This window comes from Acinetobacter sp. 22301, from assembly GCF_052045285.1.
Classification (GTDB): Bacteria; Pseudomonadota; Gammaproteobacteria; order Pseudomonadales; family Moraxellaceae; genus Acinetobacter; species Acinetobacter pittii.
The window spans coordinates 1-57671 of the sequence record NZ_JBQEOR010000007.1; the positions used below are offsets into that span (position 1 = coordinate 1).

The following is a 57671-nucleotide window of genomic DNA, read 5'->3' on the forward strand; positions in this document are numbered from 1 at the left end:
TCATTATTATAATCATGAGAGAATCAAGGTGAAGCTACAAGGTTTATCCCCTGTACAATATAGAAACCAGTTTTTAAAAACTGCTTAACTAACTGTCCAACTTTATGGGGTCAGATCATCCTACCGCAACGGGAGGAGACGAGAAGCTTACACACAAGAGTATTCCTCAGAAGGAATATTCTGATGCGGTCTAAAACAGCCTGTCAAAGCCGGCTGGCAATGTAGGCCAGCAGGCAAAGGATAGTGCTCAACACTATTACAGTCAAGCACACAAAATGACATCTGTTTTAAATTAGATCATTAAAAAAGTAAGGATAAATAATTAAAATTTATTATTAAATTTGGTTTATACAACTATTTAATCATTATCCCCTCTCATAACTAAGATCAGCCTGAGTATTTTTAATGATTTGTTGCATGAACTCATTGCGTTGTTTAGCTTTATATTTACCTAAACGATCAATACCATTAGGTAGAACACGTGCAACTGAAGTGACAACAAAATTCTTAGCAAATGAACCACCGACTAGTGCGATGCCTGTCATTGATTTTTTTGGGAAAGTTAATGAGCTTGCGATCTCTTTACCAAGCATTAAATGAGCAAGAGTACTAATATAATCTTGGGTCATTTTTCTTTGAATACGGTCTATAAGTTTATTTTGATCAATGCGTATTATTTCATCTAAGGATTGCCACAGAGCACCTCCTAACATGGCAGATGTCTCATCAGGGATAAAAACTTGATGTAATTCGATCCAAGTTAAACGCCAAATATCTCGTTCATTCGTTGGAACAAGTGAAGGATGCACCCCAACAACATGTGCTATTAAACGCCACAGGTGAAAAATATCTTCACGCTCCTGTTTCGCATAAAGTACTCCTAAAATATTTGCACCCAAAGTTGCAAGTAAGGCGAATGGTAAAATTGTTGCAGTGTAAATAACTTGATGAATAGGTTCATCCCACTGATCAAAATCCCAGTCATTTTTGGATTTCATAGCTTTGCGCATATGTGCATGGATCATTCTTATTCGTATACATGCCTTATATCCCGGACTAAAACGACTAGACATACCATTCGGAGCAGTGACATCATTAAACCAATTTAATGTTTCTACAGCACGCTTTCCTGCTTTTTTATAAAGATCTCCCGATCTTAATAAAACGTGATTGGCAACTGGAGCGACATAACTCACAGTCAAACCAGGAATAAAAATGGCAAAAGCTTCTTTACCTATTAATTGATAAAAACGAGTAGCACGCTCCAGCCTTTTATGATCTACCCAATATGGGAAGTCATCCACTACAGCAAAAAAATCTATGAGTTCTTGAGGTGGGTTATCAACCGTCTCAATTCCATATTCAAGAGCTTGATTAAACATATGCCTAGATGAAGATCCAACTCTATGCATACATTCAACTAAATTATCTGCTATAGGATCACCAATTTGTCTAAAGCAATTAAAGGATGCTATCTGTGCTTCTGTAGCATTCGGTGCATCTTTATTAAAAAATCTAGAGGCTACATTGAAAGGAAACTGTTTCATTGCACTTGGATTTTCAACAATTGCATAAGAATATTTATCCAGCATCTGGGAACTCAAAATGATCAAATATTATTTTTATAAGTTATTAAAAAAACTCTTCACACAATAGGTGTAGATATGCCATATTAATGATCAATTTAGGCCAAGACTAAATATATGCAAGATCCTTTTGGATTATTTCATGAGACCATATCCATTTCTTATGCCCGTCTTTTATTAGAGATTTGCGAAAAATATGATATTAGTGCTGCGATTCTTCTAGAAAATACAGGGCTATCCTTATTAGACATCAAGCAATATGATGCAAAGATGAGTGCACATCAATGGTCTAAATTAGTAGCCAATGCACTTCGGCTGACTGGTAACAACCGTCTAGGAATAGAATACGGATCAGCTTTACGACCAACGGCCCATGGCTCATTAGGTTTTGCTTTTTTGAGTTGCGTAGATGTAGAAACAGCTCTAAATCTTTGCCAACATTTTTTCTGTACACGTATTCAAAGTTTCATACCTAATTGGACTTTCGACGAAAAACTTGTATACATTTATCTAGACGATGTTCATCCAGTAAAATTAGGTGATGAACAGCAGTCTCAACAACTAAGAGCATTTTTAATTGAAAGTCTTTTATTTGGTGGAATTCATTTATTAGAACTACTTATTCAAGAAAATTTAGAGGAATGTGAAATTTTTCTAGATTGGTGTGAATCTTCAGATTATGAAGAGATTTTAAATAAAAATATAAAATATCATTTTAATAGTAAGCGGAATGCTATAGCTTTTCCTTTAAAATATTTAAAACAGTCCAATCCACAAGGTGATTTAGTTGCCTTCCAACAAGCTATTCAATACTGTGAAAAAGATAAAGGTTTAATAGTAAAAGATGCCACACATCATTTGCAAAACTCGATAAAGATGGAACTTTTACATAATTTTAATAAAAACTATCCTTCTCTTCCCGAGATTGCTAAACGTTTAAATATGTCTGAAAGAACGATTAAACGCCATTTACAGACACAAGGAACTAGCTTTCTTCAACTTCTTAATGAGATTCGTTTCAAGGAAGCAAAAAAACTTTTAGCAAAAGAACAATATAATATTCAAGATATTGCAAACTTGATTGGATATGAAGAGTCTACTAACTTTGTTAGGGCTTTTAAAAAATATTCAGGTATAACTCCTCATCAATATAGAAAAAAATTAAAGTCTGAATAGGCTGTACATTCAGAAAACAGAATGCACAGCAAAATTAGCTTCGTCTAGAGTTTCTGGACAATAAATCCCATCCACTGATAAACCTGATCAACTTACCTTGCTTATTTGGCAAGTTAAAAGCAATAAGTTTCTACCTTCGGTCGATATATTCTAAGTAACCCCTTCCCACTAATGGCTGATCATAGAATTCGCCTTGCCATGCATATGAAGAAACAAAACCAGCTGCCAATCCGAAACAATACGGGGTATCTACATGTGCTGAAATATCTAAAACCTTTTGATTGTTGTGATAAGCAACCCAGCAAAAAGTATTTGGTACATTCATTGAAAAATTATCGGGAGTAATCTGCGGTTCTTCTTGAAGACTCGTTACTTCAAAAAGTATATCTCCATTATATTGAATTGACGTTCCATCAATATGACGATAGTAAACAGAAGTCAAAATGGGTTGGTCTTCATAGCAAATAAAAGCCAGCAATAACTGCTGTTCGTGGTCAATATTAATAACTTGATAGCTAAAGACTTTTACAGGAAGTTGAATATTCTCAACTAACCATTTATTTTTGAGCATTGAGGTCGCTACAGCTTTCCAAGACTCAAGCGTACAAAGCCCTTTAATACTCTCACTATTGCCTTTTTGTTTAATGTAGCCGTCATAATGCATCAAGACACTAAAATGCTTATAAAAGGCACTATAGGCAAACCATGAAATAGCTTTGGTAGGCTTTAAATGAAGTTCTAGTTCTAAATCTTCTCTTTTAGTAATTAATATAAATCCATCACCATCCTCATGCATGACACTTTGATTGTCAAAATTAATCCCAAAAGGGGTTTGGTTAAACTTGATATCATTTTTGATTGAAAATGTTCTGTAGGCCTCAGGCGTTGTCGATAATGCTGTTCCATGTACCAAAGAAGCTGTATCCCCTTTTCCATCTTTAGACATTTGATAGTTGGTATCTGTAATCGTAAATCCAAGATAACCTAATACCGAAGCCCAAGATAAATATCGAAAGGGTTCAGGTAAGTCAGGAATCATGACCCCGTAATGTGTACTACCAAAGCGCTTATAAAGAGTATGATGACTGAGTTCAAACTCTTTTGGCAATGTTGCTTGTCGCTCTGGTGTAACAGCTCCCAACAATGAGCCTGAAAGTTTGGCAACCTTTTGATTGGCTTTGTCTTTAAAACTCTTTGGTAATCTATCGCTTGAGATTAACATTTTTAAGATCCTTTATTTTTATCTACTTAAAAAATGAAGTTCCATATTAGAACTTGATTATTTGCAATTGAATGTTAATAAAGGACATCTTGATCTAAGCAAATGCACTAAAACAAAAAAGCCAACTCTTTCGAATTAGCCCTAATTACCTCACGACCACGTCTGTGAAAATTGCTTTTGATTTTATTGTTCGCAACAATCTTCATCTTTTTTGTTATGAGTCTAAATTAGCCTTTCTTTATGACAATCCGATTAAAAAAACATCCAAAATCTCTCCTAAACAAACTTCATACATAAAATATGTGTTTTAGAGAACTACATCACAATTTATATAGCTGTACATTTTAAAGGCATATTCCGCTAAACGGCCAAGTCTATTATGCTTAAGTCATCTAATTGTTAAGTATGTATGATGGAACAGCAAACTTTATTACAAGAACTGAACTCACTCATTGAATACTACTCAAAAAGAACCGATTGCCCGCCTACTCGAATACGCATCGGCTATAGGGCTTATGCAAAATTGATGCAGTGTCCTCCTTTCGCGGATGAAGTGATGAACTCAGCCCTAGATCCAAATAAGCGAAAATATAAAAAGTTAAAAATTAAAATTACCAAAGATGATAATGAATTGGAACTGGAATAAGTTTTATAAAATTTGAAAATCTAATAATTTATTCAAAGATAAAAGCCCATGAACTGAGCTTTTATCTTTTATAAAAAGCAAATAGTCTTTAAAACTCGACTTGTACCGTGACCGTGTCTTGGTAAGTTCCCGCTGGTACTGTATCTGCGTTTTCATCAACAATTTTTGTGGTAAACACATAATTCTGCTGCGTTACTCCATTATGTACGCCCGGGTTAATCGTTGCATTTAAACTCGACCAACGCTCGTTACCGCTTCCCCATCGATCATTCGATGAGTTCTTGAAAATATCGTATTTTAAATACGTATTTCCCGTTTGCGACTTCATGGCACGCTGGTTACCGTTTTGAGGGGAAAGTCCATTATTTAAACTGACATAGTATGGGGTATTTACCGAGCAACGGATTCCCATAGAAGACTGAACAGGTTCAAGCTTGGACGCAAACGCCGCTGTACCAAAGTTTACGTCTTGAGCTAAAATTCGACAGTCTGGAAGTACAGTAATTGACAGTGAACCAAGCGAGTCTGTTCCAGTTCCCCAGTTAAAACCGATACCCAATACCCCGCGTTTAAATCCTGGGCTTTCAAAGAATATACCGATTCCGGCAATAGCAACCCCTGGTACCGAATAAAACCATTTTACTTTTAACGGTGAATCAGCCTGATAAACACCAGGTGATACGCTTTGCCCAGCCGGAAGGCGTATATAAAAAGGCAAATTACCATCTGGCCCGCTAAAAAGATTGACCAGTGTAAAGCTACTCATGTCTTTTTCTTGGCCTAAGCTAATGATTTCATTATTACTATCTAAAATAACAGCATTGAGCTTTTCTCCGGTTTGAGCGTTGGTAAACGAATTCGACATTTGTTCAACTCGATATTTTAGATATGTCATGTTTGCTAAAGCCAGACTAAAACCCGTACATGACAAACCAGAATTAAACTGTGAAGAATTCTCACCGTTTTCCATTAGGTAAATAGACGGAACCGAAATAGTAGATGAACCAGAAGCACTCACACTACATGCAGCATGAGCCAAATTTCCAGCCAACATCAGTCCAGAAAACATACATAAATGGCTGAGTAATTTTTTTGTTTTTATTTTCATGGTAAAGATACCTCATGACACGTAACAGGCTTAACCACCACAATTTGTTGCTTGGCTTGTTCTACATCTACAGAAAAATCTGCCTTACATACGCTCTGATCTGAACGTTGAACAGTTACGGTATTGTTGGGTTTCAAGTTTTCTAAATAGACAATGCCATCCATTCCCACATAAGACGACTCTTGGTCAGCTCTATGCACGACTGAACCAACAGGCATCGGTTTGCCGTCTGCTTGAGTTAAATAAACGTTAGCAGAAATAGACTGATGAACTGGGAACTTAATCACAACACCCGAGCCGCGTTTAGCAGCAATACGTTGTTCAACTTGCGTGATTGTAAAGTTTGAAGGTAAATCGATTGGGTCGACGCTGTATTTACCCGAATAATAAGGCGTCACCGATGGCACAAAAATATGGCCTTTTTTATTACTACGACCAATTAAACTGTTTTCGTATCTAACCAAAACATCTGGTACTTGGTTGGTATCGACCAATGCAAAAGAATCGCCTAAACGGTTTGAAGCAAATATCTCACCCCCCATATAAATAAGTGAACCAGATAGACCAAACCAATAGTTATAGTCATGGTTTCCAGACATACCAAAGTCGGTATTGATATAACCATTGCGGTAATTGACACGTGCCTGATTTAAATCTTCACTATTTTCATTAAAGCGTCGGGTCAAGTCGACACCCACACCACCCTCAGACGGTACAGAACGGTTGAAATTAATATAACCCGTATCGCCCTCTTTATTAAATGCATAACCCGAGTTCACAGTCGCGTTTCGTTGGAACAGTGGTATCGAAAGCTGAAATGCAGCACTCCACTCTTTTTCGATAAAGTCACGGTTGGCACTTAATGAAACGGTCACACCATTCATATAAGTCGGTAAAACAGGTGCCCATGACAAGTTTAAGAAGCGGTTTTTAAAGTCATTCGCCTTAGTATTAATATAACCGACGCCAAATGTGCCTGAATTTTTGGTCGCAAAGTAAGTATTGGCCGTTAAGCTTTTATTGCTATTGACCGAAATTAAATTGCTATATTGCAGCCGTGAAAGATCGGTATATTCATCATCGCGCTGGTTATGGTTAATACTAAAACCAAACCGATTACGGTTATAGCTGTACCCGACCGTATATTGATTACCCTCTAAATCTTTAGCTCGATCTTCAGACATAGACTTATCGGCCTTACTTTGGCTAAAAGAAGCACTCAGCACACCTAAGTTTGCAAGCTTGAGTACAGACCCTGCACCCAATAGCTGTAAGTCTGAAGAAAGTTCTGTACGACCTTCTACGGTAAACCAGTCATTGACCCCATAACGGGCATCGGCTGCACTTGCAAATTTTCCATAAGAAAAGTTCTTAAGTCCGTAGTCTTCACGGATTTTCCCTAAAGACAATGAGTAATCAAATAAGCCGGGCTTGAGCAAAGTATTAGAAATATAAAATGGGACCGCTGTTGTAACCTGACGCCCGACTGCATCGGTCGTGACCACAACAGCTTCCCCTTTACCATTAATAAAAGGAACATTGTTTAAAATAAACGGCCCAGACTGTACCTCTGTTGAACTGGTCTTTTGACCATTAATAATTAAATCGACTGTACTTGGCAACGCGGCTTGCCCAATAAACTGTGGCAATGGATAGGTAATTAAATCGGGTCGAGTTGAATAATTTCTCTGTACCTGAAAACCACCTAGACGGACAGAGCTTCCCCAAGTCGTTTTACTACCGGTAATAATGTCACCTAGTACAAAAGATGTAGCGTTATTTTGGTTATCAAATTGCCAAGATGTGTCATAACGACGATAGCCATCATTGTCTAAAGACTCGGCGTTACCTTCATTTTTATATTGATTTTTGACATAGACACCAGAGTTTTTAATGACCCCTAACGGAGAGAAAAAACGCTGCTCAGTAAATAAACTACTGGTTGAACCGCCTTGATAGGGTCTATAAGTATAAAAATCATAGTTATTGAGTAGCCCTATACCAGACTGAGCAACGACAGGCTTATACCATGAGTCTTTACCTAAAACTTGAGTCGGCATCCAAGCAGGTGGAAAGTTAAGCTTAAAATATTGGTTTGATGATTGATATTCATAGCTTACATCTTTCAACTTATCTAAAGATATCCAGTCACTTGCATCACCACTAAACCCCAAAGTTAAGATATCTTGATTGGTTAAAGCGGTCTCGTTGTTTGTCAGTAGCTCCTGAGGAATTTGAATTTCTAACTCATCAATCAGCTTGTTTTTTTGTATGAAGTACTCATCATTTTTAACGATGACAGGCACAACCTGCTGAACTGAATATTGGTTTACAACCAAGTCTAGATATAGCTTAAACAATTGATTAATTTCGTTAATATCTTTTGGTGGTGGAGGCAAATCGCCAGCAACAGCAACATTTGGAATATTTAAGCATCCACCCGACAACAAAATTAGCAAAATACTTTTGCATAAATTATTATGCCGAAGGATCATGTTGGATCCTCCATTTTTGTGATTTCGATCAACTCTTGTTTTATGCCAGAGCTATCAACACCATAAATTTTAGAAGTTTTTAACAATTCATTTGCAGTCGACTTATCAATAGCAAACTTCACGGTACTATTCGATAAAACATAGCCAAAAGCAGCTTTCCCTAAAGAAATATCATTGCCAGTTTTTGAAGTTTTAAGTGCCGAAAGACGCGCAAATTTCTGTCCATTATTTTTTAAATATAGCTCAGACTGGCCTTTCTCATTGTTGCGGACGGACCACTGTAAAACGGGTTTGGCTAAAGGATTTTTTGCATTTGCTTTTTGGCTCTCTTCAGTTAAACCACTACCAATACCTTTTCCATAGGCAAATAACGGAATTGAGTAACGCATTTGGAAACTCACTTTAGAAGCGTCTTGCTCGTTTCCATCGGAAAGGCGAATCGGTAACTCATCTACAATCAACCGATATGACTGTTCTTTGCCATCTGGCAAATTGGCGCTTTTGGTTAAACGAAGCATATGCTTCTCACCTGCTTTAATTTTAGCTACAGGCGGGCTTGGTATAATTTCGGATTGCTCATTATAGTTATCTTTTAAGCCATCTTGATTCCATTTAAACACCCGAATTTGCACCATCGCATCGGTCTTGCCGGTATTTTGAAGCCAAACCGCTGTTGCTTTTTCATTGGCTTCAATTTTTGGATAAATAGGCCAAATTAAAAAAGTTGCTTGCGCCATCACAGGTGTAACAAGTGATAATGTACTTGCAAATAAAAAAGATTTTAAAATGCCATTTTTAATAAATGCAGAATTGTTCATACAAATCACCATGTAATCATTATTGAAACAGTATCTTTATAAATTCCAGCAGTATGTGGTTCATTATTATTTTCTAAATCAACGACACCATATATTTCAAAATTTGCCAGACGGTTTGTAGGTGCTGTGGCAGGCAATAAATATTTATTACCGACAACATATTCAGTAGACAAACTGCTAGAGTTATATAACTTATAAGGCAAATAATTCGAAGATGAACCATTTTTCATACGTCTTATATTATTCTGTAGATTTTCACCACCATCTATAGAAATACTAACAGGCAAGCTTTCAGTACAACGAATATTCCAAGATTCTTTGCTATTTATAATATTAGAAACGACTTTATCTTTTGATAAAGCTGAATATTTACCAAAATCAATTTTCTGTTCGATATTATCTATTGAGCATCCATTTTCAATTTTAGCCTGAACTTTAAAACTAGAATTTAATTGAGGATCTACCGCATATATAAATGGACTTACAGATAGCAATAATATTGCTTTAAAATAAAAATATTTCATTTTCTTAAAACTCAATTGTAATTGGCACTATATCTCTATACTCACCCTTAGATATACGACCACCATCGTGTATGGCTTGACCAAAAATATCGATATTCTTTTTAGTATTCATATCATTAAGAATAAAAGCATCATTCGCTCTAATCACTTGTTTATCTAAACCATAGAGCAAGTTATAAGCAACAAAATCTCTACCATTACTTAATGCATGATAATAATTTTGTGAAAAATAAGCAGGAACTTTACTATCATTATTTCCAGAACCAAATATTATTTTTACAGTAGAAATACCAGCACACTGTATCTGTAAACCAGAGTTTCCATTATTTATCAAACTTGCGTCGACCACCCCATTAAAACCAGTTGAGGTTTCACCAAAATCAACAGTTCCGAAATTTAAATTTGTCGCATTATTTTCAACAACTTTATTATTAATAGAACAAGAAGGTAATAATTCAATTTGATTTGTTAACTTAGCTCCAATTTCACCCGCATTTAATGAAGAAATTAAAAAATAAGAAATTATAAATATAGAACCGCGATTAAATATCATCTCCCCTCCATTTAAAACAGGTTCACTCGCTTTTAAGTAAACCTGCCACTCAATCAATTATTTCTTTTTATATTTAGAAATTTACAGTAACTAATAGAGTATCTTTATAATCACCTTGGGCTTTTGCTGTGCCAGTGTTTGGAGCAATTGCACCGAAAATTGGTACCGCTGTAGCTTGGCCACTAACTGTAGTGAACTGTTGTGGCTGGTTTACAACATAAAGGTTTGTACGAGCAGCATCGCGGTAAACGTTATATGCAACTACATCAGCAGAAGCAGTATTTTTTAAAGTACGGTCTGTACGTTCACCACCATCAATTGCAACTGTAAAATCAACAGGATCCGTGCCGTCACAAGTCACAGAAATATTACCGCCTGTTGCTGCTGAAGCGACTTCAGCTGTTAATACGTTGTTCCAAGTACCAGAAGTTTTACCAAAATCTAAAGTACCAAACTTGTTCATATTCCCTTCAGTTTGACTACCACCTACAGTACAGCCTGTTGAGATATTTAATTTAACGTCAACCTGTCCAGTAACAGCCGCTTGAGTATTTACTGCATAACCAGCAACTATTAATGCTGCAAGAAGTGATTTCTGAATGTTTTTCATATTCATAACCTACATATATAATGATTAGTTTTGTAGAACAAAATGAATCAAACTCAATAAATAAAATATGTCCAATTTGTTTTATATATAAAACAAACTACCTTTTACTATTGTGTGATTCTTTTCACAATTTAATAACAATTATTTAACTTGTATACACACATTACAAAAAGACTATGTTTACTTATTTAAAATTCTTTCTTTAACAGTTAAAAAAACACCTAACTAAATACCCACCCCTACTTTAAAAAAAAGTCCAAGAAATAGAGAAAATAAATATCATCTATCAAATAAAAATTAGTCAATATTTATTCAAATACAATAATTTATAGATTTAATAAAATCATAAGAAACTCATTATTATTTAAACAGGTCACACGACCTATTTTAACTATTACTTAAGAGACAAAAATAAGTCACACGACCTATTTTTTAATTTTAGATTAGGTCATATGACCGATATTAAAAAATTATAGGTCACATGACCCATAATTAGTTTAATAGAATTTAAATATTTTATTTATATTTTTCTAATTTCATGGTTTAGAATGCCTTTTTTTTAAATAGTACTTACAGGCTGGATAATGATCAAAATTGATACCTTTGATACTATGCAAATAAAGAAGTCCTTTACCACACTAAAAGGACAAGAAAGAGTAAAGCAAATCTTAAAAAATGCTGAGATAGTTTTTCTTACCAAAGGTTATTCTGGTTTTAGTATGCGAGGAGTTGCAGCTCAATCGAATATTAGTTTAAGTACCTTACAGCATTATTTCCAAAATAAAGATAGTTTATTAAAAGCTTTACTCGATAAATTAATTTTCGACTACATACAGCGTATAGAAATTTTAATCAACTTAAATGCAAATGAGCCACCCTTGCATCGGTTTATGAATATTATCACCAATATAATATATGAAATAGAACAACCGGTCATTACGCATACATTTAAAGAGGTATTTTCTATTTCAGATCACTTACCCTATGTATATGATTCTTTATCAATGATACAAAAGTATAATTTTGAACTTATATATAAAATTATACTCCCTATTCATAATAAAATCTCATCAGAAGAATACAAAGAAAGAGCCATAATTATAATTACACAGCTCAACGGTTATTTAGTTCAACATTCAAACAAAAATACAGATGAATGCTATAGACAATTTCTAAGAAATATACTTTTAAAAAATATATCAAGATTAGTTAGTGAACCATAAAATTAAAAACATAGGAGTATTTCTCCTATGTTTTAATATAAAATTTTCCTATCATATCCCTACATTAATGTTAAAAAACAACCATAAGAAATGATTAAAAAAACTAGCTAGTCTTATTAGCTATTGAAGAATAAATTAAATCAAAACATAATAATCGCAATGATCAAAATTGAAATTTCAATCTTTTAGAGAATCTTAATGGACAATGCTAAAGCATTAAAATTTATAAGCTTTATGCTCGCTTTCTTGTGGTTTTATCAAGGACTGGTTCCTAAACTAATTTTTATTAACTCTGATGAAATATTTGTATGGCAAACCATCGGACTTTCTTTTGAGTATGCAAAACTTGCAGGGCGCGCGAGCGGTATAGCTGAAATTATTTTTGGTTTATTGTTTCTTTTTTATACTCATAAATATATTCACTATTTAAGTATTTTAGGTTTATTCGGTTTACTATTCTTAATTGGTTTTTTAAAACCTTCTACACTTATCTCGCCTTATAACCCTATCGTAATGAATATTTCGATGATAAGTTTATCAATTATCTATTTGCTTTTATTAAAAGAGCAAACAACTCATTTTCATAAAGCTGCTCAATAGCGTTAATTTTAAAAAAATTTAGAGATTTCAATGAGTTTATCTAGTCGTGAAGTTGGCTGCGTAGTCATCACTGGAAGCACAAAAGGTATAGGTTTAGCACTCGCCCACGCTTTTTTAGATCTGGGATGTTCAGTTGTCATCGCTGGACGAAACGCGGAGCATCTTAAGCATGCTCTCACTCACCTAGAAAATCATTTTAGTAAAGAAAAATTTATTGGTTCATGCTGTGATGTGACACAAATTGCAGATTTACAAGCCTTATGGGAGGGAGCAATTCAGCATTTTGGACAAGTAAATGTGTGGATTAATAACGCAGGCAGCTGCCACCCAACGAAAGAGTTTATTGACCTTCAGTCAGATGAATTAAATGCAGCCGTTTCAACTAATATTTTGGGCACAATGCTTGGTTCGCAAGTAGCTCTAAAAGGCATGCTCCGACAAGGATATGGCCAAATTTTTAACATGGAAGGTTGGGGAAGCAACGGAGAATGGAGTCCAGGAATGACCCCCTATGCGACCACTAAACAAGCAGTAAGTTATTTTAGCAAAGCACTTTATAAAGAGACCAAATCGACTTCTATTTTAACTGGTACGCTCAGCCCCGGTATGGTCGCAACCGATCTGTTAGTTTCGTCTTGGACCAATGGCAACGTACAACACTGGAAAAAGATGAAGCGCTTATTTTTCTTTGTGATTGATCCGCCAGAAGTTGTTTGTTCATATTTAGCAAAACAAATTATTCAAAACAAGAAAACCAATCGACGCATCGCATGGATGACGCCTTGGAAGCTTTTCCTTAGATTTTTACAACCCTATTATTGGCGCAGAAACCCAGTTAAAGGTACGGCTTTAGAGCGTTTGTAATCGGGTTTATGAATATAACTAAAAATCTAACTTTAATAAGGTCAAATGATTTGATTGGCAAACGGATGGAATTTAGCAACTTAAGGTACTTCCACCAATAAAAATGCTCAGTAAAAGCTTTTCTAAAAAACTCTTACTGGGCTTTATGACTAATCCACACCCTCATTCTCTGAGGTATCTTCCTTATTTAAAATCCGCCCTTCTTGTTTTGGTCGAATCAATGGCGCAGTTGGTCTTGGGTGATGAGTATGTGTATATTGCATACCTACTCCCGCATTGACGTCATCTGCCGCGATTTCAGTTTCAAAACGCTCATTATCTAAATCCCGAATTTCTTCGGTAATTCTTTCTACCTCGTCTTCATCCACACCAAGTTCTTGCAAAATCACACCGCCAAACTTAATTGCTGATTCAAACGTTTCACGAATCATAAAGTCCACTTTTTGTTTGACTAAATGCAGTGAATGCTCGCGGTCATATGAACGTACTAATAGTTTTGCCAAAGGAAATTCATGGGTCACGAGTTCTACAATTCGATTAGTCGTTTCCTTACTATCTACACACACCACAATTGCTTGTGCTGTTGCAGCACCGGAAGCATGTAAAATATCTAAGCGACAACCATCGCCATAATAAATTTTAAAACCAAATTTTTCGGCGTTTCGAATCATGTCGGTATTATTATCAATAATGGTGACATCGACACCTCTTGCTAACAATAATTGACTGGTGACCTGTCCAAAGCGCCCAAAACCGATCATTAAAACGCTACCACTTAGCCCGTCGGCAATATTGATATTTTCTAATGAAACCTTCGTTTTTGCTTGAGTAGAACGTTTGAAAATAATACCGACTATTGGGGTCAACACCATTGAAAGCACAACAATGGCGGTTAAGTTAGATTTAACAGTACTATCAATAACTTGTGCACTTAGCGCAGCCGAGAAAAGTACAAAGGCAAACTCTCCACCTTGAGCCATAAGTAAAGCGCGATCCAACGCTTCTGTATGAGGGCTTTTCGTTATTCGAGCGACCATATAAATCATGAGCGCTTTGGCAAGCATCAGGGCAATTACGCCACTCACAATCAGTTGCCAGTTTTGAGCAACTACCGATAAGTCCAATGACATACCGACCCCAAGGAAAAACAGGCCCAGTAAGATTCCTCGGAATGGTTCAATATCCGCTTCAATTTGATGTCTAAATGTTGATTCAGATAAAAGTACACCCGCCAAAAAAGCACCCATCGCCATAGTCAAACCACTGACTTGCATGAGTAACGCCGCACCCAACACAACCAACAATGCCGCCGCAGTCATGACTTCTCGGGCTTTAGCAGCGGCCAACAGTCTAAATAATGGATTAAGTAACCAATACCCTGCCGCAATAAGCCCTGCAATTGCGATTAAACCAATTCCTATATTTTCTAATCGTACCGACGTGCTTTCGACCACATGATTCGGTGCCATAAAAGCAACAATAGCCAGCAATGGCACAATGAGTAAATCTTCAAATAGTAAGATGGCTACAATCTTTTGCCCACGGGGCTGAGTCAAATCACCCCGATCGCCCAATAACTGCATCACAATCGCAGTCGAGGTTAAGACGAACCCTGCCGCACCAATAAAAGCAACTTGCCATGTAAAGCCAAATAATAGCCCAACGCCAGTCAAAGCCAGCGCGCAAATAATAATCTGTAGCGTACCAAGGCCAAAAATCTCGCGTCTAAGACTCCACAAATGTGACGGCTGCATTTCCAAACCAATCACAAAGAGGTACATCACGATTCCCAACTCGGCAATATGCAAAATTGCGGCAGAATCTTGAAAAAAAGCAAAACCGAATGGGCCAATAATTAGACCCGCAATTAAATAACCAAGTACTGAACCTAAACCAATACGTTTAAAAATAGGAACTGCAATGACAGCCGCTGCCAATAAAACTACGGGGGCAACTAAGCTAATTGAATGTGCTTCTGAGCTCATACATTTCTCATTTTATTTATCTGCAATTTATTCTATGTGAAACGAGGTTCAAGGGCGATTATTAGTTTTGAGAAAAAGCATCCTAAAAATAAAATGGCTTGAGTCATACGAAAATAAAAATTGAGCCTATAAATAGGAATCAAATACTCATGGACAAACACCCATAAAAAAAGCCCTAACGGGCTTTTTTTATATTAGGCAATAAATTTCAGCATGAGCTGAATGACTGTCGCATTAATTAAGTCGACAAAGAATGCGCCACAAAGCGGAACAATCAAGAAAGCCTTATGCGATGGACCATACATATTAGTAATGGCTTGCATATTTGCCACAGCTGTTGGTGTTGCACCCATACCGAAACCACAATGACCTGCTGCCAACACTGCTGCATCGTAGTTTTTGCCCATGACGCGGAACGTCACAAATGCCGCATATAAAGCCATCGTAATGGTTTGCGCACCTAAAATCACGACAAGTGGACCAGCTAAGTCGGCAAGTTGCCAAAGTTTTAACGAAAGCAATGCCATTGCTAAATAAAGCGACAAAGACGCGTTACCAAATACATCAATCGCACGGTCAAAAATATCAATTTTCAACACGCTTTCTAAAATGTTTCTTAAGATTACACCGCCACCGAGTGCCCAAACGAAAGTTGGTAACTCAAACCAAGTTCCTTTACTAAAACCAGTCATAAATTCAGCAAATGCTAAACATGCTGCAAACATACCCAGTGTAGTAATTGCATTATCGGCAGTAATTAAACGGACTTGATGCGGGTTTTCAAACGGAGCAAGGTCATCTGAATTTTGTTCAAGATGTGTGTCGCGATTTTGGATTTCAGCGTTAGTTTTTGGTTGAGCAAGACTATAACGATTAATAAGTAATTTCGCTAACGGCCCACCAATCACACCACCAATAATCAAACCAAAAGTAGCACTCGCCATACCTAATGCTAAAGCACCCTGAATACCATGCTGGGTTTCTAAAATTTCACCCCATGCGCCAGCTGTACCATGACCACCTGTTAAGGTAATTGAACCAGCAATCAAACCAATAAGTGGGTCAAGGCCCAATAAAGTCGCAAGGCTCATACCAACAGCATTTTGCACAACAATAAATGAGGCTACACAAATTAAGAAGATAATTAAAGCAGTGCCACCTTCTTTAAGCTTCATAAAATTAGCACTTAAACCAATTGAAGCAAAGAACACGAGCATAAAGCTGGTTTGTAATTCACTACTAAAAACAATGCTATACCCCCACAAAGTGTGGACAAGTAAAGAAACTACAGCAGCAACCAAACCACCCGCTACAGGTTCAGGGATATTATAACGTTTTAAAAAATCAATACGATTAACAAGAAAACGGCCCAACAATAAGACGATAACCGCCGAAATTAGTGTATAAAAACCATTAAAAACAAATTCCATATATACTACTTTCTGATTACATTCCTAATGGATTGTAAAATAATTATATTTTATTTTTTATTATTTAAAAAAAACACAAACAAACTTTACAAAAACCATCTTTATTTAATAATAATCATATAAATCAATTTGTTATTTTGAGTATTTAGTAAAAAATCACAATGTATCCTCTCTTAAATTTCTATATTGCTTTGATAATTAATTTTTTAAACATTTAAATGCTCAAGCGATGAAATCAAGACATCTGGTTGCCTCAATCTTATTACCGATTTTTTAAGTAAGAGTATGTTGGGCTAAGCTAAGCTCTACTTGATACATTTAAAGAAAAATCCTGTCCTTTGGGTCACTGAACTTCTCCATCATTCACTTTAATATCCTTCAAAGACCAGCTCTTTACTGTTCTGGGCAACATCTTTATAGGTTTTATATTCAATGAGTTTATTGCTTAAAGTTCGTCAGAACGTTCCACAGCTACAATCTATTAAAAAATCTCTTCAGACACGTGCTGGTCAAAAAATACCTCACATGCTGATCAATGCATCAGATCTCTTTTTCAGAGGCCCTCAAATAGCTTTGTCAGGAAAAACACCTTTTGATGTGATTCATAAGCATGAAATTATTAGCTTACGCCATTATAAAAATGAGACTGATACCTCTACCCCTAAACACCGCGTACCTTTAGTTATTGTTCCACCACTAGCAGTGAACATGCTCATTTACGATTTGTTCCCTACTCGTAGTTTTGTACGTTTCTTTTTAGCCCAAGGGTTTGATGTTTACTTAATTGACTGGGGCATCCCAACTCGGCACCAAGCAAAATACAACTTCGGTACTTATATTAAAGTTTTCATGCCAGAGATGTTAAAGCAAGTTCGCCTACACAGTGGTCAGCAACAGCTTTCTTTGCATGGTTGGAGTTTAGGCGGCGCACTTTCGCTCTGCTATACCGCATTGTTTAAAGATAAAGATATTAAAAATCTAATTATTCTCGCTTCCCCTATCGACACACACAAAGCAGGTTATATGGGGAAACTATACGGTAGTCTTACCAAACCTGCCGAATGGGTTCGCAAACATACGCCATTTCGTATTCGTCATCATGTACCAAGTGAAGCATTTCATATTCATGGTTGGCAAAATACCCTTGGTTTTAAATTAACTGACCCGATTGGAAATCTGAAAACATATTGGGAACTTTTTAAGAATCTAGATAACCGAGAGTTTATTGTCGACCATGCAACCTCAAGCTCATTTATCGATAATATGTTGGCCTATCCGGGCGGTGTCATGCGCGATATTATTCTCCGTTTCTGGATTGATAATGAACTGTCTAAAGGTGTAGTTAAATTTGGTGAACTTACCGCCTATCTAAAAGACATTAAATGCTCTGTGTTAGCTGTCGGTGGTAACACAGATATTATTGTCACAGCTGATGCTGTTAAACCACTCATGGATTTAATTAGTAGCCAAGACAAAACATTTAAGGTGGTACCAGGTGGTCATATGGGCGTAGTTTCTGGTAGTCAAGCACCCACTACGGTCTGGCCAGAAGTAAGTACTTGGTTAGCTACTCGTTCAGAATAATTAATTCAAAATCAGTAAAGCCAGTGTAGTCAGTTCTATGCTGGCCATAATTCAAATTTTATAAATCTGATATTCTAGTTTCATTTATATTGCAGTAGTTTTTTCTCTTAATTCAAAAGCAGCTCATTACTAGATGACACAAAAATATAAATATAATTTCCTCACTATTAATCACATTAAAAACCCTTCAACACATAAATTTTATTTATTAGAAATATAATTTAATAAAACAATATTTTATCAAATGTTAAAATTTTTTAAATAAATTAATTTTCTCTTATTAATATTTATAAATTTTAAGAAAAGTACCTCTTAAAGTTGATGTTACTTTTTGTTATTTATGTAAAGCTCATCTAAACAATATATTTACTTAAGTTATTGTTAAAAAAATTTTTTTATAAATTTAATTTTGTAAAATTCGATCATTATTTATACAAATGTAGGCAATCTCTCACAATTATGTAAGCCAAAGCTTACAACTCAAATAATTGTTTTTCTTATAATTAATTTCAGTACATATAAGCACTCTTTACTATTAAATAGAAAGCTGAATATTAATAAAGAGATCTGGAGAAAATGATAAAGTCATCTTTATTAATATAAAAACTCTTAATAATAGAAAAAGAATCTCAAAAATTAATATGTACTATCTTTCCTCTGGAAACAGAGGAAAGATACTTTTTTTAATCATCAGATAGGGTATAGAAAATGTTTATTGCAAAAAATATATTTGTATATTTACTATCAATGTTAGCTTTATGCTTACTGATTATTTTCTTTAATTACATAGGAATGAACGAGACGATTAATCTCCTTCTCTCTTCTGCACTGTTTGGAATATTTATTACTTGGTATTTTAAAGGTAGTGGACTCTGTCTCGCCCTATTTAGCTTTTTTTATTGGGCTATGTTTGTCATTAGTCAAAGCTTAGAAGTGATATGGATGCTCGCAAGTTCAGTTATTGTATATTTAGTCATGACTAAAATATTACCTAAACTCAAGACCATCCATATTGGCGTGATAGCCAAATAGCTAAAACGGTTTCACCCCACGATTCACCATACCCACTTTCTTAACTGTGTTAATTTTAGTTTGTTCGGCAATGACTAATTCATTGATGAAAGCTTTTAAATTTTGCTCATCAAGACGAATAGGATTAAAAGTACTTTCTCCCATTTTTAGAAAGAAAGATTCGATATTTGTATTACGTTGTACATATTTCATTGACCATCGTTGAAACGAGTTTTGTTCAATGGAATATGTACACAACCATTTAACATTGTGGTGTCTTTCATCATTTGTAATTTTTTCAAATAATCGTTCAACCACCTCTCGTTCACCTTCCAAGCATTGAAAGAAAGCATTATCGGCATAATAGAGCACCCCACAGATCTGATTCAAATCATTGAAATCTCGTGCTTCTGTCAAAATATCACGTAAATCTTGCAACAAGTCTTCATTTTTTTCGTTCCGTTGACTGGCATAACACAGGCGAACGTTCATTAGCAATTCCGTGAAATATAAAATTTCTTTATTTAAAGATTTTTTAATCTACCATATCCCTATTACTAATAATTTATATTTCACACATATTCTAAAGTTTATTTTAAAAATACGTTCGATTATTAACTATAAGAGCTTAATAACTAATGATTTATATTCACAAGAAAATAAAAAGCCCTCCTATTGAGGGCTTTAATACTCTAAAAGAACAATAAATTTCTTTAAAAGCTAAAATAAAAAAAAGCACTAAAAAGTGCTTTTTTTACTTGCTGTTATATTATTGTGGAATAATATTTACAGCATTTGGGCCTTTTTGCCCTTGAGTAACGGTAAATGTTACGCGTTGACCTTCATGCAAAGTTTTGAAACCAGAACCTGTGATTTCTTTGAAGTGAGCAAACACATCTGGACCGTTGTCTTGTTGAATGAAACCGAAACCTTTAGTTTCGTTAAACCACTTTACTGTACCACTTACTGTATTAGACATGATATATCCTACTGATTTCTAATATTTTAGAATCATTAAATAATGACCCTATCATAACTTTGAAAAAAGAATAACAAATTGAGCTTAATATCTTAAAAAACGAAGGATTATGACTAAAACTACGATACTTAAAAGAAGATTTACTAACAAGTCTTTTTTCTAGTTAACAGCATCATACATGAAATAAAATTGTATTCAAGGCTTTTATATAAATAATTTCCAAAACTTAAGTTAAATAAATATAAAACAATAGCTTAATAAAAAGATTAAGAAATTCAGTATATTGCTTAATTAAAAAACAATCTATGATGTGATAAAACATTGAAAAGCAACAGCTATAAAAATATCTATTTAGAAAATTGCTTGAGCACGAATGAAAAGTTATTTTTAAAAATATAAATAATAAAAAAACTCCCGAATAGGAGCCTTATTTTATGGCAGAGGATCAAGGACTCGAACCTTGACGAACGGTTTTGGAGACCGTCATGCTACCATTACACCAATCCTCTATATTCATGATTAAACACTCAAGATTTAATCACAAAAAAAGCAAGATCATAATCTTGCTTTTTTAATGGTGGGGGCGAAGAGACTCGAACTCTTACACCTTGCGGCGCTGGAACCTAAATCCAGTGCGTCTACCAATTTCGCCACGCCCCCATCTGGGACATTTATTTAAAATAAATGTGGCAGAGGATCAAGGACTCGAACCTTGACGAACGGTTTTGGAGACCGTCATGCTACCATTACACCAATCCTCTTCCAAGATCTAGATGACTTAACATCTACATCAAACTTTAAGTTATTAACTTAAAGTGGTGGGGGCGAAGAGACTCGAACTCTTACACCTTGCGGCGCTGGAACCTAAATCCAGTGCGTCTACCAATTTCGCCACGCCCCCGATGGCTGTGTATATTAGCGATAAGATCTGACAGTGACAAGTGTTTTTTTTCTAAAAAAAACTAACCGTGTAAATTGTATACAGATACTAGATCAATGATTTTTATCAATTTGAATCTGTTTTAAGCAATTTATTGCTTCATCAGCATTTGAAAATCGATTTTGCTGCTGTTTTTGTAATAAACCTGCAAATAAGGGATAAAAAATCAAAAACTGCGCGGGTAATTGAATGGTTAAATTTTGACAGTGTAAGATTGCCCAATCACGATAACTACCTGCTTCTAAGCGAGTTTGTGTTAACCATTCATATAAAACGATGCCAAATGCATATAAATCGCTTTGTATTCCCTTATACCCTCCTCTAAATAGCTCAGGAGCCATATAACGAGGTGTTGCATCCATGACTGTATCGCAACTTGAAATCGGTCTCGTTTTCTCAAAATCAATTAAATAAGGCTTTTGCTGAAAATTTCTAAAATGTTCTGCCTTGACGTCTCCATGAATCCAGCCAAGTTCGTGAAGCTCTGCAAGCTTATTTATTGCTAACCAAATCTTACGATATACATCAGTTAAACCACTTTCATGAACCAATGAACCGAACCACACGTCACTATTAGGTAAAATTAAAACCTTACCCAAAGAATGATCTAGCTGAGGAATTAAACTGCCCTCAATCAATTTATAAGGTAAAAGCCATGCAGGTTTTTTAAAGTGAATTTCTTCGTAAAATAATTGCTCATGCATGAAATCTTGCTCACTTTGAGCATGGGTTTCAGGCAAATGATATTTTAACCAGTAATTTTCGGTATCTATGGTACATGTCCATAAACACCGCCCTAACGCTGCACTTGTTGGCTTTGTTACACATGTTAAGTTTTCTATATGCGAAGCAAAATCATGCTTCAGCATAGTAAGACTCAGGCTGTTGTTTCTTTTCTTCAAAGCGCAAAACTTCTAAACAATGCTGAATCGTCTTACCAATACGAGCATGGGTCTCAATTGAAGAAATTTTTGGCCAAGTTGCACGTTCCCCTTCTCGTTGCAAACGCTTAAACAGATGCGGACGCGGGTTTTGCAAAGTGTAGGTATAGTGACTTAGGCTATATTTAGCAATGATATTCACATCACCATAATAACGCTGTCCCATTACGCCATAGCCATGATCTAACAATCTTCTAACTGGGGATATAGAACCAAGTCGTTGACGCGTAAAGTCCATAATGCCCATTGATAGCACTTTACCTTGGCGTCTTAGAATTCTTTCAGGCCAGCTTAAAACGTCTTTACGGAAGCGATCCGCATCATTTTGCATAAATGGAACAATATGTGGGTTAACCTGACTCGCAATGGTGTAGTTTAAATTATAAAGCCGCGCCATTCTTTCTTGCGGGAAATCGCTTCTTACACTTCCATCTACCCACTTTGTATTTGCCATATAAGGTGTATGTTCACCGTCATAACGTTTACTGGTTAAGCGTACTGGTGGGAATAAAATTGGCACAGCACATGAAGCCAATACAGCACTCCACACCAAAACATTCGGTGTCATAATGGCGTTCATAATTCTTGGGTTTTCTGTTGCATCATACGGCGCTACAGCCACATTAATGTTTAAACCTGATTTTTTAAAAGCCTCTTCAAACGTAAGATCGCCTAAATTCTCAATGAGGAATTTTTTTAAATACTGAACATCGGCAATTCCACCATTCCCTTTAATGAGTTCACGGAATTTCCTAAAATGAAAAGCGTCACTAAAGAATTGCTCACCATTTAATAAGTTTTGAATATCTTCACTGGCAGAGGTTCCAAGCATACCTGTCATAATTGCCCCTGCACTTGAGCCAGAGAGCACTTTAGGCATTAAGTCTTGTTCAATTAAAGCTTTACACACACCTGTATGAAAAAGGCCTAAAGTCGCCCCACCCGAAAACATAAGTGCAGGTTGTCCATATGCCTTTTCACAGTTTTCAAAAAACTCAATTTTTTCTTTTCTTTGAAACGTAATGCATTCACTTGAAGCGATGTAAGCCAAGCTTTGGCTAACTTCTTCGATATAGTCTTCAATTAACTTTTTTGTACCGACATGTGTTGCGGCAAAAAGCATTGGATGACCAATATTTGCAATATCGTAAGTTAGACCCTCTTTAAGTAAATAGATGAGGTCTAATGTCCGATGTTGCTGACGATATCTTTTGAGCAAAGTGTATCGATAAGAAATCAGTTCGGCATCGAAGTAAGGTGAACTATTATCAAATTTCCACTCTTGCACACCCGTTTCTTCATCTAATTTTAATGCAAAAGACTTCCATTCTTCATAAGATTCAGCCATGTCTAATTGACGTTGTAATTTTTTGATACGGTAAGCCTGATGTGGATTCATATCACTTCGTATTTTTTCAAACATATTTCGTCCTCATCTTCACAGATGATTTTACTGAATAGACATCACAACACTATGCTCGGTCTGAACATTTCAATCAATTGCAAAACCGATAAAGTGGATAGGTAATAAGTTTTTTGTCAGCCTGTTAATTTCGGTGTTAGTATCCTATCAAACACTGTTTAACATGATTGACTTACCATGGCTACCATTGATTTACCGGACAATTTAGTTCAAACATTATCACTTGTATTAAATCAGTTACAGCAAGTCTTGCCTGAGCCTCGACAAGAAACAGATTTTACTGCACCTGCTTTTAGATGGGAAAATCAGCAACTTAATGCCATCTATACGCCAAAAAATATTTATCTTGATGACTTAAAAGGCATTGAGCGTCAAAAAGAAAAAATTATTCAAAATACTTTGCAATTTTTAAATGGCCTACCAGCGAATGATGTGCTGTTAACAGGCTCACGTGGTACAGGAAAATCATCTATTGTTCGTGCTTTATTAACTGAGTATGCCCCTCAAGGATTACGTTTAATTGAAATTGAACGTGATGATTTATCAGACTTACCCAAAATTCAAAAACTCATTCAAAATCGCCCTGAAAAATATATCGTCTATTGTGATGACTTGGCTTTTAACGCGGAAGATGAAAATTACCGTAGTCTAAAAAGTGTATTAGATGGTTCATTACAGTCAGGTTCAAGTAATTTTATTATTTATGCAACCAGTAACCGTCGCCACCTGTTACCAGAATTCATGCATGAAAATACACCTGTAACTAAGGTCGATGTTCCCCAATATACTGAACTACATCCACAAGAAGCGATTGAGGAAAAGATCTCTTTGTCGGATCGGTTTGGTCTATGGCTATCTTTTTATCCAATGGATCAAAACCTATATTTAGAAATCGTTGAGCATTATCTCGATAAAGCAAACATGCCTTTCAATGATGAAGTTCGTGCAGAAAGTCTACGTTGGTGTCAGATGCGGGGTCAGCGCTCTGGTCGAGCGGCTTATCAGTTTTCTAAGCATTGGATTGGTTTAAACGCATTAAAAGATTTGTCTAACAATTAAATAAAATGTCCCGCAAAGCCTTAGCTTTGGCCTATAAACCGCTTAGCTTTGGCAGTTGTTTTTCATAACCTAAAACAAAGATAGCCCTTCTTTAGGTTTATATATGAAAAAACAATTGCCAAAAATTTCTACAGCCAGTAAAGCGCTTGGTAAAAGTTTATTACTTGCACAAGGCGTTTTAGACCAAGCAAAAAAATATTCAACTCTTCCTTTTACTCAAGCTCATACCATCCATCCACGAGTTGACGAAAAATATTATAGTTGGACACATTACGGTATCTTTTTCCCGCTTTTACCAGAGCCGCATCGTTACTTAAATATTATGATTTTAATCGGTACACCAGGTGCACTTGCTTTTGACCATGATGATATCATTACTGGAAATCCTAGAAAAACAGCTACATTCTTTTCAAGCACAGCTGCTCTGGAACAAGCTTTACTAAAGGCCTATGTCATTCCCGAAGATACAAAAATTAATAAAGATGGGAGCTTAATAGAACTAGGTCAAGAAATTTCAATTCAAGGTAAATTCCCTCAAATTCACATTAATGGTCATTATGATGGATTTGATTTCGACTTTGATATCGATATTACTTCACATGTTTCATGGTTTATAAAAACACCAATCTATGATCATTTTAGCTTATTGGCAAAGTTTAAAGGTTTTCTAAGCTATCAAGCAGAACGCATTGAAACCCAAGGACTTTGTACTTACGAATATGCTCGAGCAGTTGGTCCTCACTCCATCACAAATAAACTTATTCCTGATGCATATAAACTGCCACTTGATTTTTTCACTTATCAAATCATCAATTTAAATGAAACCACTCAACTTCTTCTTACCAAAGCCGATATTGCAGGACAAACAGCTGCATACACCCTGCATATTCGACATCTGGACCAGCCAGCTGAAATCTACACAGATGTAAGCTTTGATATTATTTCGCATCAAGTTGATGACTTCATTTCACCTACTGGGCAAAAAATGCGACTTCCAAAATATTTTTCTTGGATCGCTAGAAATGATGCAAAGCAAATTATCTTAAACATTCAAGCAGAAATTGACTGCCCATTCCGCTATGGTCATGGGCGAGGTTATGCGAGTAGCTATATATTTACAGGTCATTATTTTGGTAATGAAGTACAAGGCCGCGGTTATATCGAATACATTGATATCGAAAACCAACAGGCCTTTGACGATGAATAATTTTACTCAGGAATAGTGAGTTCAGTCATCGGCCAGCGCGGCGTGGTCGTTACCGCTAAACCATCATGCTGACCTGCTTTTAAACGCTGATAACCAGCAAAAGCAATCATTGCCCCATTATCCGTACATAAAGCAGGCTCGGCATAATAAACTTGCGCTTTAATTTTCGCCAAAGAAGTTTCTAATTGCTCGCGTAGTCTTAAATTTGCGCTAACTCCACCTGCAATCACTAAACGTTTAAGTCCAGTTTGCTTTAAAGCTTTTACTGATTTTTTTACCAAGGTATCTACAATTGCTTCTTGGAATGAAGCAGCAATGTCAGCATCACGATTTTCACCATTCAATTTTTTCAATTGAACAGAAACAGCTGTTTTTAAACCACTAAAAGAAAAGTCCAAGCCTTGATGAAGCATAGGTCTTGGAAACTCAAATGCTAATGGATCACCAGATAATGCAAGTTTTGCGATATTTGGCCCACCTGGATATGGCAAGCTCATCATTTTTGCAACTTTATCAAAAGCTTCGCCCGCAGCATCATCAATAGACTCACCCAATAGTTCATAATGACCAATAGCGTGGGCCGCCATCAATTGTGTATGCCCACCTGAAACTAACAATGCTACAAACGGAAATTCAGGTGGTTGACTTGAAAGTAATGGGGCCAACATATGACCTTCCATATGGTGAACACCAATTGCAGGCTTATTTAAAGAAAAAGCTAAAGTTCTGCCAAACAGTGCACCTGTCATTAATGCTCCCATTAAGCCAGGACCACGCGTATAAGCAACCGCATCAATCTCTTGTTTTGTTACACCACTTTGTTCAAGCAATTGATTCATTAAAGGAATTAATTTACGAACATGGTCTCGAGAAGCAAGTTCAGGTACTACGCCACCATATTCAGCATGAAGTTTAATCTGGCTATAAAGAACCTGTCCCCGTAAGCCGAGTTCGCTATCATAAAGTGCCAACCCTGTTTCATCACAAGAAGTTTCCAAGCCTAAAACAATCATCAAAACTGCCTTTTATATGAGTCAAAATATTGCAATCGCTATTATAGACTTGTGATATGAGTTGTAAATGAGTAAAATACTGACCTTCACTTGTGATCCGGCGCAATGGTGTGCCTGATCTTATCCATAATCTAGAGGATTTTACATGCCACAAGTTAAGTTGAAAGAAGGCGAACCAGTTGACGTAGCTATCCGTCGTTTCAAACGTTCATGCGAAAAAGCTGGTGTTTTAGCTGACGTTCGTAAACGCGAATTCTACGAAAAACCAACTCAAGAACGTAAGCGCAAAAAAGCTGCAGCAGTTAAACGCTACCAAAAGAAATTGGCTCGCGAATCTGTACGTACTACTCGCCTTTACTAATTAATTTGTGATTGACTGCTGAATTATGACTACTTTAAAAAACCAAATTACTGATGCATTAAAAACTTCTATGCGTGCCAAAGATATGGCAACAGTGACGGTTTTGCGTAGTCTACAAGCGGCAATTAAGCAAATCGAAGTCGATGAGCGCAAAGAGCTTGACGACGCTCAGGTTCTTGCGGTCATTGAAAAGCAAATTAAACAACGTAAAGAATCGATCAAAGCCTTTGAAGGTGCTGGTCGTAATGATTTAGCTAGTAAAGAACAAGCCGAAGCTGAGATTATCTCTCAGTTTCTACCAGAAGCTATGACTGAGGAAGAGCTTGATTCTATCATTGAGCAAACGATTGCTGCTCAAGAAGCAACTAGCATGAAAGATATGGGTAAGGTGATGAATTCTCTACGTCCGATCATAGCCGGGCGTGCCGATCCTGCTCAAGTTTCAGCAAAAATTAAAGCTAAGTTAGCTTAATCCCCCCCTTTTTTAAATTTTATATTTCTTCTAATCAAGCTTCTTTAGTTTGTATATATTTGCACACCTGCAAATTAAGTAAGATATAACTTTTAAATCTTCATTCTTCGCTCATCTTGCATCTGTTTCAAACGACTGTCTATTCTTGCCGACATTGCTTGATTATCTTTTGCCAATCGCTGAGCATGCAACATTGATTTTATTGCATTTTCCTCACTACCTGACCAATATTCTGCTTCAGCCCGATAGCGTAAAACATTGACTGCTCTCAACGGTCCTGTCTTGTCCAAATTAGCAGCCTGCTGCAGAAATTGCCAACCTTGGATATCTCTTGGGTTTTTATTGATAAATCGTTGAACCAAAGTTTGAACTTGCGCAAACTTACCTTGGCGTAGCAGCACCTCAGCCAACTTATAACTAAAAGCTTTATTTTCAGGCATCGTCATTTGTGTAGAAGCAATTGTTGTATAAGCTTGATCTAATTTATTTTGGCCGAGATAAATATCTGTCTGCAATAATGTGACAAGAGGCTTTCCACTAGATTTCGCTTGATCTAAAGTAGACTGCGCTTGCACATAATCACCTTGTCTTGTGTAAAATGCTGCTAAAGCAATCAGACCAGCAATATTTTTTTGGGACGCCAAACTTTGTAGTTGGTTTTCAGTTGCCTGATTGGCAATCACCATGGTGTACCATTTTAAAATCTCAAAATCTGCATCATATATACGGTTTTTAACTCGAGGCATCTGGTTTGCACGCAGCCGCGCTTCACTCATACGCTCAGTCGTCAATGGATGAGTCAACCAGAAATCCGGTAAAAAACTTACTCGACTTGTAGCTCTATGCATTGTTTCAAAGTAATCAGCCATACTTTGAGGGTTATAACCCGCCGCATACATATATTGCATACCAATACGGTCTGCTTCACGCTCTTGATTTCGACTATATGTTAATTGCTTATCCATGAGTGCAGCTTGGGTTCCAAGCATCACTGCTGCACCCGCATCGCCACCACCCTGCGCAGCTATAGCCACCCCCGCTAAAAGTCCTGCTAGACTTAGCAATGTTTGACCTTTAAAAGCTTCTTCAGAGCGACTAAAATGTCTTTGCGATACATGCGCAATTTCGTGAGCCATAACCCCAGCAATTTCATCAATATTTCGTGCTGAGGCAATAAGCCCTGTATTGAGCGCAAATAAGCCACCTGGAACAGCAAAAGCATTAATTTGTGGATCTTTAATCACGACTAGACCAATCGGCTGCCCAAGCTGAGTTTCACTTAAAATACTCGAAAATACCTGAAAAAATTGATCTTCTAGCCAGACGTCTTGAATAACGGGCATTTGTTTGTGAACTTCACGAAAAACTTTTTCGCCAATAAATTTTTCTTTTTGTTGATCAAGCAAACCAATCCCACTTCCAATATTTGGAATTTCTACTTGATTTGCAGAAGGCTGAGGGTCGAAAGGCTGCGCGTACGAAGCATTTGTTATAAAAGCCGTACTTAAAATAATTGGCAAAAATCTCAAATGTTTTTCTCTAGTAAAATTAAACCATCAAAAAAAGTCTACTGATATAAAACATAAAAATTATGTTCAATCAATAGACTTTTAATATATCACTCGAGATCGCTTAGTTTTGCAATGAAGTGTTATTAATCATTTATGCAAAGTTTGGGTTTACCAAATATCTAGGAGTTTTATCCTCTAAAGCTTCAACTAGATTTTTATAAGCAAGATTTGCCATTTTTTTACGGGTCTCTGCAGTCGCAGATCCTACGTGAGGCAAAGTAACAACATTTGACAGCTTAAAAAGCTCCGAATCTTGTAAAGGTTCTTTTTCATATACATCCAAACCAGCTCCAAAGATTTCCCCGCTTTGTAAGGCTTCAATCAGAGCTTGCTCATCAACTACTGAACCACGCGCAATATTTATAAAAATAGCGTGCTTTTGCATAAGCTCAAATTGAGTTTTCCCCATCAAAGCTTTCGATTCATTATTTAAATCAACTGCGGTTACTACAAAATCAGACTGTTGCAATAACTCTTCTAAACCAAGATATTGTGCTTTTAAAGGCTCTGCCAATTCAGGTTTTTCACGGCGGTTATGGTAAACAATATTCATGTTAAATCCATAAAAACCACGGCGTGCAATTGCAGCACCAATATTACCAAGCCCAATAATTCCTAGCGTCTTTCCAAAAACATCTAAACCAAATTGCTGAGGCCCAACAGTTCTTTTCCATTCACCTTGTTTCGTCCAATGATCAAGAAAAGGAACTCTTCTAGCAGCGCTTAGTAATAATGTAAAAGCAAGATCAGCCGTTGTTTCAGTTAAAACATGAGGGGTATTTGATAACCAGATTTTTCTTTGGTTTAGATAAGCCACATCATAATTGTCATAGCCAACTGTTACAGATGAAATAATTTTGAGTTTTTGAGCAGGCGCAAGATTACTTTCATTAAGAAGTCGACCAGCACCAATCATCCCATCAGCATCTACAACTTGTTGGCGAATTTGCTCATTAATATCACCCAGTTTTGGATTAAGAACCACAACATGATAATCCTGTTGTAATCGAGACAAAATTTCTTCATCAATTTGGCTAAAAACTACAACTTTTTTCATGTAAATCCCTACTACTCGTTGTTATCTTGCATTAATTGCCATAACCTTTTTTTAAGGAGTGGTTTCTCCAACATCTCTTTTAAGCTCGCCAAATGAATAATATTGGCATGCTGAATATAAGAACATTCACCAAGGCACAAGATCTTCTTGTCTGCTGCGACAGCATCTAAAAAGCCTTGAATATATGAACCTGCACCACGTTGGTCTTGATAGTTAGCTAAAGGGAACGGCCATTTTAGTTCAGCATATTGCCCTATTTTTGCTTTTTGAATGTTATTCCAAAGTTGCTTTTCTTCTTCACTTAAATTGGTAACATCTAAAAAAATAACGCATTTTTCAAGCGCAAAAGCCTGTAACTCAAATGAAGCAATCGTAACCACTGGAGCTTGTACTTCAGTACGAGGCGACACAACAGGCGGAACTTCTACTGGAAGTGGTACCGCAATTTCAGGTTCAACTTTTGGAACTTCGTTGACTTGTGGTTTTGTCGGTTGCTCAACAACTGGATTGTTCTTAGAAGGCAATATAATTGGTTCACCTTCTGGCGCAGCTTGATCTCGCCAGAGACTTTGAGCATTATTTTTTTGGCACACCTGTGTCTTAGGAATCCATACATCAATTCCTAAAGTTGCCAATATATTTCTTTGCTGCCCAATCATCTGTAAATCAATACCTCTACTCTATCTACATTCTAACGGGCTTGAGTTTTTTTTTCAGTGTTTTATTTCATTCAGATGTTTTTATAATCGTAGATGTCTTTTAAATAATCATCACACTATTTCTCTTTTGCATTTGATCCACAATTTCTTCTGTCTCAAAGCCAAAACGCCAATAAAGCAATTCAAGCACATCGAGTTCATCTTGCGTGATAATACGGTCGCTCCACAAACACATTTCTGCAATAGCTAGAATACTTAGCCGGTCACGTAATAATAAACCAGCAATATCATTTAAAATTTCAGCCAGATCTAATGGCTCATCTGAAATTTCATCATAGATATACATTTCATCGGGATTGAGCAGCGAACGTAAAATGCGCTCACGTACTTCTAATTGATTTGGGCTATTAATTTGCTGAACATGAAGTAAAGCATCAATTAAACGAACAATTTGGGGTTTCACTTCTTCAAATGCAGTCGGTAAATGTAACGGCATCAAGTTCAACTCATGTTTAACCCGCTCCAGTAAAAGTGCATCTAACAACCCAATTTCACCATCTTCTTGAATAATAAGCGCTAGCTTAGTAAGAAATTGCCGAGCAATACTTGCGGGTATATGCCCAATATTTTTACAAGCATCATGAAATATTTGAATATGAATACGTCCATCCAAATTCAATAATGCATCGATAATGGCATGACTCACAGGTGCATCTTTTGGAATAAACTCCCGATATTGGCGAATCATCAAAATAGCAACCATCACTTCACGTGAACCAGTCGCAGTTTGTAGTGCTCGCTGAATTAATTCAGGACGCTTTTTATTTCGACGTACATCACTACTCAGGGGCTTAATGGCATCATTTAATGCAAAACTAATTGGTGACAACCTTAATAAAGGTAAAGGCTGTGGAGATGACCACGGAATATAAATTTCTTTCTCAGATTCTTCTAAGAAATGAAATAAGCTAAACAACGGACGGTTGCGAAGTTTCTTTAAATTTTCTAATTGTAAATCTTGTAGCAAAGTAGGATTTAACTCATAAATACGTTCACGAATACTCGGGTGAATATTCATCCAGCTTTGCGGGCTTAGCGAGTTAGCAAAACACATATGTGCGATTGATTCGGAATAAGCACTATGAATTTGCGAACCAGAGTGGTGAACATAAATACGCAATAAAGTTTGGGTATTCGCATTATTTTTTAATAGTCGTACTGTTTTTTGGTCATTACGAAATGTGCGCCCACTCAAAGTCAAATACTTAATAAAACGAGTAATCAGCACACCTAGGCTTCCAGCCAACCAAATGACTCCACCCACTGCAACAAAAACTGTTTCAAATTTATGTTTATAGCCAGGGCTATAGCGCTTAAAACCCTGCTTGGCTAATTTACTGCCCCACTGACTAAAAGTTGTTAAGCCGCTATATAAAATCTTTAATTTAGTATTCTCAACAGCCTCACCCGATAAAATCTGATTAAACTCATGGCCCAATAAACCATATAACTCAAGCTTATCCAGATTCTGTAAAGCACCCCATGTCAGAATAATTACGATATCTTTGGGATGAAAACCTGCCGTAAGTGCATTTACACCAACTTCATCAGGTAATACATATACTGTTGGAACTTTAAGTGAAAAATTTTGGGCTAAGTGTTCTGTAATTTTTAATGCCGCGAGTTCTTCGGGAGTACTCTCCTCTTTCACCAAACGACGTGCTTTAAGTTGTTTTGCTAAAGAGTGTCCACCTTTACGCAGAATATAAAGTTCAGTAACTACCGACCAAACCATAATAAAAAGTAATAGTGCAACGAAGTAAGGACTTAAGGTATGCCACCAAATTGGCTGGCTATAATCAAAAAAATGAACGAGTAAACCTAAAATTAAATTTAAGATAAAAATAGTAAGCAGCACAGCAACCAAACACATAGTGATGGACCATGCCATATTTTTATTTTCGATGAGATAGTGGCTTACTTCTTTCAATGTAAATATTCCCAATTACATTGTTAGGTTTCATCATAAAAGAAAAAAGCGGGAAATACCCGCTTTTTTCGGCTATTTCTATTCTTCTTTGATGCCTGTTAAATCTACAGAAGCAGCATCGACATTAACGTCAATATAACCATCTTTTTTCTTCTTAGCAGAGTCATTACGCTTCTGCTCCAAATTATTTAGATAGTTACCATCAATATCACCTGTTACATAGATTCCATCAAATACTGAGCAATCGAACTCAGTTAAGTCAGGCACTTTGCTGGTACGTACAGCATTTTTCAAGTCTTCCAATTCTTGGAAAATCAAACGATCAGCACCAATAATTTCTTGGATCTCTTCCACACTGCGTTCTGAAGCAATAAGCTCAGCTTTAGCAGGCATATCAATACCGTAAACGTTTGGATACATTACTTTCGGTGCTGCTGACGCAAAGTATACTTTTTTTGCACCAGAATCACGTGCCATCTGAATAATCTCATTACACGTTGTACCACGTACAATAGAGTCATCCACCAACAGAACGTTCTTACCTTTGAATTCTAACTCAACAGGGTTTAATTTCTGACGTACAGATTTTTTACGTTGCTGTTGACCCGGCATAATAAAGGTACGGCCGATATAACGGTTTTTCATAAAACCTTCACGGAACTTCACACCTAGAATATTTGCAAGTTCTAAAGCTGAAGTACGGCTCGTATCTGGAATTGGAATCACCACATCAATATCGTGGTCCTCGCCCCAGTCACGTAAAATTTTATGAGCAAGCTTTTCACCCATTTTTAAACGCGCTTTATAAACCGAGATTCCATCAATAATCGCATCAGGACGAGCAAAATAAACGTATTCAAAAATACATGGGCGGTATTTCGGATTAGCAGCACATTGTTTAGAGAACAACTCGCCATTTGCATTGATGAAAATTGCTTCACCTGGTTCAATATCACGCTCAATTTTGAAACCAAGAGCAGTAATAGCCACCGATTCAGAAGCAATGATGTATTCCATCTCACCTTGTTCAGTCACACGCGAACCATAAATAAGTGGGCGAATACCATTCGGATCACGGAAGCCAACCAAACCATGACCAGTAATCATCGCTACTACACCATACGCACCTTGGCAACGCTCATGCACACGAGAAACCGTGTGAAAAATATCGTCAGCTGTAGGATTTAAAGTGCCTTTTTTCTGTAATTCATGTGCGAATACGTTTAAAAGAACTTCTGAGTCAGAATCAGTATTCATATGACGTAAATCTGTTTTAAACAGGTCATCATGAATTTCTTCTGCATTGGTCAAGTTACCATTATGTGCAAGCGTAATACCGTAAGGTGAGTTTACATAAAATGGTTGTGCTTCAGCACTGCTCGCAGAACCAGCAGTTGGGTAACGTACATGGCCAATACCATAATTACCAAGTAATGCTCTCATATGACGAGTATGAAAGACATCACGCACCATACCGTTATCCTTACGAAGGAAAAGACGGCCTTCATGGCAGGTTACTATTCCAGCTGCATCTTGCCCACGATGTTGCAACATCGTTAAAGCATCAAACAACATTTGGTTCACTGGCGATTTACCGGCTATACCAACAACTCCACACATAGCAACCTCGCAGACAAGCTAGGAATTAATAAAAAGGATTCTTTGTCGAATGGTCGGATCGGTTTTCTAAATCTTCCGATTCGTCCATTGGTTTTGAAGGAGTGCCTGATGCACTACCTCCAGATGTTATTTGATGAAATGCCTCACTTGCAGCATCTTTAGACAACTCGGTAGCCAAAGGCGCATAAGGCAATAAAAACTGTATAAATTTGGACTGTTTCCAGTGCGGTGAACTTTCAACCCAAGGTCCTACACCCTGCATTGTAATTAGTACAACCAACAAGCCCTTTAAAGAACCAAAAGCACCACCTGCTAAACGATTTAATGGCCCCAATTTCAGACTTTTCAAGAGGCCATTTAAAAATGCAGAGACGATCCATGTTAAAACAATGATCAAAAGCGCTATAAATGCAAAAGCTGCAATTTTTTGAACAACTGGATCATGACTTAAACCCGACATAGACGGAGCAAGAAGGACAGCATATTTTGCACCCATAATTAATGCAATGACCCATCCTACCAAGTTCGCAAAGGCTTTAATAAATCCTTGTCGCAAACCGTTTAGCCCCCCAATGAGCAAAAGTATCAGAATAATGATATCAATTGTGTTCATATTCACTTAAGACATAGCTGCAACACATTGTTTCACTAAAATAGGACCTGTATAAATTAGCCCACTATAGATCTGTACTAATGTTGCTCCAGCTTGCTGTTTGACTGCTGCTTGTTCACCCGACAAAATTCCACCCACGCCAATTAACGGGATTTGTCCTTTTAATGTTTGGGAAAACAAACGTAAGCATTCTGTACTTTTTTCAAAAACAGGCGCGCCTGATAAACCTCCCGACTCATTACCATAAGGAAGATTTTCTACACCTTCTCTTGATAAGGTCGTATTAGTAACGATCAAGCCATCAATTTTAAACTGTACTAACTGCGCTGCAATAAATTCAACATCTTCCGCTGTTAAATCAGGTGCAACTTTCAGAACCAAAGGAACATAGTGATTATTTTGTTCAGCTAGCTCAAGTTGTCTTTCTTTTAAGGTTTGCAATAGTTCAGTTAATGCATCGCCACTTTGTAAACTTCTTAAGTTCTTAGTATTTGGAGATGAAATATTAACGGTAATATAAGAAGCGTAGTTATACACTTTCTCAAGGCAAATCAGGTAGTCATCAACAGCTTTTTCTACAGGAGTATCAGCATTCTTACCAATATTAATGCCTAAAATTCCTTTAAACTTTGAAGCTTTTACATTTTCAATCAGCTTATCAACACCATCATTATTGAACCCCATACGGTTAATAATGGCTTGAGCTTCAGGAATACGGAATAAGCGCGGCTGCGGATTACCCGATTGAGGACGAGGTGTAATGGTTCCAATTTCAATAAAACCAAACCCTAACCCAGCTAAAGCATCAATGTGTGCACCATTTTTATCAAGACCAGCTGCTAAACCTACTGGATTTGGAAATTCAATTCCCATACAAGTCGTCGGTTTCGCCTCTACGCTCTGACGGAGTAGGCCGAACTTATGTGCTTTATCAAGCATAGATAATGTTAATTCATGGGCACGCTCTGGTGCTAAACTAAACAACATCGGGCGAGCAAGTGAATATAACATACCAATCACAATCTACTGATTTTAGGTAGGCATATTATAGGCACAGGGAGCACAAAACACCATGCTTAAGACCAGCATATTTTAATATGTTATTGAACCGTCGCTGTTAATTTAATCTGACCTTCACTTGAAACCATTTCCATTTTTTCAATACTTAAGCCCATTTGTGCCAGCTGGGTTAAAAAGTTAGCTAAAATTGCGTAATTCTGATGAGTAACAATAATTTGTAACTGCTCGCCATTTTGCTGAGAAGTAACTGTTAAACCTTGCTGTTGAGCTACACGTTGTATTTTTTCTGCTTGCCCTAACTCAAGCTCACTCGCAGGTTTCATAGTGACTGCATTACTTTGCATCCACACCATCAAATCTTTTAAATCATTTAAGCGCTGTTGCTGCTGTTCTGCTAAGGAATGCATTTTCCAAAGTGAAGTCCCAATAATAGCCACTACAACAAAAATTGTAGTAAAGACCACCATAATACGTTCACGGACAGTCAAACGGTCTAAATATTGATTAACTTGTTCGATCCACTGATCAAAGCGGTTTTGCAATTGAGCTAATATTTTCATTATTGTATTTTCACCACCCCAATTGCCCCACCACCATCGGCTTGAATATTACCTAACTCCGCCTTAAATCCTTGCTGATTAAGCTGCTGTGTTAAAGCTTGCAAATCATCTGCCGATTTTGCTTTCAAGGCCATGGTTAGTGTAGAAGCATCATAATTTAATTGCTGAGCTAAAATTTGTCTTTGCATCAAAATAGGTCCAACACGACTCAATAAAGAAAGTGCTTGTGTATCGCCTTGTTTACTCATTCTTAAATGACTTTCAAATTGGCTTTTTATATTTTGTTCATTTACGCGACTAGAAGGACCAAACCAATATTTATATTGCTCAATTGTCTGCTCAGCTGTTTGATTCGCTACATTTCTTAATTTTACCCAACGCAACAAATCATAGCTAAACTGAACCACAATGATTGCTAAAACAATAACCGCACATGCTTTCCAGTACCCAGAAACCGTTTGCTCTTGCCCTTTGGCTTTTGGTAAAACGTTAAAAGGATGCTGTTTAGGTTTATCTAAGCCCTGAAACTGATAAAAAAATTCTGAACGTTGCTCAACACTAGAAGCTGCTTCTAAGCTTTCTAATTGTTCTGTCGTTAATCCACTATATTGATAGTTTGTTTCAACTGGCTGGAATTCCAAAAACAATCCCAAATCATCTAGTGAATTACCAACCCATTTACTTTCACGCGCCAGTAATTTTTGGTCAATATTACACAGGATAACTTGGTGTTCTTGTGGTTCTGGCAAAATCAAAAAGTCTGGCAACAAAGCAACCAGCTTGATTGGCAACAAATTCATTGCATGTTGCCATGTTTCCACAGTAGTTTTTGCAACGCCCAATATTGTTAATTGATCAGCATGAAAATGATGAACTACTTTCATGTGATCAATAGGCAAAGTTACAAACTCTTCAAGCAAATATTTAACACCATCTGCTCCAAGTTGCTTGTAATGAGACTTTGCTATTTGTTGCTGGAATACCTGAGCATGACGACTAGGAAAAAAGACAACAGCCTCTTTTCCTTGGTGCAATTGTAGGTCTTGTATTAATTGATCGAGGCTTTCAGCCTGCAACCAGTTTTCTCCGTTAGACCAATGCCATATTCCATTGGTTTCAGGCATCCATAAATACAGCATAATGGGCTAAATAACCTTTTTAATTATATTGTGGGTATAAAACTATTTTTTTGTGTTGATAAACCAGTTGCAATCACAGCCTGAACATAAATTCGAGCTTCAGCCAGTGCAAATGGATTAAAGTTTTCATGAGTCAGCAATTCAGCAATATGCCCTACTACATTCATATGACACACGACCACAATTGACTCATAAGGAATCTGAGACAACCACTCAACTGCCTCTTTGGCGTTATCATCTGGTTTAATTTTATCGCATAACAACACAGGCACATCTTTAAAGTACGCTTGAATATGTACCAATGTCTCTTGAGCACGTAACAAAGGACTAACTACAAAAATATCAGGCTTAACAATATCTTTTAAAAATGTTGCTGTCTGTTCTGCTTGAGCATGTCCACGAGCAGTAAGAGGGCGTTTAGTGTCGTTACCATTTACAGGTGGAGCGGCTTCCCCATGGCGAACCAATGTCAGTTGCATAAATTTTCCTTGTTAATAATTCCTGCATTATAACCACAATTTATGACATTTCTTCTTCAGACTTCGTGATGAGGTAAAACAAATTCAACATCACTACGGTGTCCGTTTTTCATAAGAGATAATGCAATATTTAAAGGAGGCGCCCCTTCAAAAATAACTTCATATAAAGCATTAGTAATAGGCATATAAACATCTAATTCTTCTGCTTTACCACGCACCTGAACAATTGTATTGATGCCTTCTGCTGTCTGCCCCAACTCTTTACTTGCCTGATCCAGCGTTTTACCGGAACCCAAAGCATAACCAATTTGATAATTACGGCTTAAAGGGCTGTTACAAGTCGCGAATAAATCACCAACACCTGACAATCCCAAGAATGTAAGCGGATTTGCGCCTTGTTTTACTGCAAAGCGGCTCATCTCGGCCAAAGCACGGGTTAAAATCATACTCTTGGTGTTTTCACCAATTTTGTAAGCGGCGCCAATTCCCATTGCAACCGCATAAATATTTTTAAGTGCTCCACCTAATTCCACTCCGTGTACATCATCACTACCAAAAACACGGAATAAAGCACTATGCAGAGCATGTTGCACAGCATAACGAACTAACTCAGAATCACTGGCAATAACGGTGCCAGACGGCATACCCGCCATAATTTCTTTTGCAAGGTTTGGACCTGAAAGTACACCATAAGGAACTTCAGGTAATTCTTCACGAATGATATCGCTCATGAAGCTGAAAGTTTTAGCTTCAACACCTTTGGTCAAAGACACAACCGCTTGTGCAGTAATATAAGGAGCGATTTGTTTTAAGACATCACGGAATGAGTGACTCGGAATTGCGACCAAAATAATATCTCGATCACACACGGCTTGCTCAAGATCAGACACAGCGCGTAATGATGACTCTAAAATAAAATCTGGCAAATAACGTTTATTAATGTGGGTTTTATTAATTTCCGCAGCTGTTTCGGCATCACGAATCCAGATCATGGTATCGCAACCATTACGTGCAGCTAAATTTGCCATAGCCGTTCCAAAGCTTCCTCCCCCTAGAACGGTAATACGTAAAGCGGTTTTTTTATCAACCGCAACTGGTTCTACCAAATCTGTAAACTTAAATTCAGCCATCTTTTATTATCCTATTTCTTACTTCTACAGACGTTTAAGCCTGCCAAACTTTTACGAATTCTTTACTTTCAATATCTGCACGCGGTGCAATTACTTTAGCTGCTGTGCCGACGTAAATAATACCTGAAATTAAATCACGAGGTTGCAGACCTAAATGCTGCTTTAACCAATTTGATTCGACAACTGCACCACTACGCCACATGGTCGAAAAACCTTGAGCTTGTAGAGATAATAAAAGATTTTGTACTGCGGCACCCGTACTTAAGATTTGTTCGAAATGCGGTACTTTCGGATGATCTTGTAGTTGTGTAAGCGCCAAAATGAGTAATGGTGCGCGAAAAGGATGTTGTTTAACACGTTCGAGTTGAGCGGGATCAGTTTCACCTAAATCTGCTAGAGCCTTTGCTAAAACTTCACCAAAAGCACCACGTTGTTCGCCTGAAACAACCACAAAACGCGTTGGCTTAAGTCTATGATGATCTGGAGCAGTCAAAGCTGCTTGGAAAGCTAACTCTAATTGCTCTGTACTTGGAGCTGGCTCAACTAATTGGCCAATAGACTGACGCTGATGAATATTTTGGTGAATTATTTGTATTGCTGATTCCGTCATTAATATTGATCTAACTCAAAAATTCAAAATAGATTAGCATAATCTACCGTTAATCCACCATTGAATCTAGCTTATAAAATTAGCGAACTCTCACTTTGACATTTTTTAATACAAAACATCAAAACTCATACAACGTCTTCAAAATCAACTAGAAAACTTATGTTCAAATAGCTATGTCTTTTAGCGATTAACTTTAGGTGCATTATGAAAAAAATAATTTTAGCGAGCGCAATGAGCGGTGTTGTTTTATTACTTGGTGCTTGCGCAACTACTCCTAAAAATACTTTAGCAGTTCAAAAAGAAAATAATCAGTTTGAAGTTACAGGTATTGGCAAAACCAATTTAATTGCGAAAAATAATGCAATTACTGCAGCTCAAAAAACTTGCTCAAAAAACACTACACCAGTCGTTGTAGATGAAAAAACAACATATAACGGTGTATTAAAAGATGTTGTAAGTGAAAAAACTGGTCAAATGGTTGAAGCAGCAGCAGGGGTTATTGGTACATTAACTGGTAAAAATGCATCTTTAGCAAAAGATGATGACTACCAAACAACGCTTACTTTCTATTGTAAAATTAATTAATCAAAAAAAATCCCAATCATTTGATTGGGATTTTTTATTAGCAATAACCATCTAATCTGGTCAGTGGTAATTTTTTACCAATTGCTTTTTCAATTTCGGGTAAATAAAAGGCGTCATCTTCTGAAAGAAAACTAATACTTACACCTTGTGACCCAGCGCGACCTGTACGACCAATACGGTGTACATAGTCATCAGATTGTTCAGGCAATGTAAAGTTGATGACATGCGACACGCCATCAACATGAATACCACGACCAGCAACATCCGTCGCGATCATAATATTATGTTTACCTTGCTTAAATTGCTCTAACATTTTTAAACGTTTATCTTGAGCAATCTCACCAGAAAGCATACCAACTCTATATCCATCTTTCTTTAAATGATCATAAAGACGGCGGACTTGGTCACGTCGATTAGCAAAAATCATGACCTTATCGATTGGCTCTTCACGCAAGATATCTTGTAGTAAACGATATTTGTCTTGTTTAGCTACAACATAAACACGTTGTTCTACATCGTTATTGGTCTTTTGTTCAGGCTCAATTTCAACAGTTACAGGTTCAAATAACCATTGTCTTGCCAAATTCAAGACGTCATAACTAAACGTCGCTGAGAACATGAGTGTTTGACGTTGTTCCTTGCGTGGTGAATAACGAACAATACGTTTTACGGAAGGAATAAAGCCCATGTCTAATAAACGGTCAGCTTCATCAATAACTAAAAATTCAATTTGATCGAGCCAGACTTCTTTTTGTTCTACAAAATCGATTAATCGCCCAGGTGTGGCTACCATGATATCGACAAAATTAGCATCAAGTTGCTTCTTCTGCTTATCGAAATCAACACCACCCAACAGAGTCACTAAATGTAAATTAGAGAATTTTGTGAGAAATTTCGCATCACTTTCAATTTGCAATGCCAACTCACGAGTAGGCGCCAAGATTAAAGCACGAGGCTCGCCACGGAAGCGTTGCTCTTGAACCGGATTATTGAGTAAATCATTAATTACACTAATCAGAAAGGCAGCTGTCTTACCTGTTCCTGTTTGTGCTCGCCCAATTGCATCATGCCCGGCTAATGTATATTTTAAAACCTTTTGCTGAATTGGGGTCATTTTAGTAAACCCTAAAGCATCAATCGCCTTTTTAAGTTGCGGATGTAAATTCAAGGTTTCAAAACCAGATGTCATAAATACGCGCTCTAACAAACAATCTCTCGAATGAGAAGATCATTATAAACAAAAACGCCCCAATTCAAAAATTGGAGCGTCCATCATTCATCAAAAAGATGAATTAGTCTTAGTCTAAAGGCTGAACGTTTTCAGCTTGAAAACCTTTTTGACCTTGTACAACGCTAAACTCTACGCGTTGACCATCACGTAGAGAACGGTGACCGTCACCTACGATTGCACGGAAGTGAACGAATACATCGTCGCCGCCGTTACGTTGAATAAAACCAAAGCCTTTAGTGTCATTAAACCACTTTACTACGCCTTGTTCACGAGCTGTCATAAGTCAATCCTCAGATGTTGAAAAAAGGACCTTCCGGTGTTGCAAACAGCAGAGCAAACAAGGTTTTAAAATATTTATAATCTTAAAGCTTGTAATCATTCTGTAAAACTATCAACAATTTCCGGTTACATCCATTTGTTATAGGGTTATTAAATCAATTTGATTGTGTGGTAAATCCTAAAACGGTTCGAGCTTAACACGGGTTTATGACAATTAATAGAATTTTTTTCAAATATTTCCCCTATTTTTAGTTCTTTTTTTAAACAGCTTATTACAATATTTTTTATAGAAATTCCTGCATCTTCTTTCATAAAATATGCTGTATTTATTAAAAATTTGTTAGAATATTTTTTTCAGTTGTTTTGATGATGAATGAGCAATACTTCTTCTAATACAGCACCCATTGAAATTAATGCTCTTGGACAACCCTGCCCAATGCCATTGTTAATGCTAAAACGTGAACTTAAAAAAGCGTCAGGCAAACAACAATTTTTATTAAAATCTTCAGATCCTCATAGTGAAATTGATGTAACTCGTTACTGTGGTTTACATCATTTTATGTGTCAAACTACACACATATCGGAAAGAGAATTTCACTATTTAATTGAAACTCAATAATTCTTTGCTAAACTAAAAGATTAGAAATTGCATAAAATTTTACATTTCTCTACCCAATTTTCCTTAATTATGAAGCTGATTCAAATTAAGATGAATTTATTGGTTATCCCATTCGATCCTATAAGGAGAACTCATGAGTGACAGCAGCAATCAATTGATGCCCCTGTCATTGTCTGCGCCCGGTGTAAACCTTGGTGCATATATCAGTACTGTCAATCAGATTCCTATTTTAACGGCCGAGCAAGAAAAAGAACTTGCTGAACGTTATTATTATGACCAAGATCTTGATGCCGCAAAAATGCTGGTAATGTCGCATTTACGTTTTGTCGTTCATATTGCGCGCAGCTATGCAGGTTATGGCCTACCACAAGGCGACCTTATTCAAGAAGGTAATTTAGGCTTAATGAAAGCCGTGAAACGTTTCGACCCAAATATGGGTGTGCGTTTAGTATCTTTTGCCGTCCATTGGATTAAGGCAGAAATTCATGAATACGTTATCCGCAACTGGCGTATCGTCAAGATTGCAACGACAAAAGCTCAGCGTAAATTATTTTTCAATTTACGTAGTTTAAAAAAATCGAGTAAAAAATTAACGCTCGAAGAAGCTCAATCGATTGCTAATGACTTAAATGTAACTCCAGAACAAGTTCTGGAAATGGAAGGTCGTTTAACTGCTTATGATGCTGCTTTTGAAGCACAAGGCGATGACGACGATGATACTCCACACACAGCGCCTGCGTTGTATCTTGAAGATAACCGCTACGACCCTGCCCGTTTAGTCGAGAACGAAGACTGGGAAGAGCAAAGTACTTCAGCCTTGCATGATGCAATGGACCAGTTAGATGACCGTTCGCGTAATATTTTACAACGCCGCTGGTTAGATGATGACAAGTCTACTCTTCACGAGTTAGCAGCTGAATATAATGTTTCGGCAGAACGTATTCGTCAGCTTGAAAAGAATGCGATGGAAAAAATCAAAACTGCCATGTCAGCAAGCTAAAATAAATGAAAAAAATAAAAGGGCGAATCGCCCTTTTGTTTTATCTGGCTATGTTTAGCCAACCCAATCTATGTTAACGTTGCCTTTCATTATTCAGTTGCGTTTTTTGTTATGTGGATCGCCATTTCAGCCCTTAATCTTGCTTTTGCAGTCATGTTGGGTGCTTTTGGAGCACATGGTCTTAAAGCTCACGCGGGTCCTGAGCAACTTGCTTGGTGGCAGACTGCAACCGACTACTTTTTTTATCATGCGCTTGGCCTATTAGCTCTTGGTATTTTAAGTAAGGTTCTTCCTCATTTCCCAATCAAGTTATCTTTCTTGCTTATCCAAATTGGTATTCTATTTTTTTGTGGTTCGCTTTACATCATGGCGCTAGGTTTACCACGAATATTAGGCGCAATTACGCCAATCGGTGGAGCCTTAATGATTGCGGGATGGCTAGTCTTGGCTTGGAATGCTTTCAAATACGCAAAATAATCGGAATGTGATCATGCAAATTTATTTAAATGGCGAATTAACGGACACGCCTAGCCAAAACCTGTTGCAACTCATTCAGGAGTTGGCACTTGAAGGAAAACGTTTTGCTGTTGAGCACAATCAGCAAATCGTTTCTAAAAGCAAATTAGAGCAAATTTCTATTGCTCAACATGACCGTATCGAAATTATTCACGCTGTTGGCGGCGGCTAAGTCGGAGTTATCCATGCAAGACACCCCTCTCATTATTGGTTCACGTTCTTTTCAATCTCGCTTATTGGTCGGAACTGGCAAATATAAAGACTTAAATGAAACGGATTTAGCTATTCAAGCCAGTGGTGCAGAAATCGTAACTGTCGCAATCCGCCGTGTGAATATTGGACAAAATCCAGATCAACCGAATTTACTGTCTGTCATTCCACCAGAAAAATATACAATTTTGCCAAATACCGCAGGTTGTTTTGATGCTGATAGCGCAGTACGTACCTGCATGTTAGCGCGTGAGTTACTTGATGGTCATAACCTAGTAAAACTTGAAGTATTGGGTGATGAAAAAACCTTATATCCAAATGTAACCGAGACTTTAAAAGCCGCGCGCACTTTGATTGATGACGGTTTTGAGATTATGGTCTATACCTCTGACGACCCAATCATTGCTCAAGAACTTGAAAGTATGGGCTGTGTTGCGATTATGCCTTTAGGTAGTCTAATTGGTTCAGGTTTAGGTATTTTAAACCCACACACCATTTCAATTATTAAAGAAAATGCGAAAGTACCAGTTTTAGTTGACGCAGGTGTTGGCACAGCAAGTGATGCTGCTATTGCAATGGAACTCGGTTGTGATGGTGTATTGATGAATACAGCTATTGCAGCTGCGCAAAATCCTATTTTGATGGCTTCTGCAATGAAAAAAGCTGTTGAAGCTGGTCGTGAAGCATTTTTAGCTGGACGTATGCCACGTAAACGCATGGCAAATGCAAGCTCACCAGAAACTGGTTATTTCTTTAAGTAATTTATTTCCAAGGAATCACTGCTTTTTTCCAGTGATTCCTTTCTCCTAACGTATAACCATTTTACCTTTTAAAAATATATCGCTTTATTCTAATATACTTAGGCTATTCCAATATTCGTCTTAAATTATCCTTGGCGTTTAACTCAAAATTCTTTTGGAAATATACAGTTTGATAAAGTGGCTCAGACTGATAAAAATGTATTAAAACTTGTTTTCTCTTAATTGAATATACTTCTGGATCAACCCAAGAATACTCCTGCTGAATTTGCTGTTCATACTGGATAAAACGTTCAGGTGTTGCTGCCAAAATAGCTAAATCAATATCCAATAAAAATTGCAAATCTGTTTCATCGGTTAATGCATGCTTTTGAGTCGCAAGTATCCAACGCTTTATTTTCTCTAGAGTATCGGATGATAAATCTTGCGCCATCGCTTGTTCAAATAACTGAGCACTTTTAAGCTCATTATCTGGTGCTTGAGGATCATAGATAACATCATGAAACCAGAGAGCCAATGCAACTGCATACGGATCATTTAATTCGTATTGGATCGCCTCCATTAAACTCAAACATTCATATAAATGTTGGACGGTATGGTAGGCTCGCTGCTTTTCACTATAAGCCGCAATAAGTTCATCATAGATTTTCTGCGGTTCAGAAAAATCATAATGCTGATGCAGCTCAAACCAAACATGTTTTAGTTTTGATAAATAAAGCTGCATCATCATCTATTAACCACGCTTAAGATTATTGCTCATCACGTTTAAACACCAACTCTTTTGCCGATGAGTTATCAGCATCAAAGTAATAACCCTCGGTATTAAACGCTTTGATGTCTTCAGCTTTATTTAATTGGTTTTCAACAATAAAACGAGCCATTAAACCGCGTGCTTTTTTCGCATAGAAACTAATGACTTTATATTTGCCATTTTTCTGGTCAAGAAAAACAGGCTTCACAATTTCAGCCTTAATTTTCTTTTCATTGACAGACTTGTAATATTCATCTGAAGCTAGATTTACCAGCAATTCAGATTTAATTGCTGCCAAGTCTTCATTAATTTGGTTAGTGATGATATCACCCCAGAATTCATACAAATTATGACCGCGAGTATTTTTTAATTTAGTACCCATCTCTAAACGATAAGGCATCATTAAATCTAAAGGACGCAATAAACCATATAGACCAGAGAGCATACGCAAATGCTGCTGTGCAAAATTAATATCTTTGTCTTTCAAATGATAAGCATCTAAACCGGTGTAAACATCCCCTTTAAATGCATAAATTGCTTGGCGAGCATTTGAGAAATTAAATTCGGGATTCCAGTCTCTAAATCGATCTGCATTTAGTGTGGCAATTTTTTCACTTACACTCATTAAACTCGCAATTTCCGAAGCAGAAAGTTTGCGGCAAACATCAATTAATTGTGCTGAGTTTTCTAACAAGCGAGGCTGAGTAAACTCATCTGTAGGTAACGCTGTTTCATAATCTAAAGTTTTTGCAGGAGAAATTAAAGCAAGCATAGACAACCTGAAAAAATTATTCTTAATACCAACTATAACAGTAGATATTTTTTAATGCTAACTCGTGTTTTCAATGACGACTATCGGTAAAATAGCACTACGTATTGTTATTTAGCGGTTCTTATATGTCTGAGCAAACTTTCATCCAGGGTCCAGTAGGTAAAATTGAACTTTTCGTTGACCGCCCTGAAGGTGAAATCAAAGGCTTTGCGGTTGTTTGCCATCCGCACCCATTGCAAGGTGGAACCCCTCAGCATAAAGTCCCTGCCCTTTTAACCCAAATTTTTAATGAATATGGTTGTATTGTTTACCGTCCTAGTTTCCGTGGTTTAGGCGGCAGTGAAGGCATTCATGATGAAGGCCATGGTGAAACTGAAGATATCTTAGCTGTAATTGAGCACGTTCGTAAGCTTCATGAAGGCCTACCCTTTTATGCAGGCGGTTTTAGCTTTGGCTCACATGTTTTAGCAAAATGCTTTGCACAGCTTGAACCTGAATTACGACCTGTACAGTTAATTTTATGTGGTTTACCAACAGCTACTGTAGTAGGTTTACGCCACTATAAAACTCCTGAAATTCAAGGTGATATTCTACTCATTCATGGTGAGCAAGATGATATTACTTTACTTTCAGATGCAATTGAGTGGGCAAAACCACAAAAACATCCAATCACAATTTTACCGGGTGCTAACCACTTCTTTACAGGCTATTTAAAGCAGCTTCGCCAAATCATTACACGTTTTATTATCATGAAATAAACGGTAACTTGATGGGCATAACTTGAGAGTATGCCCATCATTTTATAAGCCGTGTCATTATTGAAAATTATTCCAACTTAACCCAAAACGGGCTAAATATTTTTTCACTCGGTCACTATCATTTGTTGTATTACGTTGTTGTCGAGATACTGAAAAGAGTTGTCTTCCCGCCTCTGCCATGGATTTTGAATTTTCGCAGATTTTGAGCACACCTCGTAATTGAATCTGATCAAATTCATCTATTTGTTCTAGCTGCTCAGGACTTAAATAGTTCAACAAAATATCTGTATTTTTATCATTGTAAGATTCATCCTGAATAAGCCAAAGCTGCTTTAGACGTTGAATTTCTTTTTCTACAGCTTCACGGCGAATTAACTCACCTTGCGATAAAGTTGCCAAACGAGTTACGCTCGCTGCTAAATCTCTAAAATTTCCTTGCCATGATGCATCTACTGATTTAGCAAACTTTAAATATGTTTCTAAAGCATCACGTTGAAAACGTAATTGTCTTTGATGAATTGCAGCAAAACGCTGTAGCTCAAAATCAATATTGGGTGCAATATCTTCTACACGGTCTTTTAAATTTGGTAAGAAGAACGTCCACGTATTCAAACGAGCCCATAAATCTTCACGAAAACGACCAGCTTGAACCTCATTGCGTAAATCACGGTTAGTACCTGCGATTAGCTGAAAATCAGCCTGAATTTCCTTATCACTTCCAACAGGAAAAAAACTTTTGTCTTCTAGCGCTTTTAGCAGCATAGCTTGTTCATCAAGTCCTAATTCACCAATTTCATCTAAAAATAAAATGCCTTGGTCAGCACTTTTTAATAAACCAGCACGAGAAGCTGCTGCTCCTGTAAATGCACCTTTTATATGACCAAATAAAGTTGACATGGCACTATCACCACGCAAGGTTGCACAGTTAACATCAATAAAACGACCGCTTAATTGAAATTTATCTTTCTTTAACTGAAAAATTTGTTTTGCTAAATGAGACTTACCAACCCCTGTTGCCCCCATAATCAAAATAGGTGCACTAGAGCGGGTTGCAACTAATTCAACTTCCTCAATAAGCTGATTAAACGCTTTATTATGAGTAGAAATATTTGCTTTAAGTTGTTGCCAATTTTGTTTTTGTTCATCATCGAAGCGCTGTTTTAAAACATCGTATCGAGACAGGTCCAGATCAATAATTCTATATTCACCTTTTGGGGTCTTTGGTTGATTAGGTGAGCTTTGGATAAGCTGAGCAGGTAAATAATGTGCATCTACCAATAAATACCAACAAATTTGGGCAACATGTGTTCCCGTTGTGATATGCAATAAATAGTTATTTTTTTCGACATCAAACGGATAGGTTTTTACAAAATCATAAAGTGCACCATAAACTTCAGCAAAATCCCAAGGATCTTTAATACTTACCTTATGTCCAGAAACTTCAGTTTGTGGAGAGATCTCTTTAGCATCTGCTGCTATAGATTTAACTAAATTATGATGTTGTCGATCATGTAACAGCACCAATTCATCTACAAGCAAATCTTCATGCATTAACAGGCTAAGTGTAGGACGCCAACGTTGCCATCGATCCGGCCTTCTCCCCTGATCAAGCGTAGAACCGACAAAGCCAATAACGACTGTTTTCTTTGCATCCGCCATAATTTCTATAAAATTTTATAAGTGTCTATAATATACAATACGCATTTGACCAAAAAATTCCAAGAATATGCTTCATTTTACTTTTTTAGGCACATCTTCAGGTGTACCAACCCTAACACGTAATGTTTCAGGATTAGCAGTTCGCAACAGCAAAAATAAGGACTGGATTTTAATTGATGCTGGCGAAGGTACACAGCACCGCATTCAACAAGCTAAACTTTCACTAAAAAATCTAGTTGCCATTTGTATTACACATGTTCACGGCGATCATTGTTATGGTCTAGTTGGTTTATTGGCAAGTGCAGGCATGAATGCCCGTAGCAAGCCCTTAATCGTGATTGCACCGAAAGAAATTCAGCAATGGTTTGAAATCACTGCCCAGCTTACAGACTTACATTTGCCTTATTCCCTTCAATTTATTGATGTAAATGAAGCAACACAGCCACAACAGATCACTGACGAATTCATTGTTCAAGCACACCCTCTAAGCCATCGTGTTCCAAGTTTTGCTTTTAGCATTTATATCAAATCTATTCAGAAGAAGTTAGATACCCAAGCTCTAACTCAGCTTGGCATACCTCAAGGCGATATGTGGGGCCATTTAAAACGAGGCTACAATATTGAATTTGAGGGACAAACTTTAAAAGCTCAAGACTTTATCAAAATTCAAAATCACCAAGTTCATGCAATTATAGGTGGTGATAATGACCAACCAGAACTATTAGCTGACGCTTGCAAAGATGCCCAACTCCTTATTCACGAATCAACATACTTGCAAACGGTTTTAGATAAAGTCGGCAAAGGTCCAATGCATAGCTCAGCAAAAATGATGGCTGAATTTGCAGAACAGCAATCTTTGAGTAATTTAATTCTGACGCATTTTAGCCCCCGACATCAAGATAAAGCTGGGCAGCAAGCTATAATCGAAGAAGTTCGCCAGTTTTATAAAGGTCATTTTTATTTAGCAAATGATTTTGATGAGTTTACTTTAAATGAAGTTGGACAGCTTTTAAAAGTCGATAAAATTGTAAAATCTATTAATTGAATATATCCAAAAAGATATTTAAATATATTTTTGGATATATTTTTAATATTAAAAACCGCCAATAAAATTCACCCTATATAAAATAAAATTATTTTTATTTATTATTTTCAATAATTTACGCTTAAATTAAATGCTTTTTAAAAAAGTTGGCACACTCATTGTAATAGTACAAAGCACACAACATCATTGGGATCTTGTGAATAACACCTGCCTGCAAACGCTTGGCAGGCAGGCTTTGAAAGGAAAAGAAAATGTCTGTCATTGAAGAAATTAACCAACAAGCTCAATTTGAACAAAAGCAGCAAGAACGTTCTTATCAAGTTCTGCAAAATGAAAAAAGTATGCCAGTCAAAATGTGGACTAAAGGCGTGCTTGTTGATGACAACTCAAAACAACAATTATTGCAAACTGCTCAAATGCCTTTTATTTATAAATGGATGGCTGTCATGCCAGATGTACACTTCGGTTTAGGAGCAACTATTGGTAGCGTGATTCCAACTAAAGGGGCAATTATTCCTGCTGCTGTGGGTGTAGATATTGGTTGTGGAATGATGGCAACCCGTACAAGCTTAACTGCTTCAGATTTACCAGATAATTTACATGCTCTACGTACTGAACTTGAACAATTAATTCCACATGGAATGACTAAGCGCGGACGTGATCGTGGTTCATGGGAAACTCCACCAGAAATGGTAGATCAAGCTTGGGCCGATCTTGTTGCAGATTTTGAATACATTTGTGCAAAACATCCACGCTTAAAAAACACCAATAACCGCAAACATTTGGGAACTTTAGGTACTGGAAACCACTTTGTCGAAATCTGTTTAGATGAGCATGATCATGTTTGGATTATGTTGCACTCAGGTTCTCGTGGTGTAGGAAATGCTATCGGTAATCATTTTATCGAACTTGCACGTAAAGACATGCAGAAGCATTTCATTAACTTACCAAATAAAGATTTAGCATATTTAGTCGAAGGAACTGAACATTTTGATGATTACTGGTTTGCTGTAGGTTGGGCCCAACGCTTTGCGATGAAGAACCGAGAAATCATGATGCAATCTGCAATTAAAGCCTTGGCGACTATTGTACCAAAGCCTTTTCAGGCACGTTTGGAAGCAGTGAACTGTCACCATAACTATGTGGAAAAGGAAGAACACTACGGTGAAGAAGTGATGGTCACCCGTAAAGGTGCAGTACGTGCGCGTCTAGGTGAATATGGAATTATTCCAGGCTCAATGGGAGCGAAGTCGTTTATTGTCCGTGGGCTTGGAAATCAGGAATCTTTCTGTTCATGTTCGCATGGTGCAGGCCGTGTTATGAGCCGTACTGAAGCAAAACGACGTTTTACTGTTGAAGATCAAATTGCACAAACTGAAGGTGTGGAATGCCGTAAAGATGCTGCTGTTATTGATGAAATTCCATCTGCATATAAACCAATTGAAGATGTAATGAAAGCACAAAGCGATTTGGTTGAAGTAGTGTATACCTTACGACAAGTGGTGTGTGTTAAAGGGTGATTATGGAAAAAGATAGTTTAGATATTCGAAGCTATAGAATCAGGTCAAATGAAGAAAAGCATCTGTTTCTGCCTAGATATCCCTATTCCATCATCTTGGTTGTGGAAACCGATCAAATTCTGCCTAAATGGCGTAATTGGATCTGTGAGCAGATTGTCTATTCAAAACACTGTATTCAAGCAATGGTTACAGGATATGAGTGTTCTGTTTGGCATGATGTCCTAGACGAAACATATCTAGTTTTTTATAACTATCAACTACCAGTCGATCATTGCTTTATGACAACTTGGCATGAAGAAGAAACTTTAGAAGACATTACTGAATGTGCAAAAACTACGATGCAATTAGAAGATATTTCGAACTTATTGATTGTACATATTGAATAAAAGGTAAATAAAATGAAACTCGCAGAAGCACTTTTACTTCGAAGCGATCAACAAAAAAAGCTTGCTTCGTTAAAACAACGAATTAATGCCAATGTATTGGTACAAGAAGGTGATGAACCTAGTGAAGATCCAAATGAGCTCATCAAACAAGTATTCGCTTTAACTCAGGAAAGCAATCAATTGATTTGTCGTATTCATTTGACCAATGCACAAGCAAAACTGGAAGATGGCAAAGTATTATTGTCTCTATTAAGCTTGCGCGATAGTTATGCTGAACAGCATAAGATTTTAATCGATGCGATTGCTAATACACATCGAGAACCTGATCGTTATAGCTCACGTGAAATTAAGTGGAAGAAAGTCATTCCTGTTTCTAGCTTACAAAAGCAGGCAGATGATATCAGTGCGAAACTACGTGACTTAAACGTAAAAATTCAGGCTGCTAATTGGCAAATTGATCTTATCGATTAAATAATAGATTTTGTGAAATCATTTTCACAATCAAAGTTTGGACATACTGGGCGAGTACAAGATCCTGCGTTACTCCGATCTGAGGGATTGAAAATAATTCAGGCGGCTATGGCAGCATGTGAGTCGTGCATCGATATTCACTTATGAGACTCAGCACTATGCACCTAGTAAACCTTTGTCGAAAACAAAGTCAAACGTTACTTCGCATTACCATGTACTGACAGTATGTTCATTAAATTAGAAAATAAGGAAAACAGAAGTGAATAAAGCTTTGGCAAATATGCCCAAAACCATCCAAATTGATGGTTCACAAGGTGAAGGTGGTGGACAGATTTTAAGAACTGCTCTTGCCCTTTCAATGATTACAGGTCAGGCATTTGAATTAATTAATATACGTGCAGGACGTAAAAAACCAGGATTAATGCGTCAACATTTGGTTTGTGTACAAGCATCTCAACAAATTAGCCAAGCTTATGTAGAGGGTGCTGAATTACATAGCCAACGTTTATATTTCGCACCTCAGCATGTTCAAAGTGGTAAATATCAATTTCAAATCGGTTCAGCGGGTAGTACAACACTGGTTTTACAAACGCTTCTACCTGTTTTGTTATTACAAAATGAAGCTACTGAACTCACCATTTCAGGGGGTACACATAACCCACTTGCACCAACAGCAGATTTTATTGAACACTGCTTTTTACCTGCTCTAGCTCAAATTGGAATTAACGTAGATTTTAAATTAAGTAAAGCCGGCTTCTTTCCAATTGGTGCAGGTGAAATTCAGGTTACCGTTCAACCATGGCAACATCGAAACAAGCTAAATTTATTAGATCGCGGTGCTTTGCAAAGTAATGAGGCCTTTGCAGCTGTATTAAATCTTTCAGAAGAAGCACAGATAGCACAACGTGAATTAACCACATTAAGTAAAAAACTAAACTTAAGCTCTCAGCAGCAATTTCATTTAAATGGAATTAGCCAAGGCAATACAGTCTATGTGAAAGTTACTCATCAATATCACACTCAACTGTTTACGGCTTTAGGTGAGATGCGCAAAAGTGCAGAGCAAATAGCTGAGCATTTAGCAAAAGATGTAAATCTATATTTATCTTCGCAGGCTGTTGTAGATGAGTATTTGGCAGATCAATTGCTTCTACCTTTAGCTCTAGGTCAAGGTGGTGAATTCACCGCACAATGTATTAGCGAACACACTCGTACTCAAGCAGCCATGATTGAAAAATTTATTGATTGTGAAATCGAGTTTATCGAGTTAAATCCACATCATTTTCATGTAAAAGTTAAAGTTTAAGAAGCTCACAATTGAGCTTCTTATTTGTAAAAACTACTCTACAGATGCTAAAGCTGTTACCAGCAGCTTCCAGCATTTCTCTACAGTATCAACTTTGACTCGTTCACCCGGTGCATGTGCCCCCTGAATATCTGGTCCAAAAGAAACCATTTGTAAATGTGGATAATGCTCGGCAATAATCCCACACTCTAAGCCTGCATGAATTACTTTTAGATTTGGCTCAATATTAAATGCATTTTGATAGGCCTGCTGTAAGCACTTTAGAGCAGCCGAATCTGGATTTGGTGTCCAACCCGACACTAACGGCGTAAGTGTAGAGCCGATATTAAATTGACTGAAATGTTTTTGAATTTTTTCTGCAAAGTCTTGAGCTTCTTGATTCACCATTGAGCGAACCATTAAAACAGCTTTTCCACCATCTCGATTTAGTTTTACGACCCCAATATTGTTTGAGGTTTCAACTACATCTGGTAGAACCTGGCTCATATTTGCAACCCCATAAGGGCTTGATGCCAAAGCTTGTAACCATTCATTTTGCTGTTGTTGAGCGATTACTCCCGCCACTTCAGCACTATTAGGCTGAATAGTTAATTGCAGATTGTCATCAATACCTTGTAGCTGTTCTTTCCATGCTGTTTGATATTCAGCAAGTAATTTTTCTAATTCGGGTAATTGGTTAGGTGAAATTACAATGGTTGCCAATGCTTCTCGTGGTAAAGCATTACGAGCAGTACCACCTGTAAACTCAACAAGTCGTCCACCAAGCTTTGCTAAATACTCATTTAAAAAGCGAGCCAGAATAACGTTGGCATTGCCACGTCCTAAATGTATATCTACACCAGAGTGACCACCTTTAAGACCAGCCACCTGAATATTAACAATATTCAAATTTTCAGGAATTGGTTCATAATTAAGCGGTTGCTCAACCTCAACATCAATACTACCAGCACATCCGAGATACAACTCGCCCCACTCTTCTGTATCAATATTAAATAACCACTTCCCTTTTAGTACACCTGCCTGTAAAAGTCGCGCACCACTCATCCCTGCTTCTTCATCAACTGTTAGAAGAACTTCAATTGGCCCATGAGCAATATCATTTGAGTCTAAAACTGCCAAAGCTAATGCTACCCCAATGCCATTATCAGCACCTAAAGTAGTATCTTTAGCAATTAACCAGCCATCTTCGAGGACTGGCTGAATCGGGTCTTTAAAGAAGTCATGTACTGTGCCTGTGTTAGCCTGCGTAACCATATCTAGATGGCCTTGCAGAATAACGCCAGATACGTGCTCTTTACCCGAAGTCGCATTCTTACGAATAATTAAATTACCGACTTCATCTACGTATGTTTCTAAATTTCGACTTTCGGCCCAGTTTTGTAAAAACTCACGAAGCTGCTGTTCATGCTTTGATGGACGAGGAATAGTACAAAGTGTTTGAAAATGCTGCCAAACCACTTGAGGAGATAAGTTCGAAAAATCAAATGGCACCATATATTTATACTCTCACAAATATTCTTAATAAACGTAGGTTTATTGAAAGATAAGAATTTATCAGCGCAGTTTTAGGTTTTTATTAAAATCGACGCTGATAAATTAAAAAATGACTTTAAATGTAGAATATATTAGATATAAAAATCAAAGCTAAATTTCACGAACCAAACGGAATCCCCACATAATTGAACGAGCTTGTGAAGTTACATACGCATTACGATAAGCAGTTCGCACGTTATAAGTGTTATATATCCATGCTCCTCCACGTAAAACTGGGAAATTACACTGTCCATTATTTTCTTCACCCCAGCGACGATTCACACTAGGAGCATTTTCATAATTTGAATGCCAGCAGTCATCCACCCATTCTCGTGCGTTGGCACTCATATCATATAAACCAAAATTGTTTGGTAAAAACTTCCCGACTGGTGACGTAAATGCATAACCATCCGTGCATTTAAATAGACTCCAACCACTGGTTTGGGGTAATGCTGCCGCTGTAGATGGATCTAATACATTTGCGTATTTACAAGCTTGGTCAAGATTAAGGTCGTCTCCCCAATAATACGCTGTTGTCGTTCCAGCACGCGCCGCATATTCCCACTCAACTTCTGTTGGTAAACGGTAGGTCTGACCTGTTTTTTTAGATAACCATTTCGCAAATTCTCTTCCATCTTCACGGCGTACACATACAACAGGATCCTGAGGTGTTTGATTCATACCCGAATTATTCGGATTTAAATCATCTCGATACCACATATTGAAGACCCCATTGCGTGTTTCCCAATTACGACACCCCTCGACTTCCCAGCCAGTTTCTTTTTGGAAAGCCTGAAACTCAGCAATTGTTGTTTCATAAGTTGACATTGCAAATGGTTTTTCGACTTGTACTAAGTGCTGAGGCAATTCGTATGGTCGAGATTGAGCTGGTACATTTTGTTGCTCTTGCTCATTTATATTTCCACCCATTAAAAAGCTACCAACTGGAATAACCGTCATTTCTGGACAAAAACTATCTGAACAATCTTTGAATTTAGAATTTGCTAGAGTTGATTGATTAATATTGGTGTTGGTTAATGACGCTAATTTAATTTCAGGATTCATATTTGGCGGGTTATTGATTTGACGAATCAATAAATTAATTGTTCCTTGCCATTCACTTAACATTTCCCTTAGCATGGCAGGTCGTTCAATACTTACGCCTGTTCCATCATAGTCTGGAGCATTACACCTCGCTCTTAATACAGTTGACTCATCTGTAAGCTGAGCTAGTTTCGGAATAATTTGATTATCAAGAAAAACTCCTAAATTATTTGAACTAGCGATATTCGCTCTTAGTTCTGCCGCTGATTTTTGAGCAATAGCTGCCTCACTGATAACTTTAGAATAGATACTATTACACTGATTTTCTTGCCATACTAGATTTTGCTTAAGATTTTCTAAAGAAGTAATTGTTCTTTCTAGCAACTTCTGGTTTGTTGAGTCTATGGTGGTATCTTTATCATCACTATTACACGCTGATAATAAGGAGATAATCAATATACCAAAGCCTTTTGAATAATTACTGGAAATTATGTTCATGTTAATTCTCTGTAAAATAATATAAATAAGAAGAGGAAATTGAGTAGTTCTTTGTTAAAAAGCATTTTTAAATTAATAGAAAATTAGTTCAAAATTCAAACAATATTATTTTTTCGTTTGTTAATTTTTATTAAATAATGTCACTACAAAAATAAATAGTTCTTATCAATATTAATAAATAAAAAGGGTGAACAAATATGTTCACCCTTACTTCATAAAATATATTTAATTGATCAAGACTTCCAAACAAATTGGGAAAAGCTATGATCAGCCTTCAAACTATTTTCAACTGCCTGTGCAAGCTGACGAATAATGCTTTGAGTTTCGATTTTCTCAAACCAGTCTTGTTCCTCATCTGGATTGGCAGAGATTTCACACATCAAATGCCCTTCATGGTCTGTTTTCTGGCAAGTAATAGACAAAGGTAAAAGATGATTATCAATACTCACTTC

59 protein-coding genes and 4 tRNA genes (1 of these 63 running past the window's edge) are annotated in these 57671 nt (G+C 36.9%); 24 read left to right on the forward strand and 39 right to left on the reverse strand.

Annotation, left to right across the window (positions count from 1 at the left end):
• On the forward strand, window positions 1-88 hold an 88-nt coding region (locus tag ACTJJH_RS11715), incomplete at its 5' end, for an IS3 family transposase (RefSeq protein ID WP_143229212.1).
• A 277-nt stretch (window positions 89-365) separates the two neighbouring features.
• Here the strand turns inward: ACTJJH_RS11715 and ACTJJH_RS11720 are convergent.
• Window positions 366-1592 (reverse strand): oxygenase MpaB family protein, encoded by a 1227-nt coding sequence (locus tag ACTJJH_RS11720; RefSeq protein ID WP_440601158.1) that lies wholly within the window; start codon window positions 1590-1592, stop codon window positions 366-368.
• Window positions 1593-1703: 111 nt separating this feature from the next.
• On the opposite strand from ACTJJH_RS11720, the gene ACTJJH_RS11725 reads away from it, so the two are divergent.
• Window positions 1704-2762: an AraC family transcriptional regulator gene (locus tag ACTJJH_RS11725; RefSeq protein ID WP_005306915.1), complete on the forward strand. Its 1059-nt coding sequence runs from the start codon at window positions 1704-1706 to the stop codon at window positions 2760-2762.
• Between the two features lie 130 nt (window positions 2763-2892).
• Here ACTJJH_RS11725 and ACTJJH_RS11730 read toward each other — a convergent pair whose 3' ends face one another.
• Complete coding sequence (locus ACTJJH_RS11730; protein WP_440601159.1) at window positions 2893-3984, reverse strand: DUF6670 family protein; 1092 nt, start codon at window positions 3982-3984, stop codon at window positions 2893-2895.
• A gap of 412 nt (window positions 3985-4396) precedes the next feature.
• On the opposite strand from ACTJJH_RS11730, the gene ACTJJH_RS11735 reads away from it, so the two are divergent.
• Window positions 4397-4630, forward strand: coding sequence for a hypothetical protein (locus tag ACTJJH_RS11735; RefSeq protein ID WP_005803604.1), 234 nt, complete (start codon window positions 4397-4399; stop codon window positions 4628-4630).
• Window positions 4631-4718: 88 nt separating this feature from the next.
• On the opposite strand, the gene csuE is transcribed toward ACTJJH_RS11735, so the two are convergent.
• The 6 genes from csuE to csuAB form a co-directional block, all read right to left on the reverse strand.
• Window positions 4719-5738, reverse strand: a complete 1020-nt coding sequence (gene csuE / locus ACTJJH_RS11740) for a Csu fimbrial tip adhesin CsuE (RefSeq protein WP_002116603.1) — start codon at window positions 5736-5738, stop codon at window positions 4719-4721.
• On the reverse strand, window positions 5735-8233 hold the full coding sequence (gene csuD, locus ACTJJH_RS11745) for a Csu fimbrial usher CsuD (RefSeq protein ID WP_440601160.1): 2499 nt from the start codon (window positions 8231-8233) through the stop codon (window positions 5735-5737). Before csuD ends, csuE begins: the two co-directional genes overlap by 4 nt.
• The gene (gene csuC, locus ACTJJH_RS11750) at window positions 8230-9063 is read right to left on the reverse strand and encodes a Csu fimbrial biogenesis chaperone CsuC (RefSeq protein WP_148728131.1); all 834 of its coding nucleotides are present in this window, start codon (window positions 9061-9063) and stop codon (window positions 8230-8232) included. Before csuC ends, csuD begins: the two co-directional genes overlap by 4 nt.
• A complete protein-coding gene (locus ACTJJH_RS11755) occupies window positions 9057-9575 on the reverse strand; it encodes a Csu type fimbrial protein (RefSeq protein ID WP_440601161.1) in 519 nt (172 codons plus the stop codon). The genes csuC and ACTJJH_RS11755 overlap by 7 nt, the downstream gene beginning before the upstream one ends.
• A gap of 4 nt (window positions 9576-9579) precedes the next feature.
• Window positions 9580-10128, reverse strand: a complete 549-nt coding sequence (locus tag ACTJJH_RS11760) for a spore coat protein U domain-containing protein (protein ID WP_440601212.1) — start codon at window positions 10126-10128, stop codon at window positions 9580-9582.
• 73 nt (window positions 10129-10201) lie between these two features.
• Window positions 10202-10738, reverse strand: a complete 537-nt coding sequence (csuAB, locus tag ACTJJH_RS11765; RefSeq protein WP_002049140.1) for a Csu fimbrial major subunit CsuAB — start codon at window positions 10736-10738, stop codon at window positions 10202-10204.
• 584 nt (window positions 10739-11322) lie between these two features.
• On the opposite strand from csuAB, the gene ACTJJH_RS11770 reads away from it, so the two are divergent.
• The 3 genes from ACTJJH_RS11770 (at window position 11323) to ACTJJH_RS11780 (ending at window position 13425) form a co-directional block, all read left to right on the forward strand.
• Window positions 11323-11961, forward strand: a complete 639-nt coding sequence (locus ACTJJH_RS11770; RefSeq protein WP_320123645.1) for a TetR/AcrR family transcriptional regulator — start codon at window positions 11323-11325, stop codon at window positions 11959-11961.
• A 198-nt stretch (window positions 11962-12159) separates the two neighbouring features.
• Window positions 12160-12561, forward strand: coding sequence for a DoxX-like family protein (locus tag ACTJJH_RS11775; RefSeq protein ID WP_017386491.1), 402 nt, complete (start codon window positions 12160-12162; stop codon window positions 12559-12561).
• 30 nt (window positions 12562-12591) lie between these two features.
• On the forward strand, window positions 12592-13425 hold the full coding sequence (locus tag ACTJJH_RS11780; RefSeq protein ID WP_017480794.1) for an SDR family NAD(P)-dependent oxidoreductase: 834 nt from the start codon (window positions 12592-12594) through the stop codon (window positions 13423-13425).
• A gap of 149 nt (window positions 13426-13574) precedes the next feature.
• Here ACTJJH_RS11780 and ACTJJH_RS11785 read toward each other — a convergent pair whose 3' ends face one another.
• Window positions 13575-15410 (reverse strand): monovalent cation:proton antiporter-2 (CPA2) family protein, encoded by a 1836-nt coding sequence (locus tag ACTJJH_RS11785; protein WP_440601162.1) that lies wholly within the window; start codon window positions 15408-15410, stop codon window positions 13575-13577.
• Window positions 15411-15604: 194 nt separating this feature from the next.
• On the reverse strand, window positions 15605-16840 hold the full coding sequence (gene gltS, locus ACTJJH_RS11790) for a sodium/glutamate symporter (RefSeq protein ID WP_063099204.1): 1236 nt from the start codon (window positions 16838-16840) through the stop codon (window positions 15605-15607).
• A 432-nt stretch (window positions 16841-17272) separates the two neighbouring features.
• Between gltS and ACTJJH_RS11795 the strand changes: the two genes are divergently transcribed.
• A complete protein-coding gene (locus tag ACTJJH_RS11795) occupies window positions 17273-18424 on the forward strand; it encodes an alpha/beta fold hydrolase (protein WP_086394961.1) in 1152 nt (383 codons plus the stop codon).
• Between the two features lie 708 nt (window positions 18425-19132).
• Window positions 19133-19456, forward strand: a complete 324-nt coding sequence (locus ACTJJH_RS11800; protein WP_005073518.1) for a hypothetical protein — start codon at window positions 19133-19135, stop codon at window positions 19454-19456.
• Here ACTJJH_RS11800 and ACTJJH_RS11805 read toward each other — a convergent pair whose 3' ends face one another.
• The 8 genes from ACTJJH_RS11805 to ACTJJH_RS11840 form a co-directional block, all read right to left on the reverse strand.
• Window positions 19457-19927: an AnBLUF65 family BLUF photoreceptors gene (locus ACTJJH_RS11805; RefSeq protein ID WP_005073517.1), complete on the reverse strand. Its 471-nt coding sequence runs from the start codon at window positions 19925-19927 to the stop codon at window positions 19457-19459.
• A 277-nt stretch (window positions 19928-20204) separates the two neighbouring features.
• Entirely contained in the window at window positions 20205-20414 is a 210-nt protein-coding gene (locus ACTJJH_RS11810) for a cold-shock protein (protein ID WP_086265869.1), read from the reverse strand.
• Between the two features lie 435 nt (window positions 20415-20849).
• Window positions 20850-20923: transfer RNA gene (locus tag ACTJJH_RS11815), tRNA-Trp, on the reverse strand.
• Window positions 20924-20989: 66 nt separating this feature from the next.
• Window positions 20990-21074 (reverse strand) — tRNA-Leu (locus ACTJJH_RS11820).
• 27 nt (window positions 21075-21101) lie between these two features.
• A tRNA-Trp gene (locus ACTJJH_RS11825) sits at window positions 21102-21175 on the reverse strand.
• A 55-nt stretch (window positions 21176-21230) separates the two neighbouring features.
• A tRNA-Leu gene (locus ACTJJH_RS11830) sits at window positions 21231-21315 on the reverse strand.
• 92 nt (window positions 21316-21407) lie between these two features.
• The gene (locus ACTJJH_RS11835) at window positions 21408-22223 is read right to left on the reverse strand and encodes a protein kinase domain-containing protein (protein ID WP_372551071.1); all 816 of its coding nucleotides are present in this window, start codon (window positions 22221-22223) and stop codon (window positions 21408-21410) included.
• On the reverse strand, window positions 22210-23718 hold the full coding sequence (locus ACTJJH_RS11840) for a DUF3336 domain-containing protein (RefSeq protein WP_005073515.1): 1509 nt from the start codon (window positions 23716-23718) through the stop codon (window positions 22210-22212). Before ACTJJH_RS11840 ends, ACTJJH_RS11835 begins: the two co-directional genes overlap by 14 nt.
• A gap of 177 nt (window positions 23719-23895) precedes the next feature.
• On the opposite strand from ACTJJH_RS11840, the gene ACTJJH_RS11845 reads away from it, so the two are divergent.
• Both ACTJJH_RS11845 and ACTJJH_RS11850 read left to right on the forward strand, forming a co-directional pair.
• Window positions 23896-24777, forward strand: coding sequence for an ATP-binding protein (locus ACTJJH_RS11845; RefSeq protein WP_032052273.1), 882 nt, complete (start codon window positions 23896-23898; stop codon window positions 24775-24777).
• Window positions 24778-24880: 103 nt separating this feature from the next.
• On the forward strand, window positions 24881-25984 hold the full coding sequence (locus ACTJJH_RS11850) for a DUF6670 family protein (protein WP_069123679.1): 1104 nt from the start codon (window positions 24881-24883) through the stop codon (window positions 25982-25984).
• Between the two features lie 2 nt (window positions 25985-25986).
• Here ACTJJH_RS11850 and tsaD read toward each other — a convergent pair whose 3' ends face one another.
• Window positions 25987-26997: a tRNA (adenosine(37)-N6)-threonylcarbamoyltransferase complex transferase subunit TsaD gene (tsaD, locus tag ACTJJH_RS11855; protein WP_087400835.1), complete on the reverse strand. Its 1011-nt coding sequence runs from the start codon at window positions 26995-26997 to the stop codon at window positions 25987-25989.
• A gap of 145 nt (window positions 26998-27142) precedes the next feature.
• Here tsaD and rpsU point away from each other — a divergent pair, with 145 nt between their 5' ends.
• Both rpsU and ACTJJH_RS11865 read left to right on the forward strand, forming a co-directional pair.
• Window positions 27143-27358, forward strand: a complete 216-nt coding sequence (gene rpsU, locus ACTJJH_RS11860; RefSeq protein WP_001136722.1) for a 30S ribosomal protein S21 — start codon at window positions 27143-27145, stop codon at window positions 27356-27358.
• A 25-nt stretch (window positions 27359-27383) separates the two neighbouring features.
• A complete protein-coding gene (locus tag ACTJJH_RS11865) occupies window positions 27384-27830 on the forward strand; it encodes a GatB/YqeY domain-containing protein (RefSeq protein ID WP_002115302.1) in 447 nt (148 codons plus the stop codon).
• Between the two features lie 92 nt (window positions 27831-27922).
• Here the strand turns inward: ACTJJH_RS11865 and ACTJJH_RS11870 are convergent, their stop codons facing one another.
• From ACTJJH_RS11870 to ACTJJH_RS11925, 12 genes are all read right to left on the reverse strand, one after another.
• Window positions 27923-29350, reverse strand: a complete 1428-nt coding sequence (locus ACTJJH_RS11870) for a M48 family metalloprotease (protein WP_440601163.1) — start codon at window positions 29348-29350, stop codon at window positions 27923-27925.
• A 142-nt stretch (window positions 29351-29492) separates the two neighbouring features.
• The gene (locus tag ACTJJH_RS11875) at window positions 29493-30458 is read right to left on the reverse strand and encodes a 2-hydroxyacid dehydrogenase (RefSeq protein ID WP_440601164.1); all 966 of its coding nucleotides are present in this window, start codon (window positions 30456-30458) and stop codon (window positions 29493-29495) included.
• An 11-nt stretch (window positions 30459-30469) separates the two neighbouring features.
• The gene (locus tag ACTJJH_RS11880) at window positions 30470-31117 is read right to left on the reverse strand and encodes a hypothetical protein (RefSeq protein WP_017480785.1); all 648 of its coding nucleotides are present in this window, start codon (window positions 31115-31117) and stop codon (window positions 30470-30472) included.
• A 100-nt stretch (window positions 31118-31217) separates the two neighbouring features.
• On the reverse strand, window positions 31218-33107 hold the full coding sequence (locus ACTJJH_RS11885) for a M48 family metalloprotease (protein WP_005068334.1): 1890 nt from the start codon (window positions 33105-33107) through the stop codon (window positions 31218-31220).
• Window positions 33108-33185: 78 nt separating this feature from the next.
• Entirely contained in the window at window positions 33186-34727 is a 1542-nt protein-coding gene (gene purF, locus ACTJJH_RS11890) for an amidophosphoribosyltransferase (RefSeq protein WP_005073509.1), read from the reverse strand.
• A 25-nt stretch (window positions 34728-34752) separates the two neighbouring features.
• Window positions 34753-35340 carry a CvpA family protein gene (locus ACTJJH_RS11895; protein ID WP_002115251.1) on the reverse strand — a complete coding sequence of 196 codons (588 nt, stop codon included), beginning with the start codon at window positions 35338-35340 and terminating at the stop codon, window positions 34753-34755.
• Window positions 35341-35346: 6 nt separating this feature from the next.
• Window positions 35347-36351, reverse strand: a complete 1005-nt coding sequence (locus tag ACTJJH_RS11900) for a quinone-dependent dihydroorotate dehydrogenase (protein ID WP_032004644.1) — start codon at window positions 36349-36351, stop codon at window positions 35347-35349.
• An 89-nt stretch (window positions 36352-36440) separates the two neighbouring features.
• Window positions 36441-36920: a type II secretion system protein GspM gene (gene gspM / locus ACTJJH_RS11905; protein ID WP_202744544.1), complete on the reverse strand. Its 480-nt coding sequence runs from the start codon at window positions 36918-36920 to the stop codon at window positions 36441-36443.
• Complete coding sequence (gene gspL, locus ACTJJH_RS11910; RefSeq protein WP_119685391.1) at window positions 36920-38059, reverse strand: type II secretion system protein GspL; 1140 nt, start codon at window positions 38057-38059, stop codon at window positions 36920-36922. The genes gspM and gspL overlap by 1 nt, the downstream gene beginning before the upstream one ends.
• A gap of 23 nt (window positions 38060-38082) precedes the next feature.
• Window positions 38083-38538 (reverse strand): SixA phosphatase family protein, encoded by a 456-nt coding sequence (locus ACTJJH_RS11915; protein ID WP_440601165.1) that lies wholly within the window; start codon window positions 38536-38538, stop codon window positions 38083-38085.
• A 56-nt stretch (window positions 38539-38594) separates the two neighbouring features.
• Window positions 38595-39668, reverse strand: coding sequence for an NAD(P)H-dependent glycerol-3-phosphate dehydrogenase (locus tag ACTJJH_RS11920; protein ID WP_086265861.1), 1074 nt, complete (start codon window positions 39666-39668; stop codon window positions 38595-38597).
• A 34-nt stretch (window positions 39669-39702) separates the two neighbouring features.
• Complete coding sequence (locus ACTJJH_RS11925) at window positions 39703-40278, reverse strand: nitroreductase family protein (protein WP_005073504.1); 576 nt, start codon at window positions 40276-40278, stop codon at window positions 39703-39705.
• Window positions 40279-40482: 204 nt separating this feature from the next.
• Between ACTJJH_RS11925 and ACTJJH_RS11930 the strand changes: the two genes are divergently transcribed.
• Window positions 40483-40863 carry a hypothetical protein gene (locus ACTJJH_RS11930; RefSeq protein ID WP_005073503.1) on the forward strand — a complete coding sequence of 127 codons (381 nt, stop codon included), beginning with the start codon at window positions 40483-40485 and terminating at the stop codon, window positions 40861-40863.
• Between the two features lie 37 nt (window positions 40864-40900).
• Here ACTJJH_RS11930 and rhlB read toward each other — a convergent pair whose 3' ends face one another.
• Window positions 40901-42052 carry an ATP-dependent RNA helicase RhlB gene (gene rhlB, locus ACTJJH_RS11935; protein WP_440601166.1) on the reverse strand — a complete coding sequence of 384 codons (1152 nt, stop codon included), beginning with the start codon at window positions 42050-42052 and terminating at the stop codon, window positions 40901-40903.
• Window positions 42053-42161: 109 nt separating this feature from the next.
• Entirely contained in the window at window positions 42162-42374 is a 213-nt protein-coding gene (locus ACTJJH_RS11940) for a cold-shock protein (RefSeq protein ID WP_000126912.1), read from the reverse strand.
• Between the two features lie 372 nt (window positions 42375-42746).
• On the opposite strand from ACTJJH_RS11940, the gene ACTJJH_RS11945 reads away from it, so the two are divergent.
• From ACTJJH_RS11945 to ACTJJH_RS11965, 5 genes are all read left to right on the forward strand, one after another.
• The gene (locus ACTJJH_RS11945; RefSeq protein WP_033847590.1) at window positions 42747-42992 is read left to right on the forward strand and encodes a sulfurtransferase TusA family protein; all 246 of its coding nucleotides are present in this window, start codon (window positions 42747-42749) and stop codon (window positions 42990-42992) included.
• Between the two features lie 133 nt (window positions 42993-43125).
• Entirely contained in the window at window positions 43126-43992 is an 867-nt protein-coding gene (rpoH, locus tag ACTJJH_RS11950; RefSeq protein ID WP_002115267.1) for an RNA polymerase sigma factor RpoH, read from the forward strand.
• Between the two features lie 111 nt (window positions 43993-44103).
• Window positions 44104-44469 (forward strand): DUF423 domain-containing protein, encoded by a 366-nt coding sequence (locus ACTJJH_RS11955; RefSeq protein ID WP_002115263.1) that lies wholly within the window; start codon window positions 44104-44106, stop codon window positions 44467-44469.
• A 13-nt stretch (window positions 44470-44482) separates the two neighbouring features.
• Window positions 44483-44680, forward strand: coding sequence for a sulfur carrier protein ThiS (gene thiS, locus ACTJJH_RS11960; RefSeq protein WP_002115323.1), 198 nt, complete (start codon window positions 44483-44485; stop codon window positions 44678-44680).
• 13 nt (window positions 44681-44693) lie between these two features.
• Entirely contained in the window at window positions 44694-45479 is a 786-nt protein-coding gene (locus ACTJJH_RS11965) for a thiazole synthase (protein ID WP_001154366.1), read from the forward strand.
• Between the two features lie 103 nt (window positions 45480-45582).
• Here the strand turns inward: ACTJJH_RS11965 and ACTJJH_RS11970 are convergent, their stop codons facing one another.
• Both ACTJJH_RS11970 and yaaA read right to left on the reverse strand, forming a co-directional pair.
• Window positions 45583-46206, reverse strand: coding sequence for an HD domain-containing protein (locus tag ACTJJH_RS11970; RefSeq protein ID WP_440601167.1), 624 nt, complete (start codon window positions 46204-46206; stop codon window positions 45583-45585).
• A gap of 19 nt (window positions 46207-46225) precedes the next feature.
• Window positions 46226-46999: a peroxide stress protein YaaA gene (gene yaaA / locus ACTJJH_RS11975; protein WP_320123635.1), complete on the reverse strand. Its 774-nt coding sequence runs from the start codon at window positions 46997-46999 to the stop codon at window positions 46226-46228.
• A gap of 125 nt (window positions 47000-47124) precedes the next feature.
• Between yaaA and ACTJJH_RS11980 the strand changes: the two genes are divergently transcribed.
• Window positions 47125-47757 carry an alpha/beta hydrolase gene (locus tag ACTJJH_RS11980; RefSeq protein ID WP_002115250.1) on the forward strand — a complete coding sequence of 211 codons (633 nt, stop codon included), beginning with the start codon at window positions 47125-47127 and terminating at the stop codon, window positions 47755-47757.
• A 57-nt stretch (window positions 47758-47814) separates the two neighbouring features.
• On the opposite strand, the gene rtcR is transcribed toward ACTJJH_RS11980, so the two are convergent.
• A complete protein-coding gene (gene rtcR / locus ACTJJH_RS11985; protein WP_320123634.1) occupies window positions 47815-49416 on the reverse strand; it encodes an RNA repair transcriptional activator RtcR in 1602 nt (533 codons plus the stop codon).
• A gap of 67 nt (window positions 49417-49483) precedes the next feature.
• Between rtcR and ACTJJH_RS11990 the strand changes: the two genes are divergently transcribed.
• The 5 genes from ACTJJH_RS11990 to rtcA all read left to right on the forward strand — a co-directional run bounded on the left by ACTJJH_RS11990 (window position 49484) and on the right by rtcA (window position 54144).
• Window positions 49484-50461, forward strand: coding sequence for a ribonuclease Z (locus tag ACTJJH_RS11990; RefSeq protein ID WP_440601168.1), 978 nt, complete (start codon window positions 49484-49486; stop codon window positions 50459-50461).
• A gap of 251 nt (window positions 50462-50712) precedes the next feature.
• Entirely contained in the window at window positions 50713-51981 is a 1269-nt protein-coding gene (locus ACTJJH_RS11995; RefSeq protein WP_013197242.1) for an RtcB family protein, read from the forward strand.
• A gap of 2 nt (window positions 51982-51983) precedes the next feature.
• Window positions 51984-52367 (forward strand): DUF7684 family protein, encoded by a 384-nt coding sequence (locus tag ACTJJH_RS12000; protein WP_320123632.1) that lies wholly within the window; start codon window positions 51984-51986, stop codon window positions 52365-52367.
• Window positions 52368-52379: 12 nt separating this feature from the next.
• The gene (locus ACTJJH_RS12005) at window positions 52380-52838 is read left to right on the forward strand and encodes a DIP1984 family protein (protein WP_005073494.1); all 459 of its coding nucleotides are present in this window, start codon (window positions 52380-52382) and stop codon (window positions 52836-52838) included.
• Between the two features lie 259 nt (window positions 52839-53097).
• Window positions 53098-54144, forward strand: coding sequence for an RNA 3'-terminal phosphate cyclase (gene rtcA / locus ACTJJH_RS12010; RefSeq protein WP_218660788.1), 1047 nt, complete (start codon window positions 53098-53100; stop codon window positions 54142-54144).
• Between the two features lie 33 nt (window positions 54145-54177).
• Here rtcA and ACTJJH_RS12015 read toward each other — a convergent pair whose 3' ends face one another.
• The 3 genes from ACTJJH_RS12015 to ACTJJH_RS12025 all read right to left on the reverse strand — a co-directional run.
• Window positions 54178-55638 carry an aminoacyl-histidine dipeptidase gene (locus ACTJJH_RS12015; protein ID WP_320123630.1) on the reverse strand — a complete coding sequence of 487 codons (1461 nt, stop codon included), beginning with the start codon at window positions 55636-55638 and terminating at the stop codon, window positions 54178-54180.
• Window positions 55639-55788: 150 nt separating this feature from the next.
• The gene (locus tag ACTJJH_RS12020) at window positions 55789-57219 is read right to left on the reverse strand and encodes a formylglycine-generating enzyme family protein (protein WP_320123629.1); all 1431 of its coding nucleotides are present in this window, start codon (window positions 57217-57219) and stop codon (window positions 55789-55791) included.
• A 233-nt stretch (window positions 57220-57452) separates the two neighbouring features.
• Window positions 57453-57671: the 3' portion of a hypothetical protein gene (locus tag ACTJJH_RS12025; protein ID WP_002118252.1), read on the reverse strand. It continues 165 nt past the right edge of the window; only the last 219 of its 384 coding nucleotides appear in the window; its start codon lies off the right edge, out of view; the stop codon is at window positions 57453-57455.

Coding starts and splice junctions, on each gene's coding strand:
- ACTJJH_RS11880 (WP_017480785.1), bottom strand. CDS start 31,117: ATGATTGGGCAGCAAAGAAATATATTGGCAACTTTAGGAATTGATGTA.
- ACTJJH_RS11840 (WP_005073515.1), bottom strand. CDS start 23,718: ATGTTTGAAAAAATACGAAGTGATATGAATCCACATCAGGCTTACCGT.
- ACTJJH_RS11720 (WP_440601158.1), bottom strand. CDS start 1,592: ATGCTGGATAAATATTCTTATGCAATTGTTGAAAATCCAAGTGCAATG.
- ACTJJH_RS11875 (WP_440601164.1), bottom strand. CDS start 30,458: ATGAAAAAAGTTGTAGTTTTTAGCCAAATTGATGAAGAAATTTTGTCT.
- rhlB (WP_440601166.1), bottom strand. CDS start 42,052: ATGACATCTGGTTTTGAAACCTTGAATTTACATCCGCAACTTAAAAAG.
- ACTJJH_RS11945 (WP_033847590.1), top strand. CDS start 42,747: ATGAGCAATACTTCTTCTAATACAGCACCCATTGAAATTAATGCTCTT.
- ACTJJH_RS12020 (WP_320123629.1), bottom strand. CDS start 57,219: ATGAACATAATTTCCAGTAATTATTCAAAAGGCTTTGGTATATTGATT.
- ACTJJH_RS11785 (WP_440601162.1), bottom strand. CDS start 15,410: ATGAGCTCAGAAGCACATTCAATTAGCTTAGTTGCCCCCGTAGTTTTA.
- ACTJJH_RS11990 (WP_440601168.1), top strand. CDS start 49,484: ATGCTTCATTTTACTTTTTTAGGCACATCTTCAGGTGTACCAACCCTA.
- ACTJJH_RS11850 (WP_069123679.1), top strand. CDS start 24,881: ATGAAAAAACAATTGCCAAAAATTTCTACAGCCAGTAAAGCGCTTGGT.
- rtcR (WP_320123634.1), bottom strand. CDS start 49,416: ATGGCGGATGCAAAGAAAACAGTCGTTATTGGCTTTGTCGGTTCTACG.
- tsaD (WP_087400835.1), bottom strand. CDS start 26,997: ATGATTGTTTTAGGCTTGGAAACTTCTTGTGATGAAACAGGGTTGGCA.
- ACTJJH_RS11730 (WP_440601159.1), bottom strand. CDS start 3,984: ATGTTAATCTCAAGCGATAGATTACCAAAGAGTTTTAAAGACAAAGCC.
- yaaA (WP_320123635.1), bottom strand. CDS start 46,999: ATGCTTGCTTTAATTTCTCCTGCAAAAACTTTAGATTATGAAACAGCG.
- gltS (WP_063099204.1), bottom strand. CDS start 16,840: ATGGAATTTGTTTTTAATGGTTTTTATACACTAATTTCGGCGGTTATC.
- ACTJJH_RS11735 (WP_005803604.1), top strand. CDS start 4,397: ATGGAACAGCAAACTTTATTACAAGAACTGAACTCACTCATTGAATAC.
- ACTJJH_RS11895 (WP_002115251.1), bottom strand. CDS start 35,340: ATGAACACAATTGATATCATTATTCTGATACTTTTGCTCATTGGGGGG.
- ACTJJH_RS11800 (WP_005073518.1), top strand. CDS start 19,133: ATGTTTATTGCAAAAAATATATTTGTATATTTACTATCAATGTTAGCT.
- ACTJJH_RS11845 (WP_032052273.1), top strand. CDS start 23,896: ATGGCTACCATTGATTTACCGGACAATTTAGTTCAAACATTATCACTT.
- thiS (WP_002115323.1), top strand. CDS start 44,483: ATGCAAATTTATTTAAATGGCGAATTAACGGACACGCCTAGCCAAAAC.
- ACTJJH_RS11955 (WP_002115263.1), top strand. CDS start 44,104: ATGTGGATCGCCATTTCAGCCCTTAATCTTGCTTTTGCAGTCATGTTG.
- ACTJJH_RS11835 (WP_372551071.1), bottom strand. CDS start 22,223: ATGCTGAAGCATGATTTTGCTTCGCATATAGAAAACTTAACATGTGTA.
- rpsU (WP_001136722.1), top strand. CDS start 27,143: ATGCCACAAGTTAAGTTGAAAGAAGGCGAACCAGTTGACGTAGCTATC.
- ACTJJH_RS12015 (WP_320123630.1), bottom strand. CDS start 55,638: ATGGTGCCATTTGATTTTTCGAACTTATCTCCTCAAGTGGTTTGGCAG.
- ACTJJH_RS11920 (WP_086265861.1), bottom strand. CDS start 39,668: ATGGCTGAATTTAAGTTTACAGATTTGGTAGAACCAGTTGCGGTTGAT.
- csuC (WP_148728131.1), bottom strand. CDS start 9,063: ATGGTGATTTGTATGAACAATTCTGCATTTATTAAAAATGGCATTTTA.
- ACTJJH_RS11725 (WP_005306915.1), top strand. CDS start 1,704: ATGCAAGATCCTTTTGGATTATTTCATGAGACCATATCCATTTCTTAT.
- ACTJJH_RS11925 (WP_005073504.1), bottom strand. CDS start 40,278: ATGACGGAATCAGCAATACAAATAATTCACCAAAATATTCATCAGCGT.
- csuD (WP_440601160.1), bottom strand. CDS start 8,233: ATGATCCTTCGGCATAATAATTTATGCAAAAGTATTTTGCTAATTTTG.
- ACTJJH_RS12000 (WP_320123632.1), top strand. CDS start 51,984: ATGGAAAAAGATAGTTTAGATATTCGAAGCTATAGAATCAGGTCAAAT.
- ACTJJH_RS11970 (WP_440601167.1), bottom strand. CDS start 46,206: ATGATGATGCAGCTTTATTTATCAAAACTAAAACATGTTTGGTTTGAG.
- ACTJJH_RS11810 (WP_086265869.1), bottom strand. CDS start 20,414: ATGTCTAATACAGTAAGTGGTACAGTAAAGTGGTTTAACGAAACTAAA.
- ACTJJH_RS11995 (WP_013197242.1), top strand. CDS start 50,713: ATGTCTGTCATTGAAGAAATTAACCAACAAGCTCAATTTGAACAAAAG.
- ACTJJH_RS11795 (WP_086394961.1), top strand. CDS start 17,273: ATGAGTTTATTGCTTAAAGTTCGTCAGAACGTTCCACAGCTACAATCT.
- ACTJJH_RS11965 (WP_001154366.1), top strand. CDS start 44,694: ATGCAAGACACCCCTCTCATTATTGGTTCACGTTCTTTTCAATCTCGC.
- ACTJJH_RS11780 (WP_017480794.1), top strand. CDS start 12,592: ATGAGTTTATCTAGTCGTGAAGTTGGCTGCGTAGTCATCACTGGAAGC.
- csuAB (WP_002049140.1), bottom strand. CDS start 10,738: ATGAAAAACATTCAGAAATCACTTCTTGCAGCATTAATAGTTGCTGGT.
- ACTJJH_RS11805 (WP_005073517.1), bottom strand. CDS start 19,927: ATGAACGTTCGCCTGTGTTATGCCAGTCAACGGAACGAAAAAAATGAA.
- ACTJJH_RS11930 (WP_005073503.1), top strand. CDS start 40,483: ATGAAAAAAATAATTTTAGCGAGCGCAATGAGCGGTGTTGTTTTATTA.
- ACTJJH_RS11865 (WP_002115302.1), top strand. CDS start 27,384: ATGACTACTTTAAAAAACCAAATTACTGATGCATTAAAAACTTCTATG.
- rpoH (WP_002115267.1), top strand. CDS start 43,126: ATGAGTGACAGCAGCAATCAATTGATGCCCCTGTCATTGTCTGCGCCC.
- ACTJJH_RS11760 (WP_440601212.1), bottom strand. CDS start 10,128: ATGATATTTAATCGCGGTTCTATATTTATAATTTCTTATTTTTTAATT.
- ACTJJH_RS11915 (WP_440601165.1), bottom strand. CDS start 38,538: ATGCAACTGACATTGGTTCGCCATGGGGAAGCCGCTCCACCTGTAAAT.
- ACTJJH_RS11980 (WP_002115250.1), top strand. CDS start 47,125: ATGTCTGAGCAAACTTTCATCCAGGGTCCAGTAGGTAAAATTGAACTT.
- purF (WP_005073509.1), bottom strand. CDS start 34,727: ATGTGTGGAGTTGTTGGTATAGCCGGTAAATCGCCAGTGAACCAAATG.
- ACTJJH_RS11755 (WP_440601161.1), bottom strand. CDS start 9,575: ATGAAATATTTTTATTTTAAAGCAATATTATTGCTATCTGTAAGTCCA.
- gspM (WP_202744544.1), bottom strand. CDS start 36,920: ATGAAAATATTAGCTCAATTGCAAAACCGCTTTGATCAGTGGATCGAA.
- gspL (WP_119685391.1), bottom strand. CDS start 38,059: ATGCTGTATTTATGGATGCCTGAAACCAATGGAATATGGCATTGGTCT.
- ACTJJH_RS11770 (WP_320123645.1), top strand. CDS start 11,323: ATGATCAAAATTGATACCTTTGATACTATGCAAATAAAGAAGTCCTTT.
- ACTJJH_RS11900 (WP_032004644.1), bottom strand. CDS start 36,351: ATGTTATATTCACTTGCTCGCCCGATGTTGTTTAGTTTAGCACCAGAG.
- ACTJJH_RS11775 (WP_017386491.1), top strand. CDS start 12,160: ATGGACAATGCTAAAGCATTAAAATTTATAAGCTTTATGCTCGCTTTC.
- ACTJJH_RS11940 (WP_000126912.1), bottom strand. CDS start 42,374: ATGACAGCTCGTGAACAAGGCGTAGTAAAGTGGTTTAATGACACTAAA.
- ACTJJH_RS12005 (WP_005073494.1), top strand. CDS start 52,380: ATGAAACTCGCAGAAGCACTTTTACTTCGAAGCGATCAACAAAAAAAG.
- csuE (WP_002116603.1), bottom strand. CDS start 5,738: ATGAAAATAAAAACAAAAAAATTACTCAGCCATTTATGTATGTTTTCT.